The sequence below is a fragment of the Puniceispirillum sp. (SeqCode) genome (assembly GCF_965657105.1).
GTDB lineage: Bacteria > Pseudomonadota > Alphaproteobacteria > Puniceispirillales > Puniceispirillaceae > Puniceispirillum.
This window is the reverse complement of the sequence record NZ_CBFHNB010000004.1, coordinates 1-57671: the sequence shown is the minus strand read 5'-3', so window position 1 is coordinate 57671 and position 57671 is coordinate 1. Positions and strand designations below refer to the sequence as shown.

The following is a 57671-nucleotide window of genomic DNA, read 5'->3' as shown; positions in this document are numbered from 1 at the left end:
TCTTTGATAAATATCAGTTGCTGCCTTGGCCTTATTGTTGCGCTAATCCTTGCCCGAAGCTGGACAATTACAATGCCTCACTTGTGGATTTTGATTCATATTGTTTCCACATTGCCTATTCTGATTTGCGGCATTGCATTAGTTAGACCAATGAAATTTGCAAGAAATGTGTAAAGCATGAATCCGTTCTTTATATTTGGCACATTATTTCGCTATTTCGCCTTTTACTACACGAAATGGATATTGCTGTGTCTTTTTGGACTCACCGTCATTATTAGCGTTATCCAGAGCGTCGAACTTATGCGCCAGAAAAGCGTCAATAAAACCGGTGCCGAAGAGATCAGCGTATCTGTGCTGGCAATGCTCAACTTACCAAATATTATTGAGGTGATTTTGCCATTTGCAGTGCTTATTGGAACAATGCTGTGCTTTCACGCTTGGAACAAATCAAATGAATTTGTTGTAACCAGGGGTTTTGGACAATCTATCTGGATGTCATTGAGCCCCGTTTTAGTGTCGGCACTAGCCATTGGGATTCTGTTCGTTATGGTGATAAACCCGATTGGCGCGGTGACGTCTAAAAGATATGATAGCCAGATGGCCACCCTTAACGGTGATATTTCAAATAATTTAACAATATCTGAAAGTGGTATCTGGCTTCGTGACATGCAGGATGATGTGAAAATCATTATCAATGGCGATGCGCTGGATATGAAAACAGCGCAAATAAGCAATCCAACAATATATAGTTTTGTAAATGGGTTTGAGCTGCATTGGCGCGTTCAGGCTCAGTCAATACAACTGACTCAGATGGGATGGGAGGTTGTTGACGGTATTAAATGGGACAATGATGGTTTAAAGAACGAACTTGGGACATTCATCATCCCAACCAATCTGGAAGCTGTTGACCTCACACGTTCAGGTCAATCTCCCTATTCGATCTCCATATATGCGCTTCCGCATTTTATTACAGTTCTTGAACGAGCTGGTTTGCCAACAATCAACCACGAAATACATTTTAATAAAATATTGGCATTTCCATTTTTATTGGTTGGCATTTCAATGATTGCAGCACGTATCACCGTTCGTTCAATAAACCGTGGACGACAAATGAAATTAGTTATCAAGGGTCTCTCTATAGCAACATGTATTTTTATCTTTAGCTATCTGATGCATGTCATGGGCACATCGCTGACTGTGCCAGCATTAGTGGCTGGCTGGACACCAGCAATTGCTGTATTGCTTATTGGCTCAATCATGTTGGCACGACTTGACGAAAATTGACTGGAAAATGTGATGAAACAATATTCATTATTCCGAATCTTTACCGTATCCATAATGTTCATTGGCATGATGGTTTTTGGAGGGCTCAATGCTTTTGCAAATATTAAAATAGTTGCAAAGGTAGATGGGAAACCGATTACCAACTATGATGTTGATCAACGTGTTTCGTTTTTGAAAGCCGTAACAAATCTCCCAGAGACCGAGAATATCGAAAAGCAAATTCGTAAAGATGCTTTGCAGATGCTTGTCGATGATGCCTTAAAGATGCAAGCGGCCCTATCGATAAACCCTCAGGTAAGACAACAGGCTAACGGGCCAGCTGCCGATTTGATTAACCAGTCATTTGCATCAGACAGCGAGTCAGGGTCAGCGGCTCTAAGACGCCTTAATCTGAATTATGACGCGGTAAAAACGAAATTTGCTACTGACCTTATATGGAGTGGCTATTTACAAGATAAATTTGCTGACAAATTCGCAGAAATAAACGAAAAAATTGAGCTTGAGCTTGAACGTATTACAGCTGACGCGTCACAGCCACAGGTAAATATTAGTGAAATTGTTCTTGCGCCGGAACCAAATCGTCCTTTGGCGGCGACAATGACACTGGCCACTGAAATGGTAAGTGCTATTAAAAAGGGAGCTGATTTTAACGCCATTGCCCAGCAATATTCTGCCGCAGGCACAGCACAACAAGGCGGGCGTTTAGGATGGGTTTTACTAGAACGCCTTCCAGAAAAACTTCAAACCATGATCGCCCCGCTTAATATTGGCGGCGTTAGCGATCCAATACAGCTGGATGGCGCGGTTTATATTTTCAAAAAAACCGGTGATCGTAAAGATGGCGCAAATGATATCTCACAGTCACGTATATGGCTTGTTCGCGCTATTCTGCCTGTAAATGCAGATGCCACAAAGCCCGACAGATTGGAAGCTGCCGCTCGGCTAGGGCGTGATGTCACAGACATCCGGGACTGTGATGCTATGGCTGCACTACATCAAGAATATGGATCAGGTGCCGCGCCTAGGTTGGACGACCTTCGTCTTGGCGAGCTTGCCCCGCAAATGCAAAATTTGGTTAAAAAGCTGAATGTTGGCGAGCCTAGCGAAGCCTTGTCTTTCAGCGAGGGTGTTGCATCATTTATGGTATGTAAACGTCTCAAACCTGAATTGAATTTGCCAACGCGTGAAGACATCTATCGTGGTCAGTTCAACCGCCTTTTTGGATCATTAAGCGAGCGTTACCTGCTGCGACTTCGGCGTAAAGCATCAATCGAGTTTATAGACTGAGGCTTTGTAGTGGCACAAAAACCAATCATTGTAACGCCTGGAGATCCTGCAGGTATTGGTGCGGAAATTGCGCTAAAAGCATGGCAAAATGGATGTAATGATTTTGTTATTTTGGACGATGTTCCAAGGCTTGAAACTCTTGCCCGCACCCTCGGCATAGAGATACCGATTATCTCTATCTCACAATTTGATGCCTTTAATCCCGATTGTGGTGCGCTGCAGGTAATGCCGGTTTCATGGACTGTCTCACCTCAAGCTGGCAAGCCTGATATAGCTAATGCACCCGTGATTATCCAAGCCATCAAGGATGCCGTCGCTTATGTGCAGGCAGGGCAAGCCGCCGCAATGGTGACTAACCCGATTGCCAAAGCAACCTTGTATGAAGCTGGCTTTACCTATCCCGGCCATACAGAATTTCTTGGCAGCCTATCCTCGCTGGATAAAGGGGCGCCTTTAATGATGCTTGCCTGTGATCAATTACGCGTTATCCCGCTGACCATTCATATCCCGCTGACCGCGGTCGCCCCTACAATCACCAGCGCAATGATTATCGATGCGTGCCGCCTGATAGCGAAAAGTCTGCATAGGTTTGAAGGTATCAAAGACCCACATATAGCGGTGTGTGGACTCAACCCTCATGCAGGTGAGCAAGGCTCTATAGGCCAAGAAGATGAAAAAATCATAGCCCCGGCCATTGCTAAGCTACGCGCCGAAAACATCAATGTGACGGGTCCCCATTCAGCTGATACTTTATTCCATGCCGAAGCCAGAGCCACATATGATGCTGTTTTAGGCATGTATCATGATCAGGTTCTTATACCTATAAAAACAATCGATTTTTATGGGGGCGTGAACATTACACTTGGTCTTGATTTCATTCGGACATCACCCGATCACGGAACCGGTTTTGATATCGCTGGCAAAGGCATCGCCCGTCCAGACAGCCTAATTGCCGCGCTCAAGCGGGCACGTCATATGGCATCAAGTCAGGCAACAAATAATGCGCGATAAATCTGCCACACAACTGCCAGATCGAGCTGATATAGACGCCAGTAATAGTGAAATAGATGCTTTGCCATCCTTACGTGACCTTGTTGGCGCGATGGATATGCGTGCGCGTAAATCTCTTGGGCAAAACTTTTTATTTGATCTCAATTTAACGCGACGCATTGCACGGTCTGCGGCCCCACTTACAGGCACAACAATAGAAATTGGCCCAGGCCCAGGTGGATTAACACGCGCGCTACTGCTTGAAGGTGCGATCAAGGTCATAGCTATCGAAAAGGATTGGCGGGCCCCAGATGTTCTGGCTTCACTATTATCTGCGTCCAGAGGACGACTCGAACTGACCGAGGCTGATGCAATGGATTTTCCGATCTGGGATCTTGAGCCAGCACCACGGCGTATCATTGCCAATTTACCATATAATATTGCCACAACCTTGCTGATCCGCTGGCTAGAGCATGCCGCAGACTTTGTATCCATGACATTAATGTTCCAACGCGAGGTCGCTTTGCGTATCACAGCTAAACCCGGCGATAGTGCCTATGGTCGGTTAAGCGTACTTGCCGGATGGTTAGCCGATGCCGAAATCTTGTTCGACATTCCCCCCGAAGCGTTTGTGCCTGCGCCAAAAATAACATCGTCTGTTGTCCAAATTATACCGCTTGCTGCGCCTCGTTTTCCCTGTAGCCAAGAACATCTTGAAGATGTGACGCGGCATGCCTTTGGCCAAAGGCGCAAAATGCTACGAAGTTCTTTGAAAAAAATTGGCGGCGAAGCTTTACTTTTGGCAGCTGATATTGACCCAGAAACACGTCCACAAGACCTTGATATAGCGTCATTTTGCAAGCTTGCCGAGCTACATGAAACCAAAGCCTTCAGTTAAATAACGCTTAGCCTTGTTAAATTTCGCTTCGAAGTTCTTTGACAAAATCAGTCAAGCCGATCTGACGATCACGTTTTAGTCTTTCGGCTACCATGATGGCCTTAATATCACTGATCGCTTTATCAACATCTTCGTTAACTATAATATAGTCATATTCACGATAGTGGCTAATTTCATCTGCCGCCTTTGACATACGTTTGGCGACCACGTCTGCACTATCTTGAGCGCGATTTAACAGGCGTTTTTCCAAATCTTGGGTTGATGGTGGCAGAATGAAAACTGATACAAGGTCATCTCGGCTTTTATCGGCAATTTGTTGGGTGCCTTGCCAGTCAATATCAAATAGAATATCGCGCCCTTCACTCAAGGCATGCATCACCGGTGCGACTGGCGTGGCATAATAGTGATCAAAGACGTTGGCATGTTCTAAAAATTCACCACGGTTGGCCATTAAGTGAAATGTTTCGTCCTCGACAAAATAATAGTCCTTTCCCTCAACCTCACCAGGTCTCCGTGGTCGTGTCGTGGCTGAAACGGACATATATAGGCCATTTTCGTCTTCGATCAGACGTCGTGCAATTGTGGTTTTACCAGCACCTGATGGAGATGAAAGAACTAGCATAAAGCCGCGACGACCTATGATGTTAGATTGCATCTTTGATTTTTCAATTTTGGCCATAATAATGTCCTGATCTATCGCTCTATTTTTTTGCCGCGCGCTGAATCTGTCTGAATAATCTTACATTCCGGTTATGCGCGTCTAGTGTTTTTGCAAATCGCAACCCACCTTTGCCGTCTGAAACAAAATACAAATAATCACTATCTGCCGGATTTAATGCCGCAAGTATCGACTCACGGCTTGGATTGGCAATCGGTGTTTTTGGCAAGCCTTTTATAACATATGTATTCCACGGGGTCTTTTGTTTCAAATCCGCCTTGGTGATCACCCTACTCATTTCGATTTCTGGATTGGTGTCATAAACAACCGTTGGGTCGGACTGTAGCCGCATGCCTTTTTTGAGCCGGTTCACCAGAACCGAAGCCACCATCCGCCGTTCACTAGCGATGCTCGATTCCTTTTCGATGATAGATGCCATAATCACGGCATCTTGTACTCGTTTATAAGGTAAATCATCAGCACGCGATGCCCAGGCTTCGGCTATTGTGATGGCCATCACATCCTGCATACGCGCAATAAGTGCCGCGCGTTTTGTATTATGTGTGAAAAAATAAGTTTCGGGTAATAAACTACCTTCATCGGGAATTTTGTCGATCGTACCCGATAGATGACCCATCGCCATGATCTGGGCAACCACTTCAGATGAACGCAGCCCTTCAACAACTGTGATGCGTCTTTGATAACTTCGTCCTGAATGCAGAATATCCATCACTTCGTTCAGGCTTGATGCGGCAGGAAGCAGATATTCACCTGCTTTGGGTACAAATTGGTCCCCAGCCATGATACGAGCAGCATCATAATGATAGGTTTGATGAATCACCCCCGCGCTTTTCAGTCGATAGCGCAAAGTTGCATGTCCGTTGCCAGCTTCAACGATAAATATAACATCTTCTGAATGCGGTCCCGGGGCGTCAAGAACCTGAGTGCGCCAGGCCCATAATCCACCAGTCGTAATTGTAAGGATGATAACGCCAACAACAACCGACCAGATTAGCCAACGGATCGGTGTCGGCATGATTAGGTAACCTGACCCATGATAAGCGACGCATTTGTACCGCCAAATCCAAACGAATTCGACATAGCATTTCGCACAGTACGTTTTTTGGATGTCAGTGGCACAAGGTCAAAATCTGCGACAGCATCTTCGGCGTCGTTGAGATTCAAAGTTGGCGGCACCTCGCCGGTTTGCACGGCTTTAAGCGAGAAAATCGCTTCAATGGCACCCGCGGCCCCAAGCAAATGGCCGGTCGCGCTTTTGGTTGATGACATTGAAATATCCTTGACAGCATCACCAAGCAGACGCGCAACGGCGCGCGCCTCAATAACGTCACCAAGCGGTGTAGATGTTCCGTGGGCATTCACATAGTCAATATCGTCAGGTGAAAGCTCGGCACGCTTTAACGCGGCCTGCATGGCGCGGAAACCGCCATCACCATCATCTGCAGGCGCCGTAATATGATGCGCATCACCCGAAAGACCATAGCCTTTGATTTCACCATATATAGTCGCGCCGCGTGCTTTGGCGTGTTCCAGTTCTTCTAGAACAACTACACCGGCACCCTCACCCATCACAAATCCATCACGACCTTTGTCCCACGGGCGTGAACCGAGTTCAGGTGTATCATTATAGCTTGTAGATAATGCACGGGCGGCGGCAAAACCAGCCATACCAATCCGGCATACTGCGGCTTCTGCACCACCTGCAACCATAACGTCAGCATCATCAAGCATGACCATTCGTGCTGCATCACCAATGGCATGCGCACCAGTTGAACAGGCCGTTACGACCGCATGGTTAGGACCACGAAATCCGTATCGTATTGAAACAAAACCAGAAATAAGATTAATTAAAGCTGATGGAATAAAGAACGGACTGATACGCCGAGGTCCCTTTTCATGCATCAACTGATTTGTTTTAACAATCGAGTCTAGGCCACCAATGCCTGACCCAATCATCACGCCGGTGCGGTTCTGATCCTCACGGTCTTCAGGCATCCATCCCGAATTTTCAACCGCTTCAATCGCTGCAACCAGTCCCAGCTGGATGAAACGGTCTTGTTTACGCTGATCACGAGGATCAACGAAATCATCCATTTGCAATCCGCCTGCAACGCCTGCTCCGGGCACTTGGCCTGCAATCTGACAAGATATATCTGACACATCAAAATTAGTGATGCGTGATATTCCGCTGTTTCCGGCAATAATATTAGACCAATTATGGTCAACACCAACACCTAGCGGTGTAACCATTCCCATTCCAGTAACAACAACGCGACGCAAACTGTCCTCCGGATCTGTTTAGGCGGTAATACGTAGCCCTATATAGACAGGGCTACGTTAAACATTCTTGCATTCTAAATTTAGGATGCGCTCTCTTCCAAGAATGACACAGCGTCTTTCACAGTGAGAATTTTTTCTGCAGCATCATCTGGAATTTCGACACCAAATTCTTCTTCAAATGCCATTACCAATTCCACTGTATCCAGGCTATCTGCGCCAAGATCATCGATGAAGCTTGCGCCCTCAACGACCTTATCTGCATCTACACCAAGATGTTCAACTACGATGTTCTTAACACGATCTGCGATATCGCTCATATTGTGCCCCTTTAAGAAGGTTGATTCTTGCCGATTAAACGACTCAGAAATTTAAAATTGGGCGGCAATTACCATAAATTTTTGTCTTGTGCCACCCCTTACAAGCTTTAAAAATCAGCTTTTGTGTATTTTAATGTTCATAACATGCCATGTCAGTGACGATCTATTGAAATAAATTCATGTGATATAAGGTCATGTCTATATTAGGCACATCCGCCTTTACAGCATTGCCATACCACCATTCACATGCATCGTTGCACCTGTAATGTAAGCGGCCTCATCGCTGGCTAAAAATACAACGGTTGCCGCGATTTCTTCAGGATTTCCAAGCCGGTTTGCCGGCACGCGCGTCAAAAGACTTTCCTTTTGGGCATCATCGAGCACATCAGTCATCGGTGTCGCGATAAATCCAGGCGCCACCACATTCACGGTGATACCGCGACTGGCCACTTCCTGCGCCAGAGATTTGCTATAGCCGATCATACCTGCTTTGGATGCCGCATAATTGGTTTGCCCGGGATTACCCGTGACACCAACAACCGATGAAATAGAAATAATGCGACCTGACCGCGCTTTCATCATGCTTCGCAGAGACGCGCGGCATAAAGCCATTGTTGATGTCATATTGACTTCAAGAACACTGTCCCAATCTTCATCATTCATCCGCATAGCCAGACCATCACGGGTAATGCCAGCATTATTGACCAGAATGGAAATGGGGCCAGCAAGTGCAGTTGCAGCATCAATCAAACCAGCCACAGCCTCTCGATCAGATAAGTTCGCCGTGCACACATGAGCACGGTCACCAAGTGACGCTTTCAAAGCTTCCAGTGCCGTAGAACGCGTGCCATGAAGCACAACTATTGCCCCTTGCTTGTGTAACGCTGTTGCTATAGCCGCGCCGATACCGCCACTGGCACCAGTGATCAGGGCAACTTTACCAGTTAGATCGAACATTTGCTATTCTCCCGTTGATATATTTTCAATACTGCAGTCTTAAAAAAGCTTTGATTTCAGTCTGTTCTAAAATTGTGACAACACCTTGTCCAGATCATCCGTGCCATCAAGGTTGGCAATGCTGACATCTTCCAATGTACGCTTCACCAGACCTGACAACACTTTGCCGGTGCCAAGCTCGATAAAATGTGTGATCTCAGATTGTCCCAGCATCATCAACGTCTCACGCCAGCGCACACGACTACAAATTTGGGTTATAAGATTCGCCCGCAACATATCGGCATCCGTTTCAGCGGCGGCACTAACATTACATATTACAGGTACAATCGCATCAGACATAGACACAGCGCCAAGGGCAGACTGCATGGCGTCAGCGGCAGGTGCCATCAGATCACAATGAAAAGGCGCGCTGACTGGCAATTTGATAGCGCGTCGAATGCCTGCATTCTTGGCAATCTCGATCGCGGCATCAACAGCGTCTGTCATACCACTAATGACAATCTGGCCTGGCGCATTATCATTTGCAATCTGCACAAGCCCTTTGGCTGATGCATCAGCCAGAATGGTATCAATCTGCGCTTCATCTGCACCTAATATCGCGGCCATAGCCCCGTCACCATCAGCAACCGCCGCCTGCATGGCATCGCCTCGCTGACGCAAAAGGCGGGCAGCATCAGCAATGCCAAGGCTACCTGCCGCCGCAAGTGCTGCATATTCGCCCAATGAGTGACCAGCAACATATGTGGCCGCCATCGTCACAGGCTTGCCAATTTCAGCTTCTAACACGCGCACCGCCGCCATTGACGCCGCAAATAAGGCTGGCTGAGCGTTTCGTGTCAAACGCAGATCATCTTCGGGACCATTTTGCATAAGTGCGAACAGATCCTCACTTAGCGCATCATTCACCTCTTCAAACAGATGCCGTGCTACGTCATGCGATGCAGCAAGTTGACGACCCATACCAACAGCTTGCGCCCCTTGACCCGGAAATAAAAACGCCATCTTGGTTGTAGTCATATGTCCCTCACAATATGCATAGTAACGTGATAAATTCTGTCATAAGTAGCAGACAGGTGCCGTTATGTCATCTGGACACATCATATATGGCTGAAACGCTTGCATATACCTGATATTTGTGTATGGTGCGGCTAAAGTTGTTGAGTACAAATTTATCACCAGCTTTGAAAATCTTTGTAATCCTTGCCGGGAAACCGGTTGGTCTGTTCATAAATCGATGTTCAGACAACGAGCCAGAAGGAGTTATCATGCGCTTGTATGAAAGCGTGTTTATTGCACGTCAGGATGTTTCGTCTACCCAGGTTGAAGCCATGGCCGACGAATTTGCCGGAATTATCACATCCACCGGCGGTTCAATTAAAAAACGCGAATATTGGGGTCTTCGCACCCTTGCTTACCGGATCAAAAAGAACCGGAAAGGTCATTATGTCATGTTCAATATGGAGACTGACAGTGAAACGCTAAAGGAATATGAGCGTATCATGGGTCTCAATGAAGATGTTTTGCGTTTCATGAATATTCGTATTGAAGAAGTTGATGAAGCTCCATCAATCATGATGCAGTCCAAATCAGAGCGCCCATCACGTGGACCGCGTGATGATGATCGCCGCGACGATCGCCCTAGAAGCGACGACAAACCCGAAACATCCCATGCCGATGCCAGTGCTGGTGATAGCACCGAAGCTACCGAAAAAGAGGAGGCATAAATGACCCAGCTAGAAATCAAGCGCGAAGCCCTTCGCAAGCCATTTAATCGCCGCCGCAAGTCTTGCCCATTTTCTGGCGCTAACGCGCCAAAGATTGACTATAAAGACACCAAGCTTCTGGCACGCTACACGTCAGAGCGCGGTAAAATCATTCCTTCACGTATTTCGGCTGTATCTGCGATTAAGCAGCGCGAACTGGCAACCGCAATTAAGCGCTCGCGCTTTTTGGCACTTATGCCTTACGTCTTGTCATAGAAGCATCCATTCGATTTTAGGAGATACGATATGCAAATCATTTTGCTAGAACGCGTGGAAAAACTTGGACAGATGGGTGATCTTGTCACCGTCAAGCCAGGCTATGCACGCAACTTTCTGTTACCACAAGGCAAAGCGCTACGTGCCAACAAATCCAACCGCGAGCGGTTTGAAACCGAACGCGCCCAGCGTGAAGCTGATAACCTGTCACGCCGTAGTGAAGCCGAGACCGAAGCTGGTAAAATGGCTGGTCTGGCTGTCAATATGGTACGTGCGGCCTCTGAAATGGGTCAGTTATTTGGTTCAGTGACATCGCGTGATATTGCCGAAGCTGTTAGCGAAGCTGGTTTTACCATTACCCGTTCACAGGTTGTCATGGACAAGTCAATTAAGACCCTTGGCCTGACCGACACACGCATCCGGCTTCATCCAGAAGTGCATGTTGATATTATTGTCAATATCGCGCGCTCGCTTGAAGAAGCCGAAACCCAGCTGAAAACGGGGGTTGCCGTTACCGGTGGTGTTCAGGATATTGACGATGAAGTTGACAACATCAATGTTGCTGTTGCGGCTGTCGAAGCTGTTGAAGAAGCCGCGTCAACCGAAGCTGAAGCTAGCGAAGCTGACGCCGAAAGCGCTGAAGCTGACGTATCTACAGATACAGACGAGTCATCCAAAGACGCTTAAAACCACATTTTAATATCTATCAAAGCCGGAGCCTGTCTCCGGCTTTTTTCTGTTCTGTTTTCATCTAAAAACAGACTTATCCCCAACTTCCCCACAAATAACATAGCAACTTTGCGCAGAAACTTTGCTATGGATAGATCATGGCTGAAGAACAAACCAACATAAAACCCTTTCCGACCGGCGCAACAAATACTGGTGCAACGCGGCAAATGCCGCATAATTTGCCAGCCGAACAAAATCTGCTTGGCGCGTTGTTGCTTGATAACAATGTGATGGAGCGTATTGACGACCGTCTGCGCGCCGAACATTTCTATGACCCCCTTCATGGGCGTATTTTCCAAACAATCATGCGGATGATCGAACGTGGGCAACTGGCGAATCCAGTAACGCTGAAAAGCTTTTTCACCGGCAGTGATGATTTCCCGGATTCGGACGCCCAGAATTACCTTACAGATCTTGCCGATGGCGTTATCAGCATCAGTCAGGCACCCGATTATGCCCATACCATCCATGAGGCACATCTGCGCCGTGAATTGATCTTGATCAGCGATCAGGTCATTACCGATGCGATCCAGCCCGAAGTCGATACCCCGGCATCAACCCAGATTGAAACAGCCGAAGCGCATTTGTTCCGTCTTGCTGAAAATGATACAGCCAGCACCGGATTACGCGGATTTGATACCATTATCGCTGCCAGTGTTAATCAGGCTGATCTTGCGCGCAAAAATGATGGGCATCTATCGGGTGCCAGCACTGGTTTAACCGATCTGAACAATCTTTTAGGTGGTTTACAGCGGTCAGATCTGATCATTCTGGCTGGTCGTCCCGCGATGGGTAAAACCGCACTGGCTACGAATATCGCCTTTCATGCCGCAACGACAACAAAGACAGGTGAAGCCGCCAGTCCGGTTGCCTTTTTCTCACTTGAAATGGCTGCTGAACAGCTTGGCACACGTATCTTGAGCGAGCGCGCAAGGGTTGACTCAGAAAGCATCCGGCGCGGCAAGCTGGACTCGCAGGAATTTGACCAGCTGGTAACTGCCAGCACTGCCATCTCATCGGCACCATTCTATATTGATGATACGCCTGCCCTTTCGGTATCCCAGCTTGCCAGCCGCGCGCGTCGGCTGAAACGCACGTCTGGGCTTGGGGTTATCGTGGTTGACTATCTACAGCTTCTCACCGCTCAGCTTGGCGTTCGATCTGAAAACCGGGTACAGGAAATCTCCAATATCAGCCGTACATTAAAGGCAATAGCCAAAGAACTTGATGTGCCTGTGCTGGCGTTGTCACAGTTATCACGTGCTGTTGAAATGCGTGAAGATAAGCGCCCTAACCTGTCTGACTTGCGCGAATCTGGATCGATTGAACAGGATGCCGATGTGGTGATGTTTGTTTATCGTGAAGAATATTACCTTAACAAACGTGAACCTGAACAAAAAATGGAAGAGTCGGTTGATACCTTCAATATCCGCCATGCTGACTGGTTAAGCAAAATGCAGAGCGCCGAAAATAAGGCCGAAATCATTGTCGCCAAGCAAAGGCATGGCCCTACAGGTTCGGTGAATGTGCATTTCGAAAAGCGCTTTACCCATTTTACTGACCTGACCGAAAGCACTCATCTACCAGAGGGTTTTTAAAGCATGTCCACAGGTGATGAAGATGTGCTTGCGGCATTTGGCGCGGCAGATAACCGTATTGACATTGATCTTGGCGCTATCGCCCATAACTGGCTTTATCTGGACAGTTTATCCCCCAAAAGCACGATAACAGCCGCCATGGTCAAGGCGAATGGCTACGGGCTGGGCGCCAATCATGTTGGTGCGGCGCTCTATAAGGCTGGATGCCGCCAATTCTTTGTCGCCAACCTTGACGAAGCGGCGGCATTTCGCAATCATCTGGACAATATCAACATAACTGACGCCCAGATCATGGTACTGCATGGATGCCATCGCGGTCAGGAACATGACATGCGCGCTTACCGGCTGACACCTGTTTTAAATGATCTTGAACAAGTGAGTCGCTGGCGCCTATTTGCACAGAATGCCAATGAAACCTATCCAGCTATGTTGCACTTGGATACCGGCATGACACGGCTTGGGTTTGATCCCGATCAGACTGACTGGCTGATTGAAAATAAACAGGCTTTGAATGGCCTTGAGATCACATATATCATGAGCCACCTGATTTCAGGTGAAATCAGCGACGATCCTGCTAATTTCACCCAGAAAACACTTTTTGACGAACACCGTAGCTTTTTTGGCGGCATCAAAGCCAGCCTTGCTAATAGTGGTGGCATTTTTCTAGGTACGGATTTTCATTATCAAATGACCCGACCTGGCATAGCCATTTATGGCGTTCATCCCTGCGGTAAAGACCACGCCATCGCTGACCCAAACGGCTTAAAATCATGCGTAACCTGGCATGGGCGTATTATTCAGGTGCGCACTGCCCCAAAAGGCGCAACAGTTGGTTATGGTGGCACGCATCGCCTATCCCGACCATCACGCATAGCAACCGTGGGTGTTGGTTATGCCGACGGCTATCAACGCAGCCTAAGCAACAAGGCTTTTGTAAATATTCTTGGGCATCTTGCACCAGTTATTGGCCGCGTATCTATGGATAGCATCACGATTGATGTTACGGACATCCCGCCCAATATCATGCTGAAAGCCGAAACCGCCGCGTTACTTAGCGATTTATACAGCATCGAAGATATGGCAAATCATGCCAGCACAATTCCTTATGAGATGTTGACAGGCATTAGCCATCGTGGGATCAGACGCTATATTTAGATTACCTATAGCCAAAAAGTGCAAATATTGTCATAAATGATACTGCTAAATATTCGGCGCAACGATCTATCAAGGTGACACAATATGACTGGATTTGTGCGAAATATAGGTCGCGCCGTGCTGAATTTTTTGGCATCTCTTGGCCGCATATCCTTGTTCACCCTAGCGGCCATACGATGGACATTTTTTCCACCCTATTATTGGCAGCAATTATGGCGGCAAATGCTTGATATAGGGTATTATTCTTTACCCGTTGTTGGTTTGACAACGCTGTTTTCAGGCATGGTGCTTGCGCTACAATCATATACCGGATTTGCACGATTTTCAGCCGAAGATACGGTTGCAACTGTTGTGGTTCTGTCTGTCACGCGTGAGTTAGGTCCGGTCTTGGCTGGATTAATGGTTGCTGGACGGATCGGCGCGTCAATGGCCGCCGAAATTGGTACCATGCGCGTTACGGATCAAATTGATGCGCTCGATACGCTTTCCACCCGTCCTATGCAATATCTGGTTGCCCCTCGCATTATGGCAGGAACGTTATGCCTGCCATTTTTGGTTTTGATTGGCGATATTATTGGCGTATTTGGCGGTTATATCGTTGGGGTTTACAGGCTAGGCTTTAACCCATCGATTTATTTATCGCGAACCTTAGAATATTTGGAAATTTCCGATATCACCCTTGGCTTGGTCAAAGCTGCTGTTTTTGGTTTTCTAATTGCCCTGATGGGTTGTTATCATGGTTATCATTCAGGGCGCGGTGCCGAAGGCGTAGGTCGCGCCACGACGAATGCGGTTGTGTCATCGTCAATCCTGATTTTGATCGCCAATTATCTTGTTACAGCCTTGTATTTTGGAGTCTAGATGATGCCGACACCCAAAATTGAACTTGCAGGCGTCACTAAGTCATTTGACGGTAAACAGATTTTACGTAGCATCGATATTTCGGTCGATGCCGAAGAATCACTTTGTATCATTGGCACCTCGGGATGTGGCAAATCGGTATCTTTAAAATGTTTGCTGGGGCTAATTGTGGCCGATGGGGGATCGATCAAGATTGATGGCCAGGAAATATTAGGTGCAAACCGTAAAAAGCTTGAAGCCGTAAGGCGGCGCTTTGGCATGACCTTTCAGTTTGGTGCGTTATTTGATTCCTTGCCGATATGGCAAAACGTAACCTTTCGTTTGGTTCAAAGTCAGAAAATGGCGCGCGATGAGGCACGGCAAATCGCCAAAGATACCATTACCCAACTTGGCCTTGCGCCTGACGTCATTGATCAATATCCGGCTGAATTATCAGGGGGCATGCAAAAACGCGTAGCGCTGGCGCGCGCCATTGCCGACAAACCCGAAATTTTGCTTTTTGACGAGCCCACATCCGGACTTGATCCAATAACAGGCGGTGTGATTGACAGCCTGATTGTTGATGCCGTAAAGCGTCTGGGCGCGACTGCCATTACCATCAGTCATGACATGGCATCTGTGCGGCGGATCGCCGACAAGGTTGCGATGATCCATAATGGTGTCATTATCTGGAGCGGCCCGGTGGCCAAAATGGATGATAGCGGTGTTCCCGAAGTGCATCAATTTGTGCATGGGCTCGCTGATGGCCCACTGACAAGACCCAATCAAAAGGGACATAATTGATGGCACGTTCATCAGTCAGCTTTGTATGCCAGCAATGCGGCGCGACATCACCAAAATGGTCAGGCCGTTGCGACGATTGTGGGGCTTGGAACACGCTAGCCGAAGAACGCAACGAGACCCCGTCAGGGCCAGGCAAACGCAGTCAGGGGCGCCGCATATCGCTTGAAGCACTAGACCTTCCGCCCAACACGAAACCATTGCCGCGCCATCTGTCACATATTTCAGAATTTGACCGCGTGTCCGGAGGTGGGCTTGTACCTGGCTCGGCAACCTTGATTGGCGGTGATCCGGGTATTGGCAAATCAACCCTGTTATTACAGCTTGTCTGCAAGCTGGCATCTGGTGGCTTGAAAGCCGCCTATATTTCGGGAGAAGAATCAGCTGATCAGGTGCGCATGCGCGCACGGCGTCTTGGACTAAGCGATACCAATGTGCAATTAGCCACAGCCACTAATGCCAGTGATATCGCGGCGTCACTTGGCGGTGTTGATGGCCCTGATGTGATTGTCATTGACTCAATCCAGACAATGTATCTACCCACATTAGACTCGGCACCCGGAACAGTCTCGCAGGTGCGTGCAACGGCACAGGAACTCATACGGTCTGCAAAGCAGCAAGGTGCTGCCTTGTTGATTGTTGGGCATGTGACCAAGGATGGTGCCATTGCTGGCCCCCGTGTGCTTGAACATATGGTGGATTCGGTACTGTATTTTGAAGGTGATCGCTCGCATCATTTCCGCATTCTGCGCAGTGTAAAAAACCGGTTTGGTGCTACGGATGAAATTGGTGTCTTCGAAATGGTCGAATCCGGACTAGCCGAAGTGCCCAACCCATCCGAACTATTTCTGGCTGATCGCCGTGACGAAGTCACTGGTGCGGTTGTTTTTGCCGGTATCGAGGGAAGCCGGCCACTTCTGGTCGAAATTGAAGCGCTTGTTGCCCCTTCATCTTTGGCCTCACCCAGACGAAATGTGGTGGGATGGGACAGTAGCCGCCTTGCTATGCTGACAGCGGTTCTCGAAGCCCGATGCGGTGTTCCCTTGTCAGGCCGGGATATTTTTCTGAATGTAGCTGGCGGTATGAAAATATCCGAAACAGCCGCAGATTTGGCGGTGGCGGCGGCTTTGATCTCATCAGTAACAGGGCGACCTGCGCCTAAACGCACTGTGTTTTTTGGCGAAGTTGCTTTATCAGCAGAATTACGTCAAGTGGCACAGGCCGAATCACGTTTGAAAGAAGCGGCAAAGCTGGGTTTTGATAATGCAATCATGCCACGACCACGTAAAAAACTAACCACATCGTCAAAAATATCCGTTGCACAGCCATCTACATTAGCTGACCTGATTGACATTATGGGTGGAATGACATGATGTTATTGTCATTGAGTTACCTACTGCCATTTTGGGACCAAAAATGATTGATTTTTCTGTCCTTAATTTAGTCGATTATGCCATAGTTCTTGTCTTGGTCGTGTCAGCACTATTTTCAACCTTGCGTGGGATGACCCGCGAATTCCTTGGCATCGTTGGTTGGGTGATTTCGGTCTTTGTCGCCAAACTAAGCGCCCCTGCCCTTGAACCTTTAATAGCTGATATCATCAATATTGAAGGGCTGTCGGCAGCCTTATCATGGGCATTACCATTTTCGATTACCGTCATCGTATGGTTTGTGATTGCAAGCCTGATGTCACCTGGTCTGAAACGGGCGGGACTGGGCAGTCTTGATCGATGGCTTGGCGTTATTTTCGGGCTTGTAAGAGGCTATGTCATTGTCCTTATAGCCTATATGACGGCTGTCGTTGCTCTTGATGGTGAAAGCAAACTTCCTGATATTGTGACCGAGTCTTATAGCACGCCATTTATGCGCCAAAGCGTCCATAGCCTGTCAGGCGTGATGCCCGAAGAAATGCGCGACAATCTGCTGAAAAATGTGCCTCTAGACGATGGCACAGGCGACAAAGAACTTATTGATACTGACGAAGTCCCAATTTCTGATGCTCCATTATCTGATATCAGCGAAATGGCAAATGATAAACTCGATCTATTAGCTGACGAGGTCGAAAAGGTCGAATAAGCATCTTATGCACTATATCGGCTTCTTGACGACCAACAAGTTAAAGAGGATAACCTGACGCACAATATGAATGTGCGCGATAACAGGGAAAATTGCATGACTGGTGTTTCCACGAATCCATTCGACGATGACCATTTTCACGAAGAATGTGCAATTTTTGGCATATATGGCACCCCTGAATCGAGCGTTCATACAGCCCTTGGCCTTCATGCGCTTCAGCATCGCGGTCAAGAAGCATCAGGCATTGTCAGCTTTGACGGCAAAGATTTTCACGCTCATCGCGGTGTCGGCCATGTTGGTGAAAACTTTGATGCCAGTTCAGCTCCGATGCAGGCGCTAAAAGGCCATATCTCGATTGGGCATAATCGCTACTCGACAACCGGCCCATCTGAAGTGCGCAATATTCAGCCTTTCTCATCCGAGCTGGCTTTTGGTGGCTTTGCTTTGGCACATAATGGAAATTTAACCAACGCGGCACGTTTGCGCGCATCTCTTGTTGAAACAGGCAGCCTGTTCCAATCTTCCTCAGATACAGAAATCATCGTTCACCTTGTCGCACGGTCACATCAGCAAGGTGTCAGCAACCGATTGATTGATGCGCTGAAACAGATCGAAGGCGCCTATTCACTGGTGTGCATCGCCGATGATATGCTGATTGGCGTTCGTGACCCGCATGGTGTACGTCCGCTTGTACTGGGCAAACGTGATGACGCCTATGTGCTGTCATCTGAAACATGTGGGCTAGATATTGTTGGCGCCGAATTTATGCGTGATCTTTTGCCTGGCGAAATGGTTGTCATAGACAAAAAAGGCATTTCGTCAATGATGCCATTTCAAGAGCAGCCATCACGCTTCTGCATTTTTGAATATATCTATTTTGCCCGCCCCGACAGTATGCTTGAAGGGCGCGGCGTTTATAACGCACGCAAATCTATTGGCGCTGAACTGGCTACTGAGTCGCATATTGACGCTGATCTGGTTGTCCCCGTGCCTGATTCAGGCGTGCCTGCCGCAATTGGTTATGCGCAGGCGGCAAATATACCGTTCGAATTAGGCATCATCCGAAATCATTATATTGGCCGTACTTTTATCCAGCCAACACAGAAAGGCCGCACCGACTCGGTCAAGATGAAGCATAATGCGAACTCATCGGCGGTGGCGGGCAAACGTGTTATTCTGGTTGATGATTCTATCGTCCGGGGCACAACATCGCGTAAAATTGTTCTGATGATGCGCGCCGCTGGTGCCACAGAAGTGCATATGCGCATAGCCAGCCCACCAACAATTAACCCTTGCTTTTACGGCGTAGACACGCCGGATAAAGACCAGCTTATCGCCGCTCAGATGTCTGTTGATGATATAGCCACAGAAATTGGCGTTGATAGTCTCAGCTTTATCTCGATTGATGGCCTATATCGCGCCATGGGGGAAACGCGGCGCGACCCAGATAGTCCACAGTTTTGCGACGCCTGTTTCACGGGTGATTATCCAATCAAGCTGGCCACAGGCCTGTCGGCAAAGCGCGTTTCACATGGTGTGATTAACTAAATTCGTGAATAACTAAAGACGTAATTAACTAAATTCGTGATTAACTAGATTCAGGGATGATTACAAACCATGAGCAGTCAGGATCTTGATGGCAAGCTGATACTTGTAACAGGTGCAAGCCGAGGTATTGGGCGCGAAGTGGCGATCGCCGCCGCACAAGATGGTGCCGAGCTGATTATCACCGGTCGCACCATGGGTGCGCTGGAAGAAACTGACGATGCGATTAAATCAGCCGGAAGCAAAGCTACGATCGTTGAACTTGATATGGCTGACACCCCTGCTATTCCAAGACTAGCCAGTGCCATTCAAGGGCGTTGGGGACGTCTTGATGGTCTCGTTGCTAACGCTGGCATGATCGGACCTTTAACGCCTGTATCGCATCATGAAGAAAGCGTTTGGAATAACACCATTTTAATCAATCTGACCGCGCAATGGCATCTGATAAAGGCGATGGAACCTTTGCTTCTGCAAAGTGATACAGGACGTGCCATTCTTGTATCATCGGGGGCAGCAAGCAACCCGCGTGCTTTCTGGGGTGCCTATGCCGCGTCAAAAGCTGGTCTTGAAGCATTGGGCACGTGCTGGGCGGCAGAGACCGAACAAACAAATGTACGGGTGAACATGATCAATCCCGGCGCAACCGCAACACTTATGCGCGCTTCGGCCTTTCCTGGCGAAGATCCAAGCACGATCCCCGCACCTGAAGATATAGCCCCTGCTTTCGTCACGCTGCTCAGCCCGGCCTGCACATTGCATGGCAAAGTTGTCTCCGCCCGCGAGATGCTTGGCCTCTAAGAACCCCTTACATAGCTATTCACCGCATCCTGAAACGGAAGGGGTCAAGCGCATGTCGTATGTCACGCGACAATGATATTGGCATATCCGCAATGTCAGCCGCCAGCATATCACCAAGCAAAGGCGCAAAGGTCATGCCGCGCGCGCCCAGCGCCCCCAGACAATAAATACGATCCCCAAGATGCCCCATGATTGGGTTACGATCCGGCGTGCTGGCGCGCTGGCTCATGCGGCCTGTAAAACCACTCGTATCATTTGAAGCCGCTATCAATCCGGCCATACCATCAGGTAAAAGGTTCATATTATGAGCATGTCCCTGATCAGTGACAGTCATGGCGGCGGTGCGGTCAAATGTGGCACCAAGCTCGTGAATCCCATTATCTGCAGGCGTCAGATAGCCACCAAAGCTCAGGCCGGCTTGCAATGGCTGCACGGCTTTATTCGTGGGGATATGGCTAACCTGACCCGAGGTCACGTCAAGCGGAATACCGCTTTTATGCAGATGTGACAGAAGCTCGCTGATAGTGGCACCACCAGCCAGCACGACAGCGCTATAGATCACGCTCTTATCGCCATTAATGTGGAATGTCTGCGCATCCAGCTGGGTGATATCCGTGACCTTGGTTGCTAATGACAAGGACGCCCCCGCGGCAAGGCGCTCAACATATTTGACCGGATTGATGATGCGGCCATATTCATGCACAGCACCGCCAAGCGGCAGTGCTACACCAGACAAAGCAGACGCTTCATCGGCATCGACAAAACGCATCAGGCTATCTGGCCAGAATTGCCGCCTGAATTTATCTTGCCTAATGGCTTCGCGGTTTGGCCAATCCAGCGAAATCACATGGCGGGCAACACTGCAATCAAGTGCATCCGACAATCTGGCCGCAAAAGACAAACACATTGATGATAGCTGACTGGCAATATTGTGATCAACCGCCAGCCTTGGGCTTTGCACGGCCATGCGGTTACCAGATGCCCCGCTTGCCAGCTTTGGCGCACTCTCAAAAATAGTCGCGCTGATACCACGTCTGTTCAGGCCAGACGCAATTGATGCACCCGCTATACCACCACCAATAATAGCTACCTGTTTGATACCATCTACATGAGTGGCCAGAGGGGCAGCAAGCGGCTTTACCCCGGTGAGCATATGGCGTTTGCGGCCAAACCCTGGGCATTTTTCAACGCGAAACCCAGCCCCTTGAAGCGCGTCTCTTACGCCACTTGCCACCGTAAAGCTAGATAATGTTCCGCCTTGGCGCGTTAACCGGCCAACATGACCCAATATATTCTTATCCCACATAGCCATATTTTTTGCGGGACTGAACCCATCCAGAAACCAAGCATCAGCCCGAAAATCCATTTCAGCCAGTATATCTTCTGCCTGCCCATAAAGCAGATGTAGCCTTAGCCGACCATTTAGCAACGGCACCATATGCGTCCCCGGCCAGCGCGGTGGCATTGCTACACGTAACATTTCAGCATGCGATGCAACCTCGGTAAAGGGCGCATGCGCACGTGCAAGGTCATCCAGCCTAAGCGGGCACGCTTCGATTGAGATATAATCCAATTGCAATGTGGGAAACTTATTCATCTCGGCCATCACTGCCAGCAGATTTAACCCCGTACCAAACCCCGTTTCGGCAATAGTGAAATGCGATGCATCTTGCAACCGAAAGGGTAAATCATTTCCATTTAGAAATACGTGGCGGCTTTCAGCCAGCCCGCCTTCAGTCGAAAAATATACATCATCATAGTCATCGGCGCGCAGAATATTATCGCGCCAGCTCAGCGTCGCTTCGGCCAGTCGATAATCTGCACCATCATGCATATGTAGGTTTTCTACCATAGTGAACCAACGTGGTAATTGACGAAAAGCAATACTTCAAAATCGGCGTAACATTCGTGTTTTGAGTTAACTATTTATTATACATGATTGGATAAACTAACGGAACGTAACTAAAAAGAGGGCTAAAACATGCTTAATCGGTTTGCGTTATCCGTTTTTAAACAATTTGTGAATGTCGGCAATATCACAATTAGGATTGCAGATAAAAAACCTATTACATGCCATGGCAGGCTAGATGGACCCTCTGTGCTGGTCACATTGCGCTCCAATCGTATTTTTCGTGAAATCGTAATGCGTCCTGATCTGGCTATTGGCGAGGCTTATATGAATGGTGACCTTATCATCAAAAATGATGATCTGGATTCGTTGATGCTATTCTTAATGTCCAATCATAGACATTGGTTGAGACATTGGGCAGGACGCGCAAGCCTTGCCATTAGTAATCGGCTGGCTTTTCTGCGTCATCATAATCTAGTGCGGGTTTCAAAACGCAATGTCGCTCATCACTATGATCTCAAAGACACGCTATTTGACAGTTTTCTTGATCCTAGGCGGCAATATTCATGCGCCTATTTTGACGACAGCACGACAACAATCGAGCAGGCACAGATCAATAAACTGGCAAGAATTGCCGCTAAACTAAACATACAGCCAAATGATACTGTTCTGGATATCGGATGCGGCTGGGGTGGATTGGCACATGCGTTGATCGATTGTGTGCCGCAAACGCATGTAACAGGCATTACCCTATCCGAGCGCCAGCTTGATTTCGCCACTCAACAGCGTGACCGCAGTGGCAGACAGCACCAGCTTGACTTTCATTTACGTGACTATCGCCATCAAACGGGTACATTTGACCGCATTGTATCAGTTGGCATGCTTGAGCATGTAGGGCCTCGGAACTATGACACCTATTTCAACACAGTCAAAAAACTACTTAAACCCAAAGGAGTTGCCTTGATCCATTCGATTGGCGTTTATGCACAGCCACATCCTTGCAACCGCTGGCTGACAAAATATATTTTTCCTGGTGGGTATCTGCCCTCACTTGAACAGATGGTGAAAAGCATTACCAAACAGGGTTTGAAGATTATTGATGTCGAAATCATGCGTGACCATTATGCAGAAACCCTGCGCCATTGGCGCCTTCGATTCCGCAGTAACATTGATACGATCAGCACCGAATATGACGACAAATTCATTCGCATGTGGGAGTTTTATCTTGCCGGTTGTGAATATTTTTTTCGTGTGCAAGAAGGTATGGTATTTCAATTTCAGCTTGCGCACGATCATACAGCCGCACCGCTGGCGCGAAACTACATCACACATCAACAGAAAATATACCGAGACCTATTGTGCAAGACACCTCATTTTGGAAACAGAAACAGCTAAATGAAATGTCCACCCAAGAGTGGGAATCATTGTGTGATGGATGCGGAAAATGTTGCGTGTTAAAACTAGAGGATATTGATACTGGCGACGTCTATTATACTGATGTGGGTTGTAAATTGTTAAATTGTGAAACCTGTGCATGTAAAGATTATGGCAACCGCAAACAGATTGTTCCTGATTGTGTTATTCTAACACCAGATAATCTGGCTGATCTGAAATGGATGCCAAAAACATGCGCCTATAGGCTTGTCTATGAACATCAGGACCTGCCCGAATGGCACCCACTGGTAAGTGGTGATCAAAACAGCACGCGTATATCGGGTAATGCGGTTGCCGGGCGCATCTTCACCGAAAAAGATGTCCCCGAAAGCGAATTGCCTAATCATATTACTGAATGGTAGTCAGCTGGCCTATGGATCGCTGTCAACATAATGAAAGGAACTGCAAATGAGCCGGAACATGTGGATTTTAGCTGCTTTGTTAGCTGTGCTTTCAATTGCAACAATCTGGCATAGCGAGTCGGGGCAACCTGATCCGAAATGGACATTATGCAAAGAATCACTATTCATCCAGGTTTTTACCGGCGCTTGCACATTGAAATTTGACGGAACGCAGACGCCTTCTTAAAATTTTGTGCTATGTCTGAACGCCAAAAGCAGACCGCCAATCAGAATCATCCATTCCCTTGATTTCATCGCGCAAGTCAGCACCAATTTTTATACCTCGTAAAACAGCGGGACGCTCAATCATACGGATGCGCCATGCCGCTACATTGGGATAGTTTTCTATCGCAACATTTTGACGCGCATATGTCCGCGTCCATGGGAAAATGGCAATATCAGCAATCGACAATTCATCACCTGCTACAAAATCTTTGCCTGCCAGTTGGTTATCTAGCACCCCATAAAGACGGTTCGCCTCGGCACTATAGCGTTTAATGGCGTAAGGTAGCTTTTCCTTAGCATAAAAATTAAAATGATGCGCTTGTCCAAGCATGGGGCCAAAGCCACCCATCTGCCACATTAGCCATTCCATAACCGTTTTCTGGCCATGCGCGTCCTCAGGCATCAAAGCACCGGTCTTGGATGCAAGATAATGAAGTATCGCGCCTGACTCAAACAGGCTAACAGGGCCATCCGTGCCATCATGATCGACAATTGCCGGTATCCGGTTATTTGGCGCAATCGCCAGAAAATCAGGGGCAAATTGCTCGTTTTCGTTGATATTGATCATATGGACATTATACGCCAGCCCAAGCTCTTCAAGGGCTATGGAAATTTTCTGCCCATTGGGGGTTGGCCAAAAATATAGATCAATCATGAGTTTTTCCTATCAGTCAGGGATGGTCAGAAAATCGCAAACATTGGCTAAGTATAGATATGATCCACTATACAGTATAAATACTAGCCGATATAAGATGTAGCCATATATAAGGTTATGTCCAATCTTTGCGAAATTTGAATTGTGAGAAAAGTATGTTTTTTACGCCCGGAACACATAAAGACGCTGGTCTGCATTATAATCCGCTAAAAGCCATTGTTGCGCCTCGACCCATAGGCTGGATTGCCAGTCGCGGTAGCGACAAAAGCCTTAACCTTGCCCCTTACAGCTTTTTTAACGCTATCGCCGAATTGCCACCAATGGTGATGTTTTCCGCCGGCGCAAACCCTGATGGATCGGATAAGGACTCGTTGCGTAATGTCAAGGAGACGGGCGAATTCACTGTTAATATCGTGGGGGCGGCACAAGGGGATGCGATGAACATCACCTCGGGTAGCTATGCCTATGGTTCAAATGAGTTTGAACTGGCCAATCTGGGCATGGTCAATGGTGAAACTGTCAATGTGCCGCGTGTGGCAAATGTTCCGGCCGCGCTGGAATGCGTTCATTGGCAAACAATCGTCTTGCCAGCCGATGAAGGCACGCATCCATGTTCGATGGTGATTGGCCGTGTGACTGGCATTTATATCGATGATGACGTCGTCGTTGATGGCAAAATTGACAATACCTTGTTTCAGCCACTAGCGCGACTTGGCTATAAGGATTATGCAAAAGTTACCGAACTATTTGAAATGACCCGTCCAACAACAACGGCTTAAATTAGCGTAGCACGCAACTCGAAACGATCGCCGTAACATAGCCACGCAAATCAGCTTTGATATAGTTTAGCTTGAGCACCCATTCCTCTGTTGGAATTATGGTCTCAAGCGGCAAAACACCTTCAATGATTTTCTGGCCATTCAAAAAGGCATGTCTTATCCGCACGGGTGATGACGGATTAAACCATGGTGTTTCACGTTCTGATTTTTTGCCTGCATGCCCCTCAACAAAAAGGTTGAGGCCACCACTGAACAATTCAAGCTTGGATTCAGGGCCTGCATAAAGCGGCGTTGCAACCGCAACATCATGGCGGGCGACTTCACGACAGTTAATCGGTTTACCAAGACTTTTAAGTGACGACATTATTTGTTCAGGCGTCACACCACGGGCAATTTGTTTCGTAATGATGTCACGTAATTCGGCCTGATTGCCGCCGATAAGATCAGATGTTTTCTTTTTAGCGTTGTTTTCAGCGATAATACGTTCGAGGTCTTGAACCTGAGTTGTTAAGCTATCAATACGCTGGTTGTTTTCATAAATAACCAAATCCGCTTCGGCTTGCAGACTTGTCTGTTCAGCATGTCCCCACAACCAGCCAATCCAGAGCACGCCGCCGACAATAAGCACGCGCACCAGAAACATGATCCAGCCTCGCATTTCCTGACGACGGTAGCGCTCTTGTGTTTCGAAAAAATCCATAAATGGCCTTTGGCGTTTAAATTCACTGCAACTCAATACAACAATACAACACAAAGGCCAATATAGCGATGAACATGCGCTTGAAAAATCGTCATGCTATATGCAAGATATGCTAATGCCAAAAATGAAACCTGTTACATCCCCCACTCTGGAACCTCGTGCATGGCAACGTATGCTAAGCGGGCGTCATCTTGATATTTTGAATCCATCACCAATGGATATAGAGATTGAAGATATCGCACATGGGTTGGCGCGTGTTAGCCGCTGGAACGGCCAAACTAAAGGCAAACATCTGTTCTCGGTTGCCCAGCATTCGGTCCTTGTAGAGCGTCTGTTACGTCACAACGCGCCAAAACTTGAACAGAAATGGCAACTCGCCGCCTTGCTTCATGATGCACCTGAATATGTGATTGGTGATATGATTACGCCATTCAAATATGCGCTGGGGGGAATATATCGTGATATTGAAGATCGCCTTGAAAAGGCCGTGCATATCCGTTTTGGATTACCACCTGTGTTGCCCGAATATGTCGAGCGTTCAATCAAACGCGCCGACCGCATGGCAGCATGGCTTGAAGCTACACAATTAGCAGGTTTTAGCGCACAGGATGCCGCAAAAATTCTGGTTAAACCCCGTGGTATCATTGATGTGAAACTGCGCGCCCAGTCAGCCACTGATGCCAGCGCTGCTTTTCTGCATCGCTTTTCAATGCTGGGCGGGCAAACAAAACCAAGATAATATTAATGATTATTTCCAATTAGAATATGTCGGCTTATGTCCTGTTATTTGGGGGCTAGCGGCCTGCCACTTTGACTGCCGAATTGTCGCGTTGGCTTTTTCTGGCCTTACGCGCTTTGGTCATATCTTTGGCCTGGCCAAGCGTCATACAATCCGGACAGACGCATTTGCCCGCTAGATCGAAGCTCTGCCGCAAATTCGGCAATTCCATACACCAGCAATGATCCTTACTAGGGGGTGCGCCACAATTAAAAATTGTGCCGCATTCGTCACATCTAAGCTTGTCCATTTCTCCCTCCATTATTGTGCATAATAAAGATCCATCACCACATATAAAATCCTAAAACCGATTAAACAATATTGTCCATATGATTTCAGTTATCGGCATAGGCTTCATCACCTCACGTCAGGAATTTTGCTCAATTTGGAAGGTTTTCTTTGCATCATTTCGCAACTGACGTTATCACATAGCGACTTTCCGCCAACCAAGCGCGGGAAGTGATGCGAGCGTGATGGAATGGTAGACATAACGGACTTAAAATCCGTGGGCCTTAGGCCGTGGGGGTTCAAGTCCCCCCGCTCGTACCATCAAATAATAACCTGAATTTGTAATTGCTGTAGCCGCCTAGCAGATCCCAAGCCACAATTTCTTGTGCGCTTATCTCACTACTTTAAATTCCGCCTACTTTCAAAGCACCATTTGATTTAAATCCATCCGCTAAAATATTTAGAAGCGAAGCATTTTAAGTTGATCCAAACAATCTTGCCCATGTCTATATTGTTACCCATCGCACGCTTTATGATTCTACTAATGCGAATATGAAACCCTGATTCGCAGGATCTAATTTGGTGTTTTGGTCTTTTGGAACTTAGGTGCGTTTGCATCCCCGTCATGAGGTGTTTGCAACAGCTTCAGATTCAGCTCTTTTACAGCTGCATCGGCGGCAAATATATATTGCGTGATATTTATAAAGGGAAATGGCTTGGCTGGCACAGCACTGAGCCTTATTTGCCCCCCATCTCTGACAAATGTTTCCAGTGGTGGCATCAAATCCTTGCTACTTCTGGGCAGAAAGCTACCCAAGGCTGCTTTCATCGCCGTAATGGTCTGGTCGCGTGCCACCACATAATCAACATTCTGTTTGCGCGCCGACATATGAAGCGCGGCATTAACGGCACCATGATCGACAAACGCAATCGACATATCGTCAAGCGCAACATCCTCAATCTCATCTGGTTCCAAATCATATGTATCGGACATAAACAGCTTATTAAAACTATCCAGTGACATTTGCAGGCCAAGTTGGGCGTCAAGATTACCGATACCATTCATTTCTGTTTTTAAAATGATATCGCTAGACACGACCCCGTTTTTGATCTCATTCACCTGTGTTTGCGTCATATTAAGCGTCAGGTTTGGCGCGCCTGTCGCTGCGATGAAATGTGCAAATCCCCCTCTATTCTGCAGTGGTGTCAGTATCAAGTTTTCAACCTGCATACCTAACTTAGTCATAAAGGGGTCACCGTTGGCCAAGGTGCCAAACCTGAACGGCAAGTTGGTTATTCGATCAATCGTCAATGACATGCCATGCGCCGCATAGGCCACGCCGGTCAACGAAACATGTGATGAATCGGTGATCGCATTCATATGCGCTGCGTGCTCTGCAACGTTTTCAGTAATGTTTAAAAAAAATGCCGGTGCCATATCCCGAATATTTATCGACTTGATGCTCAACGGCAGATCATCAAAAAAAATATTTGTCATGCGCAGGCGTTTAATCATGTGATTAGCGGTTCCCGCCTCACCCGATGTATCAACTTCCACCTCATCTGCCGTCAGCACCCGCTGATCATCAATGAAGATAGCAACATTCTGCATGTCGCCATTTAAATTGCGGTTATCGAATGAACCTGACGAAAAGGTTACTTTGACGTCATCTTCCAGATAAACAGTGACCTGAGCCTGTGCCGTGTTCACCATCAGCCATATGGCTATCCCCCCACAAAGGGCAGATGCTATTTTTCCTATCTTGGATACTATGCGCATATCAGTCTCCTATGACGAGCAAGGCACTATTGACGATGTGCCATTACTGGCAGGCAAATATATCAAAAATATGGCAATTACATATATTGGCTGTTTATTTACAAAATGATTGTTTGCCCCCATATCTATGGCTAGCGTATCACCTTCTAAACGCCATTATAGGCATATTTAATGTTCTTCTTCCCTTTATTTGACAACAACCCGACTGGCCGCCGTCCATTTATATCTTGGGCGATACTGGCATTATGTATCTTGGGGTTTTTCTGGCAACTCTCATTGACGGAAACAGCCGCAAGCCACAGCCTTTATCAGTTTGGTTTTGTGCCTGCCCTCGTGTTAAGCGATGCGACACTCCCGGCTGATATGGTGCTGGTGCCAGCATGGATGACCATTTTTACATCAATGTTTCTGCATGGGGGGTGGATGCACATTGGTGGTAACATGCTGTATCTTTGGATATTTGGCGATAATGTCGAAGATGCAATGGGGTCGCTAAAATTTATCCTCTTTTATGCCCTTTGCGGAGTTGCGGCTGCATTTGCCCAGGGATTGATAGCACCTGAATCAACAATTCCGATGATTGGTGCATCGGGCGGTATAGCTGGCATTCTTGGTGCATATATCATGCTACATCCAAAGGCTTCGGTACGAACTTTAATGGTGATATTTGTATTTTTCCGCTTCATCAATCTGCCAGCTTGGCTGGTTCTTGGCGTTTGGATTGCTGGACAGTTTGTTGCCGTACCGCAAGCTCTGGCAGGCAATGAAGGCGGTGTTGCCTATATGGCTCATATCGGCGGGTTTCTGGCTGGTATGGCGCTCATTCCCTTTTTCAAGCATCGTGATATTGCCTTGTTTGATCGCGACTTGCCCCCGCAAAAATGGAGTGGGGAACCCATTTCATTCGCCACAATCAAAGGCGAAGCAAAGCAACGTTACCGGCGTGACCCTCTTGGATCACGCATTCTTAACCCAGCATCCTCAGTGCCAAAAAAATCTGGCTCGGTGCCTAGCTTCAGGCGGCGTTCTGATAAAAAGTCACCGTGGGATTGATCCCCGCTTAGGCCGTATCACCAGGCATGACAATATGCGCCGTAACACCCAAGGCTAGAACCGCATTGGCAATATCTTCTGCCGCTTGTCCGGCAATCAGCGCGTCAAGCCCACTAACCACAACGGCGGTGCCGAAATTGCCTGGCTTGAACCAAGGATAACTGCCAACACTAATGCCATCATATTCGTTTTGTATACGCTCCATAATGGTCGCGATATTCCCCTCGCCTGAGCTACATTGCACCGTTATGCGAGTCATCATCACGCCGCCGGGCAACTTTGCCCGCAACCCTTCGAACATGGCTTGTAAAATCGAGGGCACACCAGGAAGCACATGTACATTATGCAGAATAAAACCGGGGGCAGCGCTTAAAGGGTTATCAATAAGGTCAGCGCCCAACGGAATATCAGCCATCTTCTGACGTGCAGCATTAAATTCCAGATCGGTATTGGCATAATGCTTGAGCAACACCGCTTCCGCATCTGGATGACGAATCACAGGCTTATCAAAGGCTGCTGCAATCGCTTCGGTGGTGATGTCGTCATGCGTTGGGCCAATCCCGCCACTGGTGAAAACCAGATCATACTCTGAAGACATATGCCGCACTGTATTAATTATTGTTGCGCGTATATCGGGAATAACACGGGCTTCACATAAATCAATGCCTTGCGAAAATAACTGCTCAGCAAGCCATCCAATATTTTTATCCTTGGTTCGACCGGAAAGAATTTCATCACCAATAACGATGATAGCGGCGGTTGGGTTTGACATTTTATTTTCCAGACTAAACACAAAAGATAACGGTTAAATTATATGCCACTTTATACATACCTTATACCAAAATGCAGATCAAAATAACGGCGATACTGCTTGTTGATACCATATCAGTAAAACTTGTTTCAGACTTGGCCCAGTAAAACTTGTTTCAGACTTGGCATTTTGACAAAACGTGTTTATGAGCAAATAAATGCTTGAATATGGTTATGGCGGTCAGGAGAGATAGACGAATGCGCACTGAAACGGTTATCCAACATGGCGAAGATGGATTTGTCAAAATGCGTGACGCTGGTCGTCTGGCCGCAAGTGTGCTTGATATGATTACCCCACATGTCTCTGCTGGTATTACAACAGGCGAACTAGATAAAATCTGCCATGAATACATTGTGGCTAATAACGCTATTCCCGCACCACTCAACTATAAGGGCTTCCCGAAAGCCACCTGCATTTCTTTGAACCATGTCGTTTGCCATGGCATCCCCGGCGATAAGAAATTGATCGAGGGCGATATTCTGAATATTGATATCACCGTCATTCTTGATGGTTGGTACGGCGATACGTCCCGTATGTTTTATGTTGGGACCCCGTCAATAAAAGCCAAACGCCTGACGGAAGTCACTTATGAATGCCTGATGCGCGGAATCGAAGTGGCACGGCCAGGTAATACGCTTGGTGATATTGGTCATGCTATCCAGTCATATGCCGAGGGGTTACGCTTTTCAGTTGTCCGTGATTTCACCGGTCACGGACTTGGTCAGGTCTTTCACACATCCCCGACTGTTTTGCATTATGGCGAGCCCAAAACTGGCATGACCCTCATGCCCGGCATGATCTTTACGATCGAGCCCATGATTAATGCAGGTAGGCATGACACAAAGATCCTGAATGACGGATGGACAGCTGTTACGCGTGATAAAAGCCTGTCGGCGCAATTTGAACATTCGATTGGCATTACCGAAGATGCGGCAGAAATATTCACCTTGTCACCTGCAGGTTTCTCAATGCCACCTTATCACAGCTAGATTAACGATTTTTTAGCCCTTTTGTATTATGCCTATGGTTATGGGCGCTAAAGACACACACAAAGCAGATACAAAGAAAATCCGTCTGCAACATGATAACGACCCTGACAAGGCCGGTCATAGAAAGCGTATGCGCGCGCGCATTCTCGATAAAGGTGCCGACAGCCTGACTGAATTGGAATTGCTTGAAGTTCTGTTATACGCTGGCAATGCCCGTCGCGACACCAAACCACTGGCCAAACGGCTAATGGTTAAATTCAAGTCATTATCAGGCGTGTTGCGCGCCGACCAAACCGATTTACGCGCCGTCGATGAAATGGGGGACGCCTATATCGCAGCCCTAAAGCTAGTCGAATCAGTCGGTATGTATCTGGCGCATTCGCGTATTAAAGATCAACCTATTTTGACAAACTGGGTGCAGGTACAGGAATATTGCATCAATCGGCTCGCGCATCAGCCCATTGAATATTTCCTTATCTTATGCCTTGATAATCAGAATCGGTTAATCGCCGAGGAAACTCTGTCCAAAGGCACTGTTGATCAGACCCCTGTTTATGTGCGCGAGGTGGTCAATGCCGCGTTAAAACATCACGCGCAATCGTCAATATTGGTGCATAACCATCCAAGCGGCGAAGCTGAACCATCGCGCACCGATATCGAAATGACGCTCGCCATTCAGGACGCGCTCAACATTATGTCTATCAAATTACACGATCACCTGATCGTCGCGGGAAAGCAGTGTGTTAGCCTGAAAAACCTAGGCTATCTGTAGTATATAGCATGGCACGCTAGCCTAGCGACCATTGGTGATATCATCAATTTTCTGTTTCGCCTTCCGCGTCATCACACCTGCATTACGGCTAGCCTTTAACAAGCTAGGCCGTGCGCGATCCAATGCCTTGTGCGCCGCCTCACCTGCTTTTTTCTGCACCGCAGGGTTACGCGCAGCTGTCATCAATGCACCAAAAATCAACCTTCTTATCAGCATCTTGTGTTTCCTTACCAATAATAACCACATACTGTGGTTCTTGGCTGGCTTTTCCAGATAGCCAATGTTACAACCACAATTCATACAACGCAAAGGGTTTTAGACGAATGATTCCGCGGTATTCCCGACCGGAGATGACCTCCATATGGTCAGAGCAGAGCAAGTTCCAGATTTGGTTTGAAATTGAAGCGCACGCATGTGATGCACAAGCGCAATTAGGGGTCATTCCTGCTTCGGCAGCTGCCGCCGTGTGGGAGCGTGGTTCGTTCGACATTGACCGCATCAATGAAATTGAACGCGAAACCAAACATGATGTGATCGCGTTTTTAACAAACCTTGCCGAATATGTTGGTGAGGAAGCGCGCTTCGTACATCAGGGCATGACCTCATCCGACGTGCTTGATACGACGCTGGCAGTGCAAATGGCGCGGGCTTCTGATTTGATGCTATCTGGCATTGACCGACTACTTGCAGCGCTGGACAAACGCGCCAAGGAACATAAATACACCCCCACAATCGGACGAAGCCATGGCATTCACGCCGAGCCAACAACCTTTGGCCTAAAGCTGGCAACATTTTACGCCGAGTTCAAACGATGCCGGAAACGGCTGGAACAGGCGCGTGAAGAAATTGCGACCTGCGCCATTTCGGGTGCTGTTGGCACCTTTGCGCATATTGATCCATCGGTTGAGCAACATGTTGCTGATAAAATGGGATTGCATGTTGAACCAGTTTCAACACAGGTCATTCCCCGTGACCGGCACGCCATGTTCTTTGCTGTTCTTGGTGTTATTGCCAGCTCTGTTGAGCGCTTATCGACCGAAATACGGCACATGCAACGAACCGAAGTACGTGAAGCCGAAGAATTTTTCTCGGCAGGCCAAAAAGGGTCATCGGCAATGCCGCACAAACGTAATCCGGTTTTGACTGAAAATCTGACTGGCATAGCCCGTATTGTTCGTGCGGCGGTAACGCCTGCACTTGAGAATGTGGCACTTTGGCATGAGCGCGATATTTCACATTCATCGGTTGAACGCGTGTTTGGCCCCGATGCGACCATAGCACTTGATTTTGCCTTGCACCGCCTTTCATCTGTTATGGAAAACCTTCTGATCTATCCCGAAAACATGCAGGCCAACCTTGATCAGCTTGGCGGCCTTGTCCATTCTCAACAGGTTCTGCTTGCCCTTACCCAGAAAGGCGCAAGCCGAGAAGATGCCTATCAGATGGTTCAACGCAATGCGATGCAAATCTGGGCTGATGGCGGTAGCTATCTGGATAAACTGCAAGCAGATAGCGATGTCGCAACATTCCTATCAACGGATGAGCTTGAAGCTTTGTTCAATCTTGACCAGCATTTTCAGCATGTTGACACTATTTTCGAACGTGTGTTCACATAAGGAATAACCATGACAGACGCCACATCAAATACGCGCAAAATGCTCTATGAAGGCAAAGCAAAGGTAATCTTTGAAGGGCCTGATGACGGCACCTTAATCCAATATTTCAAGGATGATGCCACCGCCTTTAACGCCCAAAAAAAAGACGTTATCAAAGGCAAAGGTGTGCTGAACAACTATATCAGCGAACATATCATGCAGGCCGTTGGTGCAATGGGTATTCCAACGCATTTTCTGGCGCGCATCAATGATCGTGAACAGCTTATACGACAGTTGGAAATTGTACCCATCGAAGTGGTTGTCCGAAACGTAGCGGCAGGATCAATTTGTAGCCGCCTTGGTTTGGAAGAAGGTGAAGAGCTACCGCAAACACTGATTGAATTTTGTTTGAAAGATGACGCGCTTGGTGATCCGGTTATTGCGCCAGAACATATTTTTACCTTTGGCTGGGCCAGCCCTGAAGAGTTGGAAACAATCTGCGAAGATACCCTGCGGATTAATGATTTCCTGACTGGTATGTTTCACGCGATTGGTGTCAGGCTGATCGATTTCAAGCTGGAATTTGGCCGTATCGAGATTGACGGCGACATAGAGATCATCCTTGCTGATGAAATCAGCCCCGATAATTGCCGCTTGTGGGATATCCATACAAACGAGAAAATGGATAAAGATCGGTTTCGTCGTGACCTTGGTGGCTTGATCGAGGCTTATCAGGAAATAGCTAGCCGTCTTAATGTCCGCATTCCTGATATCAGCAAAATTGATCCATAACACTGTTAAGATATTTTGTTCCGAACCAACTAAACCATCATAATCAAAGGCAGATAGATGCAAGTCGTTGTAAATATATCGCTAAAAGAAGGGGTTCTTGACCCGCAAGGCCGCGCTATTGAACATTCCCTCCGCGGGCTGGGCTTTCAGGAAGTAAGTGAAGTGCGCGTTGGCAAACAGATCACGCTTGATATTGACGAGAGTGACCCTGCGCGTCTGCGCCAGCGCGTCGCACGTATGTGTGAGACATTATTGTCAAATACAGTTATCGAAGACTATGTCATTGATATCGTGGAACAGGAATAGGCGATAAGCATGAGCATATCAGCAATGCGCGTTGTAATCGCCGTTTTCCCCGGATCAAACTGTGACCGCGACATGATGGTCGCCATGGAACAGCTAACAGGCCGCCGTCCCCAACTTGTCTGGCACAAAGAAACCACCCTCGATCCAGTTGATCTGATTATCATTCCGGGCGGATTTTCATTTGGTGATTATCTGCGCTGTGGCGCATTGGCAGGACGTTCGCCAGTCATGGATGCGGTGATGGATCATGCCGCCCGAGGTGGGGCTGTACTTGGAGTCTGTAATGGATTTCAGGTATTAACCGAAACCGGCATGTTGCCTGGCGTTTTACTGCGTAATGCGGGCCTCAATTATGTCTGCCGTGACACGCGCATAAAGGTTGCTGAGACAATCGCCTCGCCCTTTACCAGCGGTCTGGCTACCGGCTCGGAACTGACCATTCCCGTTGCCCATAATGAAGGCAACTATTTTGCCAGCGATGATGATCTAGCAAAACTCGAAGATAATGGCCAGATAGCCTTTACCTATGTCGAAAGCGATATTCATGGCCCCGCAAACCCTAATGGTGCGGCTAGGGATATTGCCGGCATTATATCCGCAAACGGACGGGTGATGGGCATGATGCCGCATCCCGAACGCGCTATGTCCCCGGCATTGGGGGGCAGTGATGGGGCTTTACTTCTATCGACTTGTCTGGAGGCATTGGCATCATGACTATGGATAACGACATGATGAATTTCGAACATGCCGCCTCGATGGGTCTTTCCGAAGAAGAATGGAAATTGATCAACAAACGCCTAGGACGTGTTCCAAATTTATGTGAACTTGGCATTTTTTCTGCGATGTGGTCAGAACATTGTTCGTATAAATCGTCAAAACGCTGGCTTAAAACTCTGCCTGTAGATGGCCCACATGTTATTGAAGGCCCTGGCGAAAATGCCGGTGTCGTTGCTATTGGTGATGGGTTGGCGGCGGTGTTCAAAATCGAAAGCCACAATCACCCCTCCTTTATCGAGCCCTATCAGGGCGCGGCAACGGGCGTTGGTGGTATTTTGCGTGATGTCTTTACCATGGGTGCCCGGCCAGTTGCTTTGCTGAACGCTTTGCGCTTTGGCGCGGCAGATCATGAAAAAACGCGGCATTTATTAAGCGGTGTGGTTTCGGGCATTGGCGGCTATGGCAACTGCATAGGCATTCCGACCGTAGGTGGCGAAGTCAATTTTGATCCATCCTATAATGGTAATATTTTGGTCAATGCGATGGCTGTTGGCCTGGCTAATAGCGACCGAATTTTCCGATCCGCCGCAACGGGTGCTGGTAATCCGGTTATTTATGTTGGCGCCAAAACAGGACGTGATGGCATTCATGGTGCAACAATGGCATCAACCGAATTTTCCGATGAAACCGAATCCAAGCGACCAACGGTACAGGTGGGTGATCCCTTCACTGGCAAATTGCTGATGGAAGCGTGTTTGGAACTGATGGCTTCGGACTCGGTGCTATCGATCCAGGATATGGGCGCCGCTGGCCTAACTTCATCTTCGGTTGAAATGGCGTCAAAAGGTGGTCTTGGCATGGAGATCGACCTTGACCTAGTGCCTGCACGTGAAGAACAGATGAGCGCCTATGAACTCATGTTATCTGAATCTCAGGAACGTATGCTGATGGTGCTTAAACCTGATGCAACAGATGTAGCGCGGGCGATTTTTGACAAATGGGATCTCGATTTCATGCCGATTGGTCAGGTGACCGATACAGGCCGTCTTGTGCTTCTCAAAGATGGTGCTACTGCCTGTGACATTCCCATTGCGCCGTTGGTTGACGACGCCCCAGAATATGATCGTCCGCAAGCTGATGTGCCGCCGCGCCCTGTCATCAAATCGGGTGATATTGCAAAAATCGGACGCATCAGTGATATTCTGCGGATGCTTATGGGTACAAGCGATCTTGCCAGCCGACGCTGGATTTACGAACAATATGACAGCCAGGTGATGGCAGATACGATGGCAGGGCCTGGCGGTGACGCAGGGCTTATTCGCGTCCATGGCACTAACCGTGGTCTTGCTATGACCACAGATTGCACACCACGCTATGTCGAAGCCGACCCCAAAACGGGCGGCGCACAGGCGGTTGCAGAAGCCTACCGCAATATCACAGCGATTGGTGCAACGCCTCTTGCCGTGACCAATAATCTGAATTTTGGCAATCCTGAAAAGCCTGAAATCATGGCTCAATTAGCGCAGTCGGTTATCGGCATGGGCGAAGCCGCAAAGCGTCTTGATACGCCTGTCGTGTCTGGCAATGTGTCACTATATAATGAAACCGACGGCGTTGCCATTCAGCCTTGCCCTGTTATTGGTATGGTTGGGGTGATTGATGATGTCGATATGGCAATTGGAAGCCGTTTTACCACCGCCGGCCAGGATGTTGTTTTGCTGGGTCACAGCAATGAAGGTGATGGATGGCTTGGCATGTCACTTTATGCCCGCCATGTCGCCAATCGTAAAGATGGTGCCCCACCACCTGTTGATCTTGACGCCGAACGCAGACATGGTGACTTTTTACGCGATCAGATTTTAGACGGCACGGTGAGCGCAGCTCATGACATAAGTGATGGTGGCATGGCGGTTGCGCTTGTTGAAATGGCCATGCAATCGTCTTTTGGCGTTGACCTGGAAATTCCAGACACAGCGCATAGTCATGGCTGGGCTTTTGGCGAAGACCAAGCGCGCTATCTTGTCACCCTCACCGATGCCGCCAGTTTTATCATTGCGGCTAAGGCGGCGGGCGTTCCAGCCCAAAAAATTGGCACAACAAATGCGTCAGGTGAATTGAAATTTGGCACTGACGATGCCATATCTTTAATAGAGCTTGAGAAAATATGTGAGTCGGTCATTCCTGATCTGATGAAAAACTAGTATTAGCTGGCGTTTCATATGAAATTTTCGGCAAATAGCAAAGGAGCAAGCCATGGCTATGCAAGCAAGCGAAATAGAAGCACTTATTAAAGCTGCTTTCCCTGATGCTGTTATTACTATTGAAGATTTGCGCGGCGATGGCGATCATTACGCTTGTCAGGTTGTTTCCAGCGCGTTTGAAGGCAAAAACCGGGTGCAACAGCATCAAATGGTTTATAAAGCCCTAGGCGGCCGTATGGGCGGGGAATTACATGCCCTTGCTTTACAAACCTCGGCACCAACTAGCCAGTAAATTAAGATTTTGCAGGATAAATAGCGAATACCGCCTATTCAATCAAGGAGTGAAACATGCTAGACGCAGCAACCAAAGAACGTATTGACGCCGATATCGCCAGCGAGGACGTGGTATTGTTCATGAAAGGCACGCCTGTATTTCCACAATGTGGGTTTTCTGCCGCCGTCGTTGGTGTGCTGAGCCATCTTGGGGTGAAATTTCGGGGCATTAATGTGCTGGAAGATGATGCCATCCGTGAAGGTATTAAAGCCTATTCAGATTGGCCAACAATCCCCCAGCTATACGTAAAGCGGGAATTTGTGGGTGGCTGCGACATTATCCGGGAAATGTATGAAACGGGCGAACTGACCGAAATGCTTCAGACGCACGGTATTGATGCGCATCCTGCCTAATTACAGGCACCACCCATAATCAAATAGCTGTATCAGCGAAAAATGCGTGATCGTCGGTTACTTCGGCGATCCGTACCCTGTACCATTGGTAAAACTCCTGCCGCCCCATTTCCTGCGCGATAAGATGTTCACTATTTTCACGCCAGGCACGTATCGCATCACGATCACGCCAATATGAGACGGTAATACCAAGCCCATCATCACCACGCACTGACTCAACCCCCAGAAATCCCGGTTGTTGTTGCGCGAGATCCATCATACGATCACTTGTGATCTCATATATGTCATCACCGCTAAGGCTTCGCTGGGCGGTAAAAACCACCGCAAAATATGGCTTTGGCCAATTTAGCTTTTTATTGCCCTTCACTTCTTTGCCCATCACATCTTCACCCGTCATATATTAGTCCCAGTCATAAATGTGATCATTATAGTGGACTATGTTTTTACCAAAAAAGGGTAGCCAAAAACAGCTACCCTTTTTTATGATCTTGAACCTGACGCCTAAAAAACGCCAGAGATGTTAGCGGGAGTAATACTCGACCACTAGATTTGGTTCCATCTGGACTGGATAAGGCACTTCATCCAATGTTGGAATACGAATGAATTTCGCTGTGAATTTATCATGATTCACGTCAACATATTCCGGCACGTCGCGTTCAACTGATGCAATGGCATCAAGCACGGCTGGGATTGTTTTTGTTTTTTCTTTAAGCGCAATTTCATCACCTGGCTTCAACATGACAGACGCGATATTACAACGCTTGCCGTTCAACATGACGTGACCATGGTTAATAATCTGGCGGGCGGCAAACACTGTTGGCACCATCTTTGAGCGATATAGGATCGCATCAAGACGACATTCCAGAATACCAATAAGATTCTGGCCAGTATCACCTTTACGACGTGCCGCGGCCTGATAATATTTCTTGAACTGCTTCTCGCCAATATTGCCGTAATAGCCTTTCAGCTTTTGCTTGGCCATTAACTGCACACCAAAGTCAGTTGGCTTTTTACGGCGCTGGCCATGCTGGCCGGGGCCATACTCACGAGCATTTACTGGAGATTTAGGACGACCCCACAGGTTTACACCCAGACGGCGGTCAATTTTGTGTTTAGCGGCATGGCGCTTATGATCTGATTTTGCCATTTTTGGCTCCTTTGTTGCCCCGGTAGGGTCTATTGACCGGCATCACACCCCGCTGGTGTAATCCACGTTCCCGAGAATGGCGCAAACTAGCCACTCACATAGCTTTTGTCAACCATCTATCGATCACGCCGTTTGCTGGTCAGTGCCTGAATTATACCGTGCAGTGTGCCTATTTCCTGACGGCTTGGCGTGGCGCGATTAATCAATGCGCGGATATTGCGTTTTACAGCTGGCGCCATCTCGGTTGACGAAAAAAAACCGCTATCGTCTAGGGCATTTTCAAGCCGCTGGAAAAAATAATCGCGTTCTTTTATGGGGGCAGCTTCATCGCCATCTTCGCTTGGCTCTGACCGACTCTCATCACCGATGTCAGATAACGCGGCCACACGCCATTCCCACGCCAACAACAACACCGCCTGCGCCAGATTGAGCGATGGGTAGGCCGGATTTAAGGCCGCTGACACCGCGACATCGGCAAGCACAACTTCGTTATTATCAAGCCCTGATGCCTCAGGGCCAAATAGCAAGGCGACACGCCCCTTTTTGGCTTTTTGAACCAGCTCACTGCCAATCGCACGAGGCTCACTGGCACGGATAGGCATATCACGTTGGCGAGCGGTTGCCGCCGCCATAAAGGAAATATCATGCGTAGCGTCAGCGAGCGTATCAAAAACCTGTGCCATCTCGATAATAGATTTACCGCCAGCCGCCATCGGCAAGGCAACCGGATTAGGCCAGCCATCACGCGGATTGACAATGCGCAAGTCATGTAAACCGCAATTCATCATCGCACGTGCTGTTGCCCCGATATTTTCGGCCATTTGCGGACGTGCCAGTATAACCACCGGGCACGTATCCATCGGTATCAGATCATTCATCATAATGTCCGTATGTAATGATCAGGGAGTCAAGCCCCACCTTGAGGAGCTGGAACATTGTCATGCATCAGTTTCCAGATCATGCCATCACCAAGCGCCGCAACTGAGGCATCAATGATATTGGTTGATAGGCCAACAGTTCGCCATGTGGTTCCGTCGGGCACCCGAAATTCAATCAGCACACGGGTGATAGCCCCCGTGCCAGCCAAATCATCATTTGCATCAAGAATACGCACTTTATAGTCAACAAGCTCGACATCAGCCAAAGTTGGATAAGCTGAGACCAATGCCTTGCGCATCGCCGTATCAACAGCATTCACCGGCCCGTTACCCACTGCGGCTTCATGATGTGTATCCGTGCCCACCACGATTGTTGCGGTGGCTTCGGACTCAACAACCAGATCACCTTTGGCGTTAAAACGCCGTTCATCCATGACCCGGAAACGGCCAATTGAGAAATAATCACTTGGCTCACCCAGCATCCGCCGCGCCAGTAATTCAAAGCTGGCTTCTGCCGAGTCAAATGCCCAGCCCTCAAATTCCTTTTCCTTGACCACTGCTATCAGACGATCAAGACGCGGATCCTTTGGATCAACATCAATACCAAATTCGGCAAAACGCGCCAACATATTTGACCGACCAGCCTGGTCCGATACTAGATAATGACGCTCATTACCCACTGTCTCAGGCGCTACATGCTCGTAGGTTCTGGGATCCTTTTGCGCGGCTGAGGCATGAAGCCCCCCCTTATGCGCAAAAGCCGCGGCACCAACATAAGGCGCATGTGGATTCGGCGCACGATTCAATCGCTCATCCAGCATCCGCGACAAAGCCATTAATTTTGGTAATTTGTCTTTTGGAATACCTGTTTCAAATTCGGTTTTCAGAACCAGAGACGGTATCAAGGAAATCAGGTCAGCATTACCGCACCGTTCGCCAAGCCCATTGATTGTGCCTTGCACCTGCCGCGCACCCGCCCGTATCGCTGCCAGCGAATTTGCAACCGCCACACCAGCATCATTATGACAATGAATACCCAACGCTACGTCAGGACAAGCCTGTTTAACTGCGCTGACAATTTCAAAAACATCATCCGGCAACGTACCACCATTAGTGTCACACAATACGACCCAGCTAGCCCCGCCAGCATGTGCCGCCTTCACGCAATCAAGCGCAAAAGCTGGATTGGATTTATACCCATCAAAGAAATGCTCACAATCAAACATCGCTTCGCGCCCGCGTGCCTTGGCGGCGGCGATTGACTGGCTAATCATATCCAGATTTTCTTCAAAGGTAATATTCAAAGCTGTTTCGACGTGAAAATCCCATGTTTTGCCAACCAGACAAGCGGCGGGAACGTCAGCGTCAATAACAGCATTCAATCCGGGATCATTGGCGGTGCTTCGACCACCACGACGGGTCATGCCAAAGGCAACCATCTTGGCATTTTTGAGCTTTGGAGGGCTGGCAAAAAAGGCATCATCAGTCGGGTTTGCCCCCGGCCAACCACCTTCGACATAATCGATACCAATATCGTCAAGCGCCGTGGCAATCGCAATCTTATCCGCATGCGAAAAATCAACGCCGCGGGTCTGGCCACCATCGCGCAATGTCGTATCAAAAAGCCAAATTCTCTCGCCACTCATATGGGCATCTCCCTTTGGACACTATCGATGGCACATGGCACATCACTAACCTTGCTCAGTATCTAGCAAATGGCCACCAGAATTGCTAGCCACGCCGCCAGATTGTCCCCGCCGCATTATCTTCAAGATGTATGCCATCTGCCGCCAGTTCATCACGAATACGGTCTGCTTCAGCGAAATCACGCCGGTTTCGGGCGTCATTGCGCGCGGCTATCTTGGCATCAATATCACTATTCACTACTTCTGATTTTGCAGATAAAGTGGATTCACTCGTCATACTTGATGATAAATCTTTCATCTCGCCTTTGCCCCTTATCTCACCTTTGCCCCAGGCATCACCAGTCTGTCCCAGTAATCCCATCACTTCGGCGCTTGATTTCAGGGCAATAGCCGCCGCCACATCGCCTTTATTGGCCAGCCGTGCCAGTTCATGCAGACGCGCCATAGCTGCTGGTGTGTTCAGATCATCGCATAAACAATCCAGAAACGCCGCGTCCACTTTTGTTTCATCAGCCGCCACATCGCCAACAGCACGGTATAGTCGATCAAGGCTATTGCGCGCGTCAAACGCCGCATGATCCGAAAAATCAAGAGGCGCACGATAATGCGCGGATAACAGGATATAACGCACGACTTCACCGCGATGTTTGGCAACCGCATCAGCGACTGTCACAAAATGCCCCGTTGATTTGGACATGGTTTTGCTTTCGACGGTAACAAAGCCATTATGAAGCCAATAATTGGCCATCCTATCGGTATTATGCGCACAGCAGGATTGTGCTATTTCATTTTCATGATGCGGGAAAATTAGATCAAGGCCGCCTGCATGAATATCAAACACTTCACCAAGATAGAATTTAGACATAGCCGAACATTCAATATGCCATCCCGGACGCCCACGTCCCCACGGGCTATCCCAACCTGGTTGCGTTTGAGAACTAGGCTTCCATAAAATGAAATCAGCTGCATCGCGCTTATAAGGCGCGACTTCAACGCGGGCACCCGCAATCATATCATCCATATTGCGACGCGACAGGCCACCATAGGCTGGCATTTGTTTCACGTGAAACAGCACATGCCCCTCAGCTTCATACGCAAACCCATTCGCAATCAGGGTTTTGATCATTGCCACCATATCATCAATATGTTCAGTCGCGCGCGGTTCTTTATCGGGTTCTTTGGTCAGCAGGCTTTCTGTATCTACACGGAAAGTTTCAATCGTATCAGCGCATAATGTAGCGATATTCATGCCGCGTTCATCAGCGCGTGCGATAATCTTATCGTCAACATCGGTGATATTGCGGACATAGGTAACTTTGTCATATTGGCGGTTTAGCAAACGAACCAGCACATCAAATACGACGATTGGTCTTGCATTCCCTACATGAATACGATCATACACTGTGGGACCACAGGCATATATGCCTATATGCGCCGGATCAAGCGGTACAAATTCATCTTTTTGCCGCGTCAGCGTATTATAGAGTTTCAAGCCACTCACGCGCGATTCCCCTGCAAGCGTGCAATAACGCGATCACGCCCCATAAAAGCCAGCAAAGGGGCAATTTCAGGCCCTTTGGCCTGGCCTGTCAATGCCAAACGAAGCGGCATGAACAGCCCCTTACCCTTGGCACCCGTTTCGGCAGCAATCGCCTTTGTCCAGTCCGACCAGATGCTGGCAGACAGATCATCATCAGGCAATAGATGTGCCGCCGCTGTTGTAACATCCGGCGCTTCGATGACCGGCGTGATCGGCGCTGAACATATCTGCCACCAGTCAGCCGCATCACCGACAACAGGAATATTACCTTTAACCGTTTCCCAAAAATCGGCACCCCCGCCTACACCAAGAGTATCGAGCCTATTCGCAACCCTGTCAAAATCGAGTTCCTGCACAATACGCGCATTCACCGCATCAAGCTCTGCCGGATCAAATTTAGCTGTCGCCCGTCCAAAACGGCTGATATCAAACCCCTCAATAACCGCGGCCATATTATTTTGTGGCACAACCGGATCAGCCGTACCAATACGTGCCAACAGGCTGGCAATCGCTTCAGGCTCTAATCCGTTAGCACGCAATTCGCCAATCGACAGACTCCCCAAACGCTTTGACAAGCCCTCGCCATCAGCACCAGCAAGCAGTGCGACATGACCCATTGTTGGTGCGGTAGCGCCCAACGCCTCAAATAATTGGATTTGTGCAGCCGAATTGGTCACATGGTCTTCGCCACGCAAGATATGCGTTATGCCATGGTCAATATCATCAACAACCGATGCCAATGTATAGATCACCCGGCCATCTTCACGCATCAGCACCGGATCCGACAAGCTGGACATGTGATAGGCAACATCGCCGCGCACTTTGTCATGCCAGCGCACTTCCGTGTCATTCAACAAAAAGCGCCAATGTGGTTTCCGCCCTTCAGCTTCGAGTTTGGCCTTGGCGTCGTCAGTCAGCTTTAAACCTGCCCGGTCATAGACCGGCGGGCGACCCGCACCAAGCTGAGCTTTGCGTTTTAGCGATAATTCTTCGGGGCTTTCATAACAAGCATAGGCGCGCCCTTTGGCGACCAGATCTGCCAACGCGTCATCATAGCGCGAAAGCCGGTTAGACTGACGGTCTTCGGACGCCCATGTCATGCCCATCCATATCAGGTCAGCTCGGATTGACTCTTCGAAAGCTGCTGTTGACCTTTCATCATCGGTATCATCGATGCGCAACATGAAATGCCCATCAAACTTGCGGGCAAATAGATAATTGACTAAAGCTGTGCGTAAATTTCCAACATGCAAATTACCTGTCGGGCTTGGCGCAAAACGAACCTTTATCGCACTCATTTTATCTCCTAGTCACGCAACTGCGCTGTCAATTTAGTTTAGAACCTGCCTGCCTATTTCATAGACGTTTTTAGGGGGCTAAATCCAGACGTTAATGGTAAACGGCGATCGCGACCAAAGGCAATGGCCGTCATCTTTGGTCCTGGTGCCGCCTGAAACCGCTTAAATTCGGCACGAAACAGAAGCTGGCTTGCGTGGGCAACTTCTTTAACGTCATAGCCCTGTGCAACGATGGCATCAATATCAGCTGCGTCTTCGGTCAGCGCCTGCATAATGGCATCAAGCCGTTCATAAGGCGGCAATGAGTCGGTATCTTTCTGATCTGGGCGCAATTCAGCGGATGGCGGCTTGTCAATAATACGTTTTGGAATGACTTCACCTTCAGGCCCTGCCGCGCCACGCGGTAAGTTTGCATTCCGCCAACGGCATAGGTCAAAGACCTGTACCTTCCAGACATCCTTGATTGGAGCAAAGCCGCCACACATATCGCCATATAGCGTAGAGTAGCCAGCGGCATATTCGGATTTATTGCCGGTTGCCATGACCATTGCACCATTTTTATTTGAAATCCCCATCAAGATTGTGCCACGCAATCGAGACTGAATATTTTCTTCGGCAATATCCGGATCCTTGCCCGCAAATTGATCAGCCAGCATGTTGTCCATTGCCGCCATCGCTGGCCCGATAGAAATGGTATCAAGGCGCATACCAAAACGGGTGGCAAGGTCAGCGGCATCCTCAAGGCTTTCATCACTGGTATAAGGTGACGGCATCATCACAGCATGAACAGCATCAGCACCAAGCGCATCTGCGGCAATGGCGGCAACCAACGCCGAGTCAATACCCCCTGACAAGCCAAGCACAACACTGGGAAATCCATTTTTTTGCACATAATCACGGACACCCAGCATCAAGCCACGATAAATTGCGGCCAGACCTTCGTCGGGCGGGGTAATCTGACCAGTTAAAGATAGGGCACCAAAATCAGATTTGACCTGAACCTGAACCACAGACTGAGAAAAGCTGGGTAAATGCGCAGCAAGATTGCCATCGGCATTAAGGGCAAATGACCCGCCATCAAATACCAATTCATCTTGACCACCAATTAGATTGACATAAAAAAGCGGCAAAGATGACTCGATTGTCCGGCTAACGGCATGCGCCATACGCTGGTCATTTTTACGGCTAACAAATGGCGACGCGTTCAGCGATACAATCATGTCAGCACCAGATTCCTGCAGACATTCGACCACATCAGGCGTCCATATATCTTCACAAATAGGTAAACCAAGTTTCAAGCCGCGCACCAGAACGGGCCCCGGCATCGCCCCAGCCGTAAAATTACGCTTATCGTCAAAAACGCCGTAATTCGGCAAATTCACCTTGTCACGGCGACCGATAATTTTGCCATCATCAAGAACAAATACAGAATTATAGATACGGACAACATCGCCATCCTGTTCTCGATAAGGGGCGCCAACAATGATCGCCGCACCGCCATCAGCGGTTACCTGTGTTAGATGGGCAATCCCTGCCGCAACTTCGTGCATAAAGTCACTGCGCAGGACAAGGTCATCACACGGATATCCAGACAAAAACATTTCTGGCGTCACAATGATATCCGCACCGCCAGCAGTGGCCTTTTCACGGGCATCAATCAGACATTCAACATTGGCGGCTATATTGCCCAGATGAGAATTCAACTGAGCAAGTGCAATCGAGATGGGTTTATCAATCATAATACTGTTTCTATTTACGAATTAGGAATTCCCGACCCACTTTTACCCGCGCCTGTTTGTCGTAGGCGATGATATCAGCAGTCGCATAGGTTTCAGACCATATTTGGGGTAGAAACGAGCCTGTACCAATCAAATTAAGCGGTGCTTTTGCCAATGAAAACACGCGACATTTATCAGGGCCAAAGCCGCTTGAAGCAACAATTTTTACATTTTCAAATCCATGCGCATCAAGCGTTTCACGAAGATGCCAGACCGATGCCGCACTGACGCCCGTGCCCATCAAATTCTTGAGTTCGGCATCACTGCGATATCCACGGATCGCTTCGGGTACATTCCGTTCAAGCACGGCATATGACGTCTGCGTATCCAGCCCTTCGACGAAACGGCCACCATGCGTATCAAGCCGGATCGACAAGGCACCTGACTTTGCCAGATTATTGAAATGGTTTGCCACCTCAAGCGCATCAGTGATTTCATTACCAAAATAATCAACAAGAACCGTTAGCGGTGCATCGGGGATTGTTTCATGAAATAATTGCGCCGCCCGCAAGGTTGATCCGGCATAGCCAATCAGAGCATGTGGCATGGTGCCCATACCTTTTTCGGCACCAAAGAAATGCGCTGTGGCATCGGCTGCACACCCTATAAACCCAACAGCGCCTGTTTTGGCCTTTGCTTTTGCCGAACCAACCGATGCGCCATACGCCATTAATTCAGCCATTTCCGAACCCGCACAATGGCGAGCATCCATTGCCAAAAACCCGACATATGGCAATTCAATACACATATTGTAGGCGTTGTAAGCTGCCACACAGCTTGGCCCCAAACGTTGCAAGAATATTGTTTCCAGATCGACCAGTGCTGAAAACGGCCCGCTGATATAGCAAATTGGCTCACCCGCACCGATCCATGCCCCTTCGGCATATAGTTTTTCGATCTGCAACGTGACACCCCGGCTTTCGGCCATCGCTTCAAGCCAGTCAAACGCCAGTTTTCCAGCCAAAGTGACAGGCCGGCGCATAAATACAGCATAGGTCACGTCGCAATCGCCATGTGTCTGTACGATATTGCGCGTATGTCTGAAATAGGTATCCGTCAAGCTAGGCTGAACGCTTGGTGTGGGCCCTGTGCTGGCAAATTTTGACATCATGTCTCCCCGCTATCCGCAACGATGACGCGTGAAACATTTAGACGGCTTGTGACAATTCGGCCTGTCCACCACGGCGTCGTTTCATCAAGTCGGCAATAAGGAACGCAAGCTCAAGCGCCTGTGCACCATTCAAACGTGGATCGCAATGCGTATGATAACGATCCCCCAAACGCGCCTCAGTGACATCGACAACACCACCAACACATTCGGTCACATTCTGTCCTGTCATTTCAAAATGTACGCCGCCCGGATAGGTGCCAATTTCGTCATGCGCGTCAAAGAACCCACGCACTTCTGACATAATATCATCAACCCGTCGGGTCTTATAGCCGCTTGAAGCCTTGATGGTATTGCCATGCATCGGATCACAGCACCAGACCACATGCGCACCGTGTTTTTGCACAGCTTTGAGTAATGGTGGCAAGCCAGCACGCACCTTGTCAGCGCCCATGCGGGCAATCAACGTTAGACGACCCGGGATGTTATCTGGATTCAGCACATCGATCAGGCGCAATAATTCATCTGGATCAAGGCTTGGCCCACATTTCAATCCGATTGGATTCGAAATGCCACGCATAAATTCAACATGCGCGCCATCAGGCTGGCGGGTACGGTCACCGATCCAGACCATATGCGCCGATGTCGAATACCAACCTTGTTCATCGGTGATCGTATCACGGCGCGTCAACGCCTCTTCATAGCCCAGCAACAGCGCTTCATGGCTTGTATATAGTTCGGTTTCGGCCAATGGCCGCGCAGTCGCAGACGTGATACCACAGGCCTTCATGAAAGCAAGAGATTCTTCAATACGCTCGGCAAGTGCTTCAAATTTTGCGGTTTCAGGCGCATCACGCAGGAAATCTGTAACCCAGCTATGCACCTTATTCAGATCAGCAAGACCGCCCTGGGCAAAAGCACGAAGAAGATTGAGCGTGGCGGCGGATTGTTCATAAACGCGCAACAGCCGCTTTGGATCAGGCACGCGTTCCTTTTCGTTAAAGCCCATGGCATTGACCATGTCGCCACGATAGCTAGGCAATTCAACACCATCAATGATTTCGGTTGGTGCCGATCGCGGCTTGGCAAATTGCCCCGCCATCCGGCCAATTTTCACAACAGGCATTGAAGCGCCAAAAGTCAGAACCACAGCCATCTGCAACAACACTTTAAAACTGTCACGGATATTATTGGCTGAAAATTCGGCAAAGCTTTCGGCGCAATCACCACCTTGCAACAAAAAGGCACGCCCTTCAGCGACATCGCCAAGACGATCACGCAAATTTTGTGCTTCACCAGCAAATACAAGCGGCGGCATAGCCGAAAGTTTTTTCTCGACCATCTGTACCTTATCAGCATCGGGGTATTCCGGCACCTGCAAAATAGGGTGCGAGCGCCAGCTAGTTGGCTGCCATTCCATAATTTTTGATCCTTATTTACACCACGAAAGATCGAAAGTGCATCGTTGATATTTCAATAAGCCCAATCATGCGTATTTGTGCCGAAAATTCAAGTTTTTTCGCCATGTGACAATGAATACGAACTGGCCTTGTCGCAGAGGGGCGATGAAGCCGTCAGCTTGAAAAACAGGCTAATCACGCGGCGAACGCATGGTCACAAATTCTTCGGCTGATGTAGGGTGAATACCAATGGTAGCGTCAAAGTCAGCCTTTGTGGCACCAGCTTTGACAGCAATCCCAACACCCTGCATAATTTCCCCGCAATCCGGCCCCATCATATGGGCCCCAACAACCTTGTCGCTGACATCATCGACAATCAGCTTCATATAGGTTTTTTCACCGCGTCCCGAAATGGTGTTTTTCATCGCCCTGAACTGGCTTTCATAAACCCGGATTTTGGCATATTTTGCCTTAGCTTCGGCTTCGGTTAAACCAACAGTGGCTATTGGCGGTTGGCTAAACACAGCCGAAGCAATGTTTTCATGGCTGATGGTGCGAGGCTTGTTGCCATATAAGGTATCAGCAAAAGCATGACCTTCATTGATCGCAACAGGCGTCAAATTCACCCGATCAGTGACATCGCCAACGGCAAAAATACTGGGTATGGATGAACGCGAATAAGCATCAACCAGCACTTCACCATTGCGTCCCATATCGACACCTACCTGCTCGAGACCTAGCTGGCTGGTATTTGGCTTGCGTCCAGTTGCGGCCATCACCTGGTCAACATGAATGGTTGAACCATCACTGAGGCTGGCTATTTTTCTGCCATTGTCAGACGCAAGCGCCTCAATTGTCGTCCCCGGGTGCAAGATAATACCGCGATCCTGCATCGCTACGGCAATATGTCGGCGCACATCTTCATCAAAGCCGCGCAAAGGCAGATCACCCCGATAGACAAGATGTGTTTTCGCGCCATAGCCATTGAAAATACCTGCAAATTCAAGCGCAATATAGCCACCACCATAAATTATGATTTCAGATGGAAACTCATCCAGATCAAGCGCTTCGTTCGAGGTTATCGCATGCTCATACATGCCAGGCACATCGATTATCTGCGGCATGCCACCGACAGCCAGCAGGATGGTTTTGGCGGTGATATCTTGATCATTAACGGTAACGCTATGCGGGCCTGTGACTTTGGCAAAGCCACGAAGCAATGTAACACCAGCATTCTCAAGCAAGGATACATAGATCGATTCAAGCCGGTTCAGTTCGGTATTTTTTGCGGTAATCAGATGTGCCCAATCATGTGTTGGCGTTTCAACATGCCAGCCAAAACCACGGGCATCTTCCACATCAGCGGAAAACATTGATCCATACATCAGCAGCTTTTTCGGCACACAGCCCCGGATCACACAAGTTCCGCCAGGCCGATCGCCTTCGATCACCGCAACCTTGGCACCATGCGTTGCTGAAATTCTGGCTGCACGGACACCGCCAGAGCCAGCGCCGATAACCACCAAATCATACATATATTCCATTTTGTCCCGTTTCATGTCTGCAAAAAAGACTGTGCCCGTTTGTATGCAGGCACGAGTCACTAAACACACATATGGGTCAAAGCGCAGAGATGCAATAGGTTATGATGAATGCTCACGCGAAATCAAGTTCGCTAATGACATCGGTAAATTCGGTATCATCAACATAATCAAGCAGAATAACCGCCGCCATATTATGGAAATTATTAATCATACTTGCCAATGACGCGCTTGTCGCATCGCTAAGATCCACAAAGCGATAAACCGTAATCGAGGCTTCACCCGAACAAATACCAAATGGCGAACTGCTTGTGGCTATTGTATCCTCAAGTAAAAGCATGGTCAGGAATGAGGCTTTGAGTGGACCCGTTCCATCCCGCGAGGCACAACAATAAAGTAGACCTTTATTGCCTGAATGCATAAGCTCAAGCTGTGTTATGAGGTTGCCCTTATCCGAGGTCATCCAGCGGCTTTTCGCCACTTCCAGAAGGGGCTTGTTCAATGGGGGAAATGCACTTTCAATCAAAGGTGCGACCTGATCTCTTATCTGTTCTTTGAGATGCTGGTTCATTATTCTGCTTGCTCCAGTTTACATAATGCCAATCGATAGACGTTAACATAATTTAACTATTTGTTAATGTTTAAACAAAATATATAGTAGTGGCTACTGTCCAGTGGTCTAATTCTTAAGGATCAAACCTACCAGAACCAAGGCAAGATATTGTTTTTGTATAAAAAAGAAAACAATTTTCTGATTTTATCAAAGTGGGGTTTCCACGCTGAAGATTGCACCGCATCATTATTATGATAGGTTGTTTAGCTATAGAATTACCGCGATTTTCTATCAGGACATTTACATGACGCCCACCTTATCCGCATCATATGAACAGCTTTTATGGCGCCCTGATCAGGACATTTTACAGAATGCCGAGATCAGCAAATTCATCTCTTTTCTGGCGCAAAACAGCACTTATGATGGTGATCAAGATTTCCAAAAGCTATGGCAATGGTCTGTCGATAATAGCGAGCAATTCTGGTCGATATTATGGGACTGGCATGGTGTCATTGGCAGCAAGGGTGACCGCGTTCTGATCGATGCCGACCAGATGCCAGGGGCAAAATTTTTTCCTGATGCCAAAATCAACTTTGCCGAAAATATGCTTCGCGACGCGGATGATACCATCGCTATCAGTGCCTATGGTGAAGATGGTCGCCGCCAGCGCCTAACCCGACGTGAATTATATAACAATGTCATGTCAGTGGCCGGATGGTTACAGCAGGCTGGCGTAGAAAAGGGGGATCGCGTCGCCGCCTATGCACCGAACGTTCCTGAAACAATAATCATGATGCTGGCATCCGCAACGATTGGTGCGGTTTTTTCAAGCTGCTCACCTGATTTTGGCCTTGATGGCGTGCGTGATCGCTTTGGCCAGATCGAGCCAAAAATATTGCTTGCCTGCGATGGATATCATTATGCAGGCAAACAGATAGATCGCTTACCTATTATTAAGGATCTTGTGGCCGCTGTGCCGTCAGTCAACAAAATCCTGATCATTCCCTATCTGAACGAAACACCTGATTTATCAGGTCTCGCCAATGCCACGCTATTCGCCGAAGCATTAAGCACCACGCCAGTTTCCGGCTTTACACAAATCGCCTTTAATGATCCGCTATATATTCTGTATTCAAGCGGCACAACCGGTGCGCCAAAATGTATTGTTCATGGCACTGGTGGCACGATGTTACAGCATATCAAGGAACATCGTCTGCACAGCAATGTTAAAGCTGGCGACAATGTTTTTTATTTCACAACATGCGGCTGGATGATGTGGAACTGGCTTGTTTCAGCCTTAATGATGAAAGCAAAAATTGTGCTTTATGAAGGCAATCCATTCTTCCCCGGCCCTGAACGTCTGTGGCAAATCGCCGAGACCGAAAAACTGAGCCTATTTGGCACCTCGGCCAAATATATCGACGCTGTCTCTAATGCCGGATATCATCCCAAGCAATCAGTTGATCTTGGCGCGCTTCGCAGTCTTTTATCAACAGGCTCGCCGCTATCTTCTGATGGCTTTGATTTTGTTTACCAATCAATCAAAGATGATGTGCAACTATGCTCAATTTCAGGAGGTACGGACATCGTGTCCTGTTTTGTCCTCGGCGCACCATCCCAACCTGTTTATGCTGGCGAAATCCAAACACGCGGCCTTGGTATGGCTGTTGATGTTCTTGATAATGATGGAATGTCTGTGCGCGGCAAGCAAGGCGAATTATGCTGTTGCGCCCCCTTCCCTTCAATGCCGGTGATGTTTTGGAATGATCCAGACGGTAGTAAGTACAAAGCAGCCTATTTTGAGCATTTTCCGGGCGTATGGCGACATGGTGACTGGGCAACATTAAACGAGCGTGGCGGTATTGTCATTCATGGACGATCAGATGCGACACTCAATCCGGGTGGTGTGCGCATTGGCACTGCCGAAATTTATCGTCAAGTTGAGTCCTTTTCCGAAATTATCGAAGCTCTTGTCATTGGCCAGAATTGGGATAATGATGTGCGCGTGATACTGTTTGTTCGGATGGCTGATGGATGCGCTCTGTCAGATCAGATCAAAGCTGATTTAAAGACAGCAATCCGTAAAGGCGCTACCCCGCGCCATATTCCGGCTGTTATTGTTGCGGTGCCAGATATACCGCGCACAAGATCTGGCAAGATAACCGAACTTGCGGTGCGTGATATCATCCATGGACGTGATGTAAAAAACACATCGGCCTTGGCAAATGCCGAAGCGTTAGATTTTTTCAGACATATTGATGAATTGCAGAGATAGTATCAAACCAAGCCATCAGGTCAGCCCCTTTATATCATTAGGCACAGCGCAGTGCTATTGGCACGTTTAGTGGTGAAAACCCCAGATACTATGGCGCTTGCACGGGTTGTGGCTATGGTCATAGTTGCGCTGATGATCAAACAGCTTTAATTTGCAAAACCCTGCTTAATGAGTCCTTGAACAGCGCTACTATTGGCAAAGCGCCGGCGATTTTTTTTGAAAAACGGCAGCGCAAAGGCAAGCTGGTTGGTCTCTGATTGCTTGAGCAAGTCATCATCATCGAGATTTTCAATTTTAGCCGCGCCACATGGATGGATTACATAGGTATGTTCAGCACTGACCCGGTTGGCGATGGTCTGAAATTTTGCTTTGGAGCCAACTGGCCATTTCTCACGTAGGACAGTCACAACAATGAAATTGGCGCCCGCATCAAATTGTTTGGCAATCGCATGGTTTTCGACATGGTCTTTGGCGATTAACGTCATCGCCGCAAGATGCGCCGGATCAGCCGCCAGCTTTTCGCCGCGGTCTTGATCCATCCAATGTCCCAGAATATTGATACGGTCTTCAGCTGCCAAACCCATCAATAGCGGCAATCCCGCATCCGTGCTGGCATCCATATCGATATCGACAATATCAGACTCGCCCATAATACGAATAAGACGTGTTGGCATCAGAGCCTCCTAAGGGACGTATAAAATAATCAGGTGCCCGTTATAGAATATCAGGATGCTTTTGCAACAAGCATTCAATCAACCCCTTATTTAAGATTATTCAGGAGCGATTGTGGTTTCACGATTACGAACAAATTCGCGCCATGCGATCACCAGACAACTTGATATGATGATTATAACACCGACGATCTGCGTCGCATTCATGACCTCGGCAAACATAAAATAGCCTGCCATTCCCGAAAGCGGAATTTGCAAATAACGAATAGATGATACCACCACCGCATCCGAGTATCGATAGGCGCTTGTAAAGCATATTTGCAAGGCCGAACCAATGACGCCAAGTAAGATCAAATCATACAATAATTGCCCACCAACCGGATCAAGCAAGTCCGGCATTGTGAAAACAACAAACCCTGCCACAATCGCGCCTGACCCATTATACCAAAGGGCAACGCTGGCTGGTGCATCACCACGACCAAGGCGCCGCAAGACAATTGATAACGCCGCCCCCGACATTGCCGCACAAACACCAAATAGTGCATATAATGAAAGCGCACCTGCGAATGGATCAGTTACGATGAAAACACCAGACAGACCAGCAATCACCGCTGACCAACGATATATACCTATTCTCTCGCCAAGCATAAGCGGCGAAAAAATGGTTACAAAAATCACCGCACTTTGAAATAGCGCTGTTGCCTGCCCAAAAGGCATGTTTCGTATCGACAAAAACCAGAAAATTATGCCAGCGCCGCCAAAAATAATCCGCAAAACCAAAGTCTTGGTCTGGTTTATCTGAAGGAACTGTCCACCACGCACATATAACGCATAGATACATAACAACGGAATTGAAAACAGAAACCGATAAAATAATGTGGTTACAATGCCAACATCTACGGCGGTTTTTTTAATAAGAATACCCGTTGCAAGACCAAACAATACAGCGAGGAAGCTAAGAACCAAACCCAACAATGGGCGCGATACAGATAACGAAAATGATGAGGTCACAAGGCGTCCCAGTTTTACCGACCCAACTTTTGGCTCAGGTGAGCACACAACTTTAGGCGGCAAAAACAACAGCTGAATAATATAGCAGTGATATATTATTCACAGACAACACTCCAATGAAAACTACCCGACACTAGAAAAATGTAGGACGTAATAGTGTCAACATCTGCGCGCCAGCCAGCATGACTAACATCAAAAAAACACCAAAGATTGTGCGGTTACGGGAAATCGATCCATCGGCTCCTTCAATGGTGCCCGGAAGATCAGTTGCCTGTCCTTTGATCATCGCCATGGTCAAGCCACGTTTTTTGATAAATTTATAAACAAGAATAGCCGCAATATGCAGAAACAAAATAAGAAATAATACTTTTTCACCTAAATGATGAATTGAACTGGCCGTCTTATTAAAGGCAGGCAGAAGATGAGCCAATGGCCCATCAAACAGAATACCGTCAGTTGAAATGGAGCCGCTGAAAGCCATAAACCATGTAATCATTAAAAGCGCCAAAACGGCGTAGCCAGCAAGCGGGCTATGTCCTGCCCCGCGGACTTTGTGCCGCCCTGCCATTTCTCCACGCAACCATTGAATAGCCGTGACGGGTCCACACAAAAAATTGGCAAAACGCGCATGATGACCGCCGATAAACCCCCATATTACACGCCATCCAACAAGTGCCATAACAGCAAGTCCAAATCGTTCATGCACAGCAAGCACCCCAATCTTAGCAGACATGATCGCGCCAATTACAGATATGGCCAATCCCCAGTGGAACAGTCTTAGCGGTAAATCCCAGATACGCATTGATCGTCTCCTCTGTTTTCAGATAAAATAGATTAGTTTTCTATAGCTTAATCAAATTATAATCTTCGTGATATGACAAATGACTTGTTAATTGACATGAATGCGATCCTGCTTGCGTCTGGCGGTGCCATTGATCAACTAAGCACGATTGACGCTGATGTTGCTGATGTCATAAAGCAGTATGGACCACCACCTGATAGATCGCTTCCTGCCAATTTTGATACTTTGGCACGCGCCATCGTCGGGCAACAGATTTCGCGTGCAGCTGCCACATCAATATGGAATAGAATGGAAGCAAATGGCGTTAGCGAGGCAGATGTCATTGCAACAAAATCACCTGATGATCTTGCCGGACTTGGCTTGTCGCGCCGCAAGGCCGAATATATCATCGGTATCGCTGACGAAATCGTATCAAAGCGGATTGACCTGCATGAATTGGCCACATGGGATGGACAGGCAGTGCAAGACCGGCTTGTGCAAATTCGAGGCATAGGCGCCTGGACAGCAGATAATTTCCGCCTTTTTGCTCTGGGCGACATGGATGCCTGGCCTGTTAACGATATTGCGCTTCAAGAAGGTATGAAGCGGCTGAAAAAACTGTCACATCGCCCAAAGGCATCTGAAATGGAAATGTTGGGCGAGGCTTGGCGGCCTTATCGTGGGGCTGGTGCGCTGGTGCTTTGGCATCTTTACGGAATAGTCGTACGTAAAGCCACGATCAGCGATATCTAATCAAACAAATCAGCCTGATTAGGCTTTGCTGGCAACAATGCGTCAGCCGAAAGCGGCGTCACGAGCTCCGGATTATCATTGCCTACATTGCCAACATCAGCAGCAACCCGATACCAGTTAAACCAGTCGGATGGGGCAACCTTGCACTCTCTTGCGGCTGTATCGAGGTCACTGCCAAGCCATTGATTCCAAGCATCAGCAGCTATAACAAGCGGCTGACGATGTTGTATTTCACTTAACTTTTCGTTTGCGGCGCTGGTCATAATCAAAAAATTCAGATCGCCGCCGCGCTGAAAGGTCAAGCCGGCAAAGCCCATAACATCCCC

Annotated in this window: 61 protein-coding genes and 1 tRNA gene (1 of these 62 running past the window's edge); 34 read left to right on the top strand and 28 right to left on the bottom strand. The window is 48.2% G+C overall.

Annotated features, from left to right (window positions below; genetic code table 11):
- The 5 genes in view from ACTF7Q_RS01410 to rsmA are tightly spaced (at most 12 nt apart) and all read left to right on the top strand, a layout consistent with a single transcriptional unit that may run on beyond the window.
- Window positions 1–174 carry the 3' portion of an LptF/LptG family permease gene (locus ACTF7Q_RS01410; protein WP_438996065.1) on the top strand. It extends 921 nt beyond the left edge of the window, so the window shows 174 of its 1095 coding nt (coding positions 922–1095); its start codon lies beyond the left edge, outside the window; the stop codon is at window positions 172–174.
- A 3-nt stretch (window positions 175–177) separates the two neighbouring features.
- On the top strand, window positions 178–1284 hold the full coding sequence (locus ACTF7Q_RS01405) for an LptF/LptG family permease (protein WP_438996064.1): 1107 nt from the start codon (window positions 178–180) through the stop codon (window positions 1282–1284).
- Window positions 1285–1296: 12 nt separating this feature from the next.
- Window positions 1297–2571 carry a peptidylprolyl isomerase gene (locus ACTF7Q_RS01400; protein ID WP_438996063.1) on the top strand — a complete coding sequence of 425 codons (1275 nt, stop codon included), beginning with the start codon at window positions 1297–1299 and terminating at the stop codon, window positions 2569–2571.
- 9 nt (window positions 2572–2580) lie between these two features.
- Window positions 2581–3582 carry a 4-hydroxythreonine-4-phosphate dehydrogenase PdxA gene (gene pdxA, locus ACTF7Q_RS01395; RefSeq protein WP_438996062.1) on the top strand — a complete coding sequence of 334 codons (1002 nt, stop codon included), beginning with the start codon at window positions 2581–2583 and terminating at the stop codon, window positions 3580–3582.
- A complete protein-coding gene (rsmA, locus tag ACTF7Q_RS01390) occupies window positions 3572–4459 on the top strand; it encodes a 16S rRNA (adenine(1518)-N(6)/adenine(1519)-N(6))-dimethyltransferase RsmA (protein WP_438996061.1) in 888 nt (295 codons plus the stop codon). Before pdxA ends, rsmA begins: the two co-directional genes overlap by 11 nt.
- A 16-nt stretch (window positions 4460–4475) precedes the next feature.
- Here rsmA and gmk read toward each other — a convergent pair whose 3' ends face one another.
- The 6 genes from gmk to fabD form a co-directional block, all read right to left on the bottom strand.
- On the bottom strand, window positions 4476–5138 hold the full coding sequence (gene gmk / locus ACTF7Q_RS01385; RefSeq protein ID WP_438996060.1) for a guanylate kinase: 663 nt from the start codon (window positions 5136–5138) through the stop codon (window positions 4476–4478).
- Between the two features lie 22 nt (window positions 5139–5160).
- Complete coding sequence (gene mltG / locus ACTF7Q_RS01380) at window positions 5161–6153, bottom strand: endolytic transglycosylase MltG (protein WP_438996059.1); 993 nt, start codon at window positions 6151–6153, stop codon at window positions 5161–5163.
- Window positions 6154–6155: 2 nt separating this feature from the next.
- Entirely contained in the window at window positions 6156–7418 is a 1263-nt protein-coding gene (gene fabF, locus ACTF7Q_RS01375; RefSeq protein ID WP_438996058.1) for a beta-ketoacyl-ACP synthase II, read from the bottom strand.
- 80 nt (window positions 7419–7498) lie between these two features.
- Window positions 7499–7735: an acyl carrier protein gene (locus ACTF7Q_RS01370; RefSeq protein WP_013045511.1), complete on the bottom strand. Its 237-nt coding sequence runs from the start codon at window positions 7733–7735 to the stop codon at window positions 7499–7501.
- Window positions 7736–7954: 219 nt separating this feature from the next.
- A complete protein-coding gene (fabG, locus tag ACTF7Q_RS01365; protein ID WP_438996057.1) occupies window positions 7955–8692 on the bottom strand; it encodes a 3-oxoacyl-[acyl-carrier-protein] reductase in 738 nt (245 codons plus the stop codon).
- A 66-nt stretch (window positions 8693–8758) separates the two neighbouring features.
- Window positions 8759–9709, bottom strand: coding sequence for an ACP S-malonyltransferase (gene fabD / locus ACTF7Q_RS01360; RefSeq protein ID WP_438996056.1), 951 nt, complete (start codon window positions 9707–9709; stop codon window positions 8759–8761).
- A gap of 248 nt (window positions 9710–9957) precedes the next feature.
- On the opposite strand from fabD, the gene rpsF reads away from it, so the two are divergent.
- From rpsF to ACTF7Q_RS01305, 11 genes are all read left to right on the top strand, one after another.
- Window positions 9958–10416 (top strand): 30S ribosomal protein S6, encoded by a 459-nt coding sequence (gene rpsF / locus ACTF7Q_RS01355; RefSeq protein ID WP_438996055.1) that lies wholly within the window; start codon window positions 9958–9960, stop codon window positions 10414–10416.
- Window positions 10417–10671 (top strand): 30S ribosomal protein S18, encoded by a 255-nt coding sequence (gene rpsR / locus ACTF7Q_RS01350; RefSeq protein WP_438996054.1) that lies wholly within the window; start codon window positions 10417–10419, stop codon window positions 10669–10671.
- 30 nt (window positions 10672–10701) lie between these two features.
- Window positions 10702–11358 (top strand): 50S ribosomal protein L9, encoded by a 657-nt coding sequence (rplI, locus tag ACTF7Q_RS01345; protein WP_438996053.1) that lies wholly within the window; start codon window positions 10702–10704, stop codon window positions 11356–11358.
- A 140-nt stretch (window positions 11359–11498) separates the two neighbouring features.
- Window positions 11499–12998 carry a replicative DNA helicase gene (locus ACTF7Q_RS01340; protein ID WP_438996052.1) on the top strand — a complete coding sequence of 500 codons (1500 nt, stop codon included), beginning with the start codon at window positions 11499–11501 and terminating at the stop codon, window positions 12996–12998.
- 3 nt (window positions 12999–13001) lie between these two features.
- Window positions 13002–14153 carry an alanine racemase gene (alr, locus tag ACTF7Q_RS01335; RefSeq protein ID WP_438996051.1) on the top strand — a complete coding sequence of 384 codons (1152 nt, stop codon included), beginning with the start codon at window positions 13002–13004 and terminating at the stop codon, window positions 14151–14153.
- Between the two features lie 84 nt (window positions 14154–14237).
- The gene (locus ACTF7Q_RS01330) at window positions 14238–15014 is read left to right on the top strand and encodes an MlaE family ABC transporter permease (protein ID WP_438996050.1); all 777 of its coding nucleotides are present in this window, start codon (window positions 14238–14240) and stop codon (window positions 15012–15014) included.
- Entirely contained in the window at window positions 15015–15797 is a 783-nt protein-coding gene (locus tag ACTF7Q_RS01325) for an ABC transporter ATP-binding protein (protein WP_438996049.1), read from the top strand. It abuts the gene before it with no gap.
- Entirely contained in the window at window positions 15797–17167 is a 1371-nt protein-coding gene (gene radA, locus ACTF7Q_RS01320; protein ID WP_438996048.1) for a DNA repair protein RadA, read from the top strand. Before ACTF7Q_RS01325 ends, radA begins: the two co-directional genes overlap by 1 nt.
- A 43-nt stretch (window positions 17168–17210) precedes the next feature.
- A complete protein-coding gene (locus ACTF7Q_RS01315; RefSeq protein ID WP_438996047.1) occupies window positions 17211–17870 on the top strand; it encodes a CvpA family protein in 660 nt (219 codons plus the stop codon).
- A gap of 96 nt (window positions 17871–17966) precedes the next feature.
- Window positions 17967–19418, top strand: a complete 1452-nt coding sequence (gene purF / locus ACTF7Q_RS01310; protein ID WP_438996046.1) for an amidophosphoribosyltransferase — start codon at window positions 17967–17969, stop codon at window positions 19416–19418.
- A 69-nt stretch (window positions 19419–19487) separates the two neighbouring features.
- Window positions 19488–20213 carry an SDR family NAD(P)-dependent oxidoreductase gene (locus tag ACTF7Q_RS01305; RefSeq protein WP_438996045.1) on the top strand — a complete coding sequence of 242 codons (726 nt, stop codon included), beginning with the start codon at window positions 19488–19490 and terminating at the stop codon, window positions 20211–20213.
- Window positions 20214–20232: 19 nt separating this feature from the next.
- Here the strand turns inward: ACTF7Q_RS01305 and mnmC are convergent, their stop codons facing one another.
- On the bottom strand, window positions 20233–22065 hold the full coding sequence (gene mnmC / locus ACTF7Q_RS01300; RefSeq protein ID WP_438996044.1) for an FAD-dependent 5-carboxymethylaminomethyl-2-thiouridine(34) oxidoreductase MnmC: 1833 nt from the start codon (window positions 22063–22065) through the stop codon (window positions 20233–20235).
- A gap of 246 nt (window positions 22066–22311) precedes the next feature.
- On the opposite strand from mnmC, the gene ACTF7Q_RS01295 reads away from it, so the two are divergent.
- The 3 genes from ACTF7Q_RS01295 to ACTF7Q_RS01285 are packed head-to-tail and all read left to right on the top strand — an operon-like array spanning window position 22312 to window position 24084.
- Window positions 22312–23457: a class I SAM-dependent methyltransferase gene (locus ACTF7Q_RS01295; RefSeq protein ID WP_438996043.1), complete on the top strand. Its 1146-nt coding sequence runs from the start codon at window positions 22312–22314 to the stop codon at window positions 23455–23457.
- Window positions 23458–23462: 5 nt separating this feature from the next.
- Window positions 23463–23858 carry a YcgN family cysteine cluster protein gene (locus ACTF7Q_RS01290; protein WP_438996042.1) on the top strand — a complete coding sequence of 132 codons (396 nt, stop codon included), beginning with the start codon at window positions 23463–23465 and terminating at the stop codon, window positions 23856–23858.
- A 46-nt stretch (window positions 23859–23904) separates the two neighbouring features.
- The gene (locus tag ACTF7Q_RS01285; RefSeq protein WP_438996041.1) at window positions 23905–24084 is read left to right on the top strand and encodes a hypothetical protein; all 180 of its coding nucleotides are present in this window, start codon (window positions 23905–23907) and stop codon (window positions 24082–24084) included.
- 9 nt (window positions 24085–24093) lie between these two features.
- Here ACTF7Q_RS01285 and ACTF7Q_RS01280 read toward each other — a convergent pair whose 3' ends face one another.
- Complete coding sequence (locus tag ACTF7Q_RS01280) at window positions 24094–24777, bottom strand: glutathione binding-like protein (RefSeq protein ID WP_438996040.1); 684 nt, start codon at window positions 24775–24777, stop codon at window positions 24094–24096.
- 155 nt (window positions 24778–24932) lie between these two features.
- Between ACTF7Q_RS01280 and ACTF7Q_RS01275 the strand changes: the two genes are divergently transcribed.
- Window positions 24933–25556 (top strand): flavin reductase family protein, encoded by a 624-nt coding sequence (locus tag ACTF7Q_RS01275; RefSeq protein ID WP_438996039.1) that lies wholly within the window; start codon window positions 24933–24935, stop codon window positions 25554–25556.
- Window position 25557: 1 nt separating this feature from the next.
- Here the strand turns inward: ACTF7Q_RS01275 and ACTF7Q_RS01270 are convergent, their stop codons facing one another.
- Window positions 25558–26256, bottom strand: coding sequence for a hypothetical protein (locus ACTF7Q_RS01270; RefSeq protein WP_438996038.1), 699 nt, complete (start codon window positions 26254–26256; stop codon window positions 25558–25560).
- A 124-nt stretch (window positions 26257–26380) separates the two neighbouring features.
- Between ACTF7Q_RS01270 and ACTF7Q_RS01265 the strand changes: the two genes are divergently transcribed.
- Window positions 26381–26995: a YfbR-like 5'-deoxynucleotidase gene (locus ACTF7Q_RS01265; protein ID WP_438996067.1), complete on the top strand. Its 615-nt coding sequence runs from the start codon at window positions 26381–26383 to the stop codon at window positions 26993–26995.
- Window positions 26996–27050: 55 nt separating this feature from the next.
- Here ACTF7Q_RS01265 and ACTF7Q_RS01260 read toward each other — a convergent pair whose 3' ends face one another.
- Window positions 27051–27284: a cysteine-rich CWC family protein gene (locus ACTF7Q_RS01260; protein ID WP_438996037.1), complete on the bottom strand. Its 234-nt coding sequence runs from the start codon at window positions 27282–27284 to the stop codon at window positions 27051–27053.
- Between the two features lie 214 nt (window positions 27285–27498).
- Here ACTF7Q_RS01260 and ACTF7Q_RS01255 point away from each other — a divergent pair.
- A tRNA-Leu gene (locus ACTF7Q_RS01255) sits at window positions 27499–27583 on the top strand.
- 253 nt (window positions 27584–27836) lie between these two features.
- Here ACTF7Q_RS01255 and ACTF7Q_RS01250 read toward each other — a convergent pair.
- The gene (locus ACTF7Q_RS01250) at window positions 27837–29042 is read right to left on the bottom strand and encodes a hypothetical protein (RefSeq protein WP_438996036.1); all 1206 of its coding nucleotides are present in this window, start codon (window positions 29040–29042) and stop codon (window positions 27837–27839) included.
- A 171-nt stretch (window positions 29043–29213) separates the two neighbouring features.
- Between ACTF7Q_RS01250 and ACTF7Q_RS01245 the strand changes: the two genes are divergently transcribed.
- Entirely contained in the window at window positions 29214–30095 is an 882-nt protein-coding gene (locus tag ACTF7Q_RS01245; protein ID WP_438996035.1) for a rhomboid family intramembrane serine protease, read from the top strand.
- A gap of 7 nt (window positions 30096–30102) precedes the next feature.
- Here ACTF7Q_RS01245 and ACTF7Q_RS01240 read toward each other — a convergent pair whose 3' ends face one another.
- A complete protein-coding gene (locus ACTF7Q_RS01240; RefSeq protein ID WP_438996034.1) occupies window positions 30103–30867 on the bottom strand; it encodes a competence/damage-inducible protein A in 765 nt (254 codons plus the stop codon).
- A 236-nt stretch (window positions 30868–31103) separates the two neighbouring features.
- Between ACTF7Q_RS01240 and map the strand changes: the two genes are divergently transcribed.
- On the top strand, window positions 31104–31895 hold the full coding sequence (gene map / locus ACTF7Q_RS01235) for a type I methionyl aminopeptidase (protein ID WP_438996033.1): 792 nt from the start codon (window positions 31104–31106) through the stop codon (window positions 31893–31895).
- A 40-nt stretch (window positions 31896–31935) separates the two neighbouring features.
- Entirely contained in the window at window positions 31936–32667 is a 732-nt protein-coding gene (gene radC, locus ACTF7Q_RS01230; protein WP_438996032.1) for a RadC family protein, read from the top strand.
- 21 nt (window positions 32668–32688) lie between these two features.
- Here the strand turns inward: radC and ACTF7Q_RS01225 are convergent, their stop codons facing one another.
- Window positions 32689–32883, bottom strand: coding sequence for a hypothetical protein (locus ACTF7Q_RS01225; RefSeq protein WP_041860741.1), 195 nt, complete (start codon window positions 32881–32883; stop codon window positions 32689–32691).
- 107 nt (window positions 32884–32990) lie between these two features.
- Between ACTF7Q_RS01225 and purB the strand changes: the two genes are divergently transcribed.
- The 7 genes from purB to grxD are packed head-to-tail and all read left to right on the top strand — an operon-like array spanning window position 32991 to window position 38965.
- Window positions 32991–34283: an adenylosuccinate lyase gene (gene purB / locus ACTF7Q_RS01220; RefSeq protein WP_438996031.1), complete on the top strand. Its 1293-nt coding sequence runs from the start codon at window positions 32991–32993 to the stop codon at window positions 34281–34283.
- A gap of 9 nt (window positions 34284–34292) precedes the next feature.
- A complete protein-coding gene (gene purC, locus ACTF7Q_RS01215) occupies window positions 34293–35054 on the top strand; it encodes a phosphoribosylaminoimidazolesuccinocarboxamide synthase (protein ID WP_438996030.1) in 762 nt (253 codons plus the stop codon).
- Window positions 35055–35111: 57 nt separating this feature from the next.
- Window positions 35112–35360, top strand: coding sequence for a phosphoribosylformylglycinamidine synthase subunit PurS (gene purS / locus ACTF7Q_RS01210; RefSeq protein ID WP_013045541.1), 249 nt, complete (start codon window positions 35112–35114; stop codon window positions 35358–35360).
- Window positions 35361–35369: 9 nt separating this feature from the next.
- Complete coding sequence (gene purQ, locus ACTF7Q_RS01205; RefSeq protein ID WP_438996029.1) at window positions 35370–36074, top strand: phosphoribosylformylglycinamidine synthase subunit PurQ; 705 nt, start codon at window positions 35370–35372, stop codon at window positions 36072–36074.
- Entirely contained in the window at window positions 36071–38278 is a 2208-nt protein-coding gene (gene purL, locus ACTF7Q_RS01200) for a phosphoribosylformylglycinamidine synthase subunit PurL (RefSeq protein WP_438996028.1), read from the top strand. The genes purQ and purL overlap by 4 nt, the downstream gene beginning before the upstream one ends.
- A gap of 52 nt (window positions 38279–38330) precedes the next feature.
- Window positions 38331–38570, top strand: coding sequence for a BolA family protein (locus tag ACTF7Q_RS01195; protein ID WP_013045544.1), 240 nt, complete (start codon window positions 38331–38333; stop codon window positions 38568–38570).
- A 56-nt stretch (window positions 38571–38626) separates the two neighbouring features.
- Window positions 38627–38965 (top strand): Grx4 family monothiol glutaredoxin, encoded by a 339-nt coding sequence (gene grxD, locus ACTF7Q_RS01190; protein ID WP_013045545.1) that lies wholly within the window; start codon window positions 38627–38629, stop codon window positions 38963–38965.
- A 19-nt stretch (window positions 38966–38984) separates the two neighbouring features.
- Here the strand turns inward: grxD and ACTF7Q_RS01185 are convergent, their stop codons facing one another.
- The 11 genes from ACTF7Q_RS01185 to ACTF7Q_RS01135 all read right to left on the bottom strand — a co-directional run bounded on the left by ACTF7Q_RS01185 (window position 38985) and on the right by ACTF7Q_RS01135 (window position 51872).
- On the bottom strand, window positions 38985–39362 hold the full coding sequence (locus ACTF7Q_RS01185) for an antibiotic biosynthesis monooxygenase family protein (protein WP_438996027.1): 378 nt from the start codon (window positions 39360–39362) through the stop codon (window positions 38985–38987).
- 123 nt (window positions 39363–39485) lie between these two features.
- Window positions 39486–40112, bottom strand: a complete 627-nt coding sequence (gene rpsD, locus ACTF7Q_RS01180) for a 30S ribosomal protein S4 (protein WP_438996026.1) — start codon at window positions 40110–40112, stop codon at window positions 39486–39488.
- A gap of 116 nt (window positions 40113–40228) precedes the next feature.
- Entirely contained in the window at window positions 40229–40990 is a 762-nt protein-coding gene (locus ACTF7Q_RS01175; RefSeq protein WP_438996025.1) for an RNA methyltransferase, read from the bottom strand.
- Between the two features lie 29 nt (window positions 40991–41019).
- Window positions 41020–42636 (bottom strand): citramalate synthase, encoded by a 1617-nt coding sequence (cimA, locus tag ACTF7Q_RS01170; RefSeq protein WP_438996024.1) that lies wholly within the window; start codon window positions 42634–42636, stop codon window positions 41020–41022.
- Window positions 42637–42721: 85 nt separating this feature from the next.
- Entirely contained in the window at window positions 42722–44137 is a 1416-nt protein-coding gene (gene cysS, locus ACTF7Q_RS01165; RefSeq protein WP_438996023.1) for a cysteine--tRNA ligase, read from the bottom strand.
- Complete coding sequence (gltX, locus tag ACTF7Q_RS01160) at window positions 44134–45474, bottom strand: glutamate--tRNA ligase (protein ID WP_438996022.1); 1341 nt, start codon at window positions 45472–45474, stop codon at window positions 44134–44136. Before gltX ends, cysS begins: the two co-directional genes overlap by 4 nt.
- Before the next feature lie 53 nt (window positions 45475–45527).
- Window positions 45528–47213 (bottom strand): NAD+ synthase, encoded by a 1686-nt coding sequence (locus tag ACTF7Q_RS01155; protein WP_438996021.1) that lies wholly within the window; start codon window positions 47211–47213, stop codon window positions 45528–45530.
- Between the two features lie 10 nt (window positions 47214–47223).
- The gene (locus ACTF7Q_RS01150) at window positions 47224–48360 is read right to left on the bottom strand and encodes a nicotinate phosphoribosyltransferase (protein WP_438996020.1); all 1137 of its coding nucleotides are present in this window, start codon (window positions 48358–48360) and stop codon (window positions 47224–47226) included.
- Window positions 48361–48400: 40 nt separating this feature from the next.
- Complete coding sequence (locus ACTF7Q_RS01145) at window positions 48401–49780, bottom strand: class II 3-deoxy-7-phosphoheptulonate synthase (protein WP_438996019.1); 1380 nt, start codon at window positions 49778–49780, stop codon at window positions 48401–48403.
- Window positions 49781–49951: 171 nt separating this feature from the next.
- On the bottom strand, window positions 49952–51319 hold the full coding sequence (gene gor / locus ACTF7Q_RS01140) for a glutathione-disulfide reductase (protein ID WP_438996018.1): 1368 nt from the start codon (window positions 51317–51319) through the stop codon (window positions 49952–49954).
- Between the two features lie 97 nt (window positions 51320–51416).
- Entirely contained in the window at window positions 51417–51872 is a 456-nt protein-coding gene (locus ACTF7Q_RS01135) for a hypothetical protein (RefSeq protein ID WP_438996017.1), read from the bottom strand.
- 286 nt (window positions 51873–52158) lie between these two features.
- On the opposite strand from ACTF7Q_RS01135, the gene ACTF7Q_RS01130 reads away from it, so the two are divergent.
- The gene (locus ACTF7Q_RS01130) at window positions 52159–54129 is read left to right on the top strand and encodes an acetoacetate--CoA ligase (RefSeq protein ID WP_438996016.1); all 1971 of its coding nucleotides are present in this window, start codon (window positions 52159–52161) and stop codon (window positions 54127–54129) included.
- A 146-nt stretch (window positions 54130–54275) separates the two neighbouring features.
- On the opposite strand, the gene ACTF7Q_RS01125 is transcribed toward ACTF7Q_RS01130, so the two are convergent.
- The 3 genes from ACTF7Q_RS01125 to ACTF7Q_RS01115 form a co-directional block, all read right to left on the bottom strand.
- On the bottom strand, window positions 54276–54803 hold the full coding sequence (locus ACTF7Q_RS01125) for a hypothetical protein (protein WP_438996015.1): 528 nt from the start codon (window positions 54801–54803) through the stop codon (window positions 54276–54278).
- Between the two features lie 96 nt (window positions 54804–54899).
- A complete protein-coding gene (locus ACTF7Q_RS01120) occupies window positions 54900–55874 on the bottom strand; it encodes a DMT family transporter (RefSeq protein WP_438996014.1) in 975 nt (324 codons plus the stop codon).
- Between the two features lie 70 nt (window positions 55875–55944).
- Complete coding sequence (locus ACTF7Q_RS01115) at window positions 55945–56613, bottom strand: cytochrome b/b6 domain-containing protein (protein WP_438996013.1); 669 nt, start codon at window positions 56611–56613, stop codon at window positions 55945–55947.
- 72 nt (window positions 56614–56685) lie between these two features.
- Here ACTF7Q_RS01115 and ACTF7Q_RS01110 point away from each other — a divergent pair, with 72 nt between their 5' ends.
- Window positions 56686–57345, top strand: coding sequence for a DNA-3-methyladenine glycosylase family protein (locus ACTF7Q_RS01110; protein WP_438996012.1), 660 nt, complete (start codon window positions 56686–56688; stop codon window positions 57343–57345).
- On the opposite strand, the gene ACTF7Q_RS01105 is transcribed toward ACTF7Q_RS01110, so the two are convergent.
- Window positions 57342–57671 (bottom strand): SOS response-associated peptidase family protein (locus ACTF7Q_RS01105; protein ID WP_438996011.1); only part of this gene is annotated, 330 nt, incomplete at its 5' end. The genes ACTF7Q_RS01110 and ACTF7Q_RS01105 overlap by 4 nt on opposite strands.

Bases quoted from the DNA above. Each gene is read 5' to 3' on its own strand.
- ACTF7Q_RS01405 (WP_438996064.1), top strand. From the start codon at position 178: ATGAATCCGTTCTTTATATTTGGCACATTATTTCGCTATTTCGCCTTT.
- ACTF7Q_RS01400 (WP_438996063.1), top strand. From the start codon at position 1,297: ATGAAACAATATTCATTATTCCGAATCTTTACCGTATCCATAATGTTC.
- rsmA (WP_438996061.1), top strand. From the start codon at position 3,572: ATGCGCGATAAATCTGCCACACAACTGCCAGATCGAGCTGATATAGAC.
- gmk (WP_438996060.1), bottom strand. From the start codon at position 5,138: ATGGCCAAAATTGAAAAATCAAAGATGCAATCTAACATCATAGGTCGT.
- mltG (WP_438996059.1), bottom strand. From the start codon at position 6,153: ATGCCGACACCGATCCGTTGGCTAATCTGGTCGGTTGTTGTTGGCGTT.
- ACTF7Q_RS01370 (WP_013045511.1), bottom strand. From the start codon at position 7,735: ATGAGCGATATCGCAGATCGTGTTAAGAACATCGTAGTTGAACATCTT.
- fabG (WP_438996057.1), bottom strand. From the start codon at position 8,692: ATGTTCGATCTAACTGGTAAAGTTGCCCTGATCACTGGTGCCAGTGGC.
- fabD (WP_438996056.1), bottom strand. From the start codon at position 9,709: ATGACTACAACCAAGATGGCGTTTTTATTTCCGGGTCAAGGGGCGCAA.
- rpsF (WP_438996055.1), top strand. From the start codon at position 9,958: ATGCGCTTGTATGAAAGCGTGTTTATTGCACGTCAGGATGTTTCGTCT.
- rpsR (WP_438996054.1), top strand. From the start codon at position 10,417: ATGACCCAGCTAGAAATCAAGCGCGAAGCCCTTCGCAAGCCATTTAAT.
- rplI (WP_438996053.1), top strand. From the start codon at position 10,702: ATGCAAATCATTTTGCTAGAACGCGTGGAAAAACTTGGACAGATGGGT.
- ACTF7Q_RS01340 (WP_438996052.1), top strand. From the start codon at position 11,499: ATGGCTGAAGAACAAACCAACATAAAACCCTTTCCGACCGGCGCAACA.
- alr (WP_438996051.1), top strand. From the start codon at position 13,002: ATGTCCACAGGTGATGAAGATGTGCTTGCGGCATTTGGCGCGGCAGAT.
- ACTF7Q_RS01330 (WP_438996050.1), top strand. From the start codon at position 14,238: ATGACTGGATTTGTGCGAAATATAGGTCGCGCCGTGCTGAATTTTTTG.
- ACTF7Q_RS01325 (WP_438996049.1), top strand. From the start codon at position 15,015: ATGATGCCGACACCCAAAATTGAACTTGCAGGCGTCACTAAGTCATTT.
- radA (WP_438996048.1), top strand. From the start codon at position 15,797: ATGGCACGTTCATCAGTCAGCTTTGTATGCCAGCAATGCGGCGCGACA.
- ACTF7Q_RS01315 (WP_438996047.1), top strand. From the start codon at position 17,211: ATGATTGATTTTTCTGTCCTTAATTTAGTCGATTATGCCATAGTTCTT.
- purF (WP_438996046.1), top strand. From the start codon at position 17,967: ATGACTGGTGTTTCCACGAATCCATTCGACGATGACCATTTTCACGAA.
- ACTF7Q_RS01305 (WP_438996045.1), top strand. From the start codon at position 19,488: ATGAGCAGTCAGGATCTTGATGGCAAGCTGATACTTGTAACAGGTGCA.
- mnmC (WP_438996044.1), bottom strand. From the start codon at position 22,065: ATGGTAGAAAACCTACATATGCATGATGGTGCAGATTATCGACTGGCC.
- ACTF7Q_RS01290 (WP_438996042.1), top strand. From the start codon at position 23,463: ATGTCCACCCAAGAGTGGGAATCATTGTGTGATGGATGCGGAAAATGT.
- ACTF7Q_RS01285 (WP_438996041.1), top strand. From the start codon at position 23,905: ATGAGCCGGAACATGTGGATTTTAGCTGCTTTGTTAGCTGTGCTTTCA.
- ACTF7Q_RS01280 (WP_438996040.1), bottom strand. From the start codon at position 24,777: ATGATTGATCTATATTTTTGGCCAACCCCCAATGGGCAGAAAATTTCC.
- ACTF7Q_RS01275 (WP_438996039.1), top strand. From the start codon at position 24,933: ATGTTTTTTACGCCCGGAACACATAAAGACGCTGGTCTGCATTATAAT.
- ACTF7Q_RS01270 (WP_438996038.1), bottom strand. From the start codon at position 26,256: ATGGATTTTTTCGAAACACAAGAGCGCTACCGTCGTCAGGAAATGCGA.
- ACTF7Q_RS01265 (WP_438996067.1), top strand. From the start codon at position 26,381: ATGAAACCTGTTACATCCCCCACTCTGGAACCTCGTGCATGGCAACGT.
- ACTF7Q_RS01260 (WP_438996037.1), bottom strand. From the start codon at position 27,284: ATGGACAAGCTTAGATGTGACGAATGCGGCACAATTTTTAATTGTGGC.
- ACTF7Q_RS01250 (WP_438996036.1), bottom strand. From the start codon at position 29,042: ATGCGCATAGTATCCAAGATAGGAAAAATAGCATCTGCCCTTTGTGGG.
- ACTF7Q_RS01245 (WP_438996035.1), top strand. From the start codon at position 29,214: ATGTTCTTCTTCCCTTTATTTGACAACAACCCGACTGGCCGCCGTCCA.
- ACTF7Q_RS01240 (WP_438996034.1), bottom strand. From the start codon at position 30,867: ATGTCAAACCCAACCGCCGCTATCATCGTTATTGGTGATGAAATTCTT.
- map (WP_438996033.1), top strand. From the start codon at position 31,104: ATGCGCACTGAAACGGTTATCCAACATGGCGAAGATGGATTTGTCAAA.
- radC (WP_438996032.1), top strand. From the start codon at position 31,936: ATGGGCGCTAAAGACACACACAAAGCAGATACAAAGAAAATCCGTCTG.
- ACTF7Q_RS01225 (WP_041860741.1), bottom strand. From the start codon at position 32,883: ATGCTGATAAGAAGGTTGATTTTTGGTGCATTGATGACAGCTGCGCGT.
- purB (WP_438996031.1), top strand. From the start codon at position 32,991: ATGATTCCGCGGTATTCCCGACCGGAGATGACCTCCATATGGTCAGAG.
- purC (WP_438996030.1), top strand. From the start codon at position 34,293: ATGACAGACGCCACATCAAATACGCGCAAAATGCTCTATGAAGGCAAA.
- purS (WP_013045541.1), top strand. From the start codon at position 35,112: ATGCAAGTCGTTGTAAATATATCGCTAAAAGAAGGGGTTCTTGACCCG.
- purQ (WP_438996029.1), top strand. From the start codon at position 35,370: ATGAGCATATCAGCAATGCGCGTTGTAATCGCCGTTTTCCCCGGATCA.
- purL (WP_438996028.1), top strand. From the start codon at position 36,071: ATGACTATGGATAACGACATGATGAATTTCGAACATGCCGCCTCGATG.
- ACTF7Q_RS01195 (WP_013045544.1), top strand. From the start codon at position 38,331: ATGGCTATGCAAGCAAGCGAAATAGAAGCACTTATTAAAGCTGCTTTC.
- grxD (WP_013045545.1), top strand. From the start codon at position 38,627: ATGCTAGACGCAGCAACCAAAGAACGTATTGACGCCGATATCGCCAGC.
- ACTF7Q_RS01185 (WP_438996027.1), bottom strand. From the start codon at position 39,362: ATGACGGGTGAAGATGTGATGGGCAAAGAAGTGAAGGGCAATAAAAAG.
- rpsD (WP_438996026.1), bottom strand. From the start codon at position 40,112: ATGGCAAAATCAGATCATAAGCGCCATGCCGCTAAACACAAAATTGAC.
- ACTF7Q_RS01175 (WP_438996025.1), bottom strand. From the start codon at position 40,990: ATGAATGATCTGATACCGATGGATACGTGCCCGGTGGTTATACTGGCA.
- cimA (WP_438996024.1), bottom strand. From the start codon at position 42,636: ATGAGTGGCGAGAGAATTTGGCTTTTTGATACGACATTGCGCGATGGT.
- gltX (WP_438996022.1), bottom strand. From the start codon at position 45,474: ATGAGTGCGATAAAGGTTCGTTTTGCGCCAAGCCCGACAGGTAATTTG.
- ACTF7Q_RS01155 (WP_438996021.1), bottom strand. From the start codon at position 47,213: ATGATTGATAAACCCATCTCGATTGCACTTGCTCAGTTGAATTCTCAT.
- ACTF7Q_RS01150 (WP_438996020.1), bottom strand. From the start codon at position 48,360: ATGTCAAAATTTGCCAGCACAGGGCCCACACCAAGCGTTCAGCCTAGC.
- ACTF7Q_RS01145 (WP_438996019.1), bottom strand. From the start codon at position 49,780: ATGGAATGGCAGCCAACTAGCTGGCGCTCGCACCCTATTTTGCAGGTG.
- gor (WP_438996018.1), bottom strand. From the start codon at position 51,319: ATGAAACGGGACAAAATGGAATATATGTATGATTTGGTGGTTATCGGC.
- ACTF7Q_RS01135 (WP_438996017.1), bottom strand. From the start codon at position 51,872: ATGAACCAGCATCTCAAAGAACAGATAAGAGATCAGGTCGCACCTTTG.
- ACTF7Q_RS01130 (WP_438996016.1), top strand. From the start codon at position 52,159: ATGACGCCCACCTTATCCGCATCATATGAACAGCTTTTATGGCGCCCT.
- ACTF7Q_RS01125 (WP_438996015.1), bottom strand. From the start codon at position 54,803: ATGCCAACACGTCTTATTCGTATTATGGGCGAGTCTGATATTGTCGAT.
- ACTF7Q_RS01115 (WP_438996013.1), bottom strand. From the start codon at position 56,613: ATGCGTATCTGGGATTTACCGCTAAGACTGTTCCACTGGGGATTGGCC.
- ACTF7Q_RS01110 (WP_438996012.1), top strand. From the start codon at position 56,686: ATGACAAATGACTTGTTAATTGACATGAATGCGATCCTGCTTGCGTCT.